Source organism: Isoptericola sp. NPDC057391, assembly GCF_042668085.1.
GTDB lineage: Bacteria > Actinomycetota > Actinomycetes > Actinomycetales > Cellulomonadaceae > Isoptericola.
The window spans coordinates 1-55832 of the sequence record NZ_JBHVBO010000001.1; the positions used below are offsets into that span (position 1 = coordinate 1).

The 55832-nt window shown below is 71.9% G+C and carries 56 protein-coding genes, 1 pseudogene and 1 riboswitch (1 of these 58 running past the window's edge); of the genes and pseudogenes, 27 read left to right on the forward strand and 30 right to left on the reverse strand.

Translation table 11 applies throughout. The annotated features are described in order from the left end of the window. Nucleotides 1-71: 71 nt before the first annotated feature. From ACFUVW_RS00005 to ACFUVW_RS00045, 9 genes are all read right to left on the reverse strand, one after another. Nucleotides 72-497 (reverse strand): arsenate reductase ArsC, encoded by a 426-nt coding sequence (locus ACFUVW_RS00005; RefSeq protein WP_430569293.1) that lies wholly within the window; start codon nt 495-497, stop codon nt 72-74. A gap of 17 nt (nt 498-514) precedes the next feature. Further along, nucleotides 515-1558, reverse strand: a complete 1044-nt coding sequence (locus ACFUVW_RS00010) for a metalloregulator ArsR/SmtB family transcription factor (RefSeq protein ID WP_430569294.1) — start codon at nt 1556-1558, stop codon at nt 515-517. After that, the gene (gene arsB / locus ACFUVW_RS00015; protein ID WP_430569295.1) at nt 1555-2688 is read right to left on the reverse strand and encodes an ACR3 family arsenite efflux transporter; all 1134 of its coding nucleotides are present in this window, start codon (nt 2686-2688) and stop codon (nt 1555-1557) included. The genes ACFUVW_RS00010 and arsB overlap by 4 nt, the downstream gene beginning before the upstream one ends. Further along, nucleotides 2685-3707: a thioredoxin-disulfide reductase gene (gene trxB, locus ACFUVW_RS00020; RefSeq protein ID WP_430569296.1), complete on the reverse strand. Its 1023-nt coding sequence runs from the start codon at nt 3705-3707 to the stop codon at nt 2685-2687. Before trxB ends, arsB begins: the two co-directional genes overlap by 4 nt. A gap of 44 nt (nt 3708-3751) precedes the next feature. Beyond that, the gene (locus ACFUVW_RS00025; protein WP_430569297.1) at nt 3752-5017 is read right to left on the reverse strand and encodes an MFS transporter; all 1266 of its coding nucleotides are present in this window, start codon (nt 5015-5017) and stop codon (nt 3752-3754) included. Further along, nucleotides 5014-6063: a flavin-containing monooxygenase gene (locus ACFUVW_RS00030; protein WP_430569298.1), complete on the reverse strand. Its 1050-nt coding sequence runs from the start codon at nt 6061-6063 to the stop codon at nt 5014-5016. The genes ACFUVW_RS00025 and ACFUVW_RS00030 overlap by 4 nt, the downstream gene beginning before the upstream one ends. A gap of 175 nt (nt 6064-6238) precedes the next feature. Next, a complete protein-coding gene (locus ACFUVW_RS00035; RefSeq protein WP_430569299.1) occupies nt 6239-6778 on the reverse strand; it encodes a GNAT family N-acetyltransferase in 540 nt (179 codons plus the stop codon). Next, complete coding sequence (locus ACFUVW_RS00040; protein ID WP_430569300.1) at nt 6775-7851, reverse strand: cation diffusion facilitator family transporter; 1077 nt, start codon at nt 7849-7851, stop codon at nt 6775-6777. The genes ACFUVW_RS00035 and ACFUVW_RS00040 overlap by 4 nt, the downstream gene beginning before the upstream one ends. Beyond that, nucleotides 7848-8222 (reverse strand): ArsR/SmtB family transcription factor, encoded by a 375-nt coding sequence (locus ACFUVW_RS00045; protein WP_430569301.1) that lies wholly within the window; start codon nt 8220-8222, stop codon nt 7848-7850. The genes ACFUVW_RS00040 and ACFUVW_RS00045 overlap by 4 nt, the downstream gene beginning before the upstream one ends. A 155-nt stretch (nt 8223-8377) precedes the next feature. On the opposite strand from ACFUVW_RS00045, the gene ACFUVW_RS00050 reads away from it, so the two are divergent. From ACFUVW_RS00050 to ACFUVW_RS00060, 3 genes are all read left to right on the forward strand, one after another. Continuing rightward, nucleotides 8378-9109, forward strand: a complete 732-nt coding sequence (locus tag ACFUVW_RS00050) for a class I SAM-dependent methyltransferase (RefSeq protein ID WP_430569302.1) — start codon at nt 8378-8380, stop codon at nt 9107-9109. Nucleotides 9110-9340: 231 nt separating this feature from the next. Next, the gene (locus ACFUVW_RS00055; protein ID WP_430569303.1) at nt 9341-9484 is read left to right on the forward strand and encodes an ion channel; all 144 of its coding nucleotides are present in this window, start codon (nt 9341-9343) and stop codon (nt 9482-9484) included. 32 nt (nt 9485-9516) lie between these two features. Beyond that, on the forward strand, nt 9517-9765 hold the full coding sequence (locus ACFUVW_RS00060) for a hypothetical protein (RefSeq protein ID WP_430569304.1): 249 nt from the start codon (nt 9517-9519) through the stop codon (nt 9763-9765). Nucleotides 9766-9978: 213 nt separating this feature from the next. On the opposite strand, the gene ACFUVW_RS00065 is transcribed toward ACFUVW_RS00060, so the two are convergent. The 3 genes from ACFUVW_RS00065 to ACFUVW_RS00075 form a co-directional block, all read right to left on the reverse strand. Then, a complete protein-coding gene (locus ACFUVW_RS00065; RefSeq protein WP_430569305.1) occupies nt 9979-10125 on the reverse strand; it encodes a hypothetical protein in 147 nt (48 codons plus the stop codon). Between the two features lie 28 nt (nt 10126-10153). Further along, entirely contained in the window at nt 10154-10753 is a 600-nt protein-coding gene (locus tag ACFUVW_RS00070; RefSeq protein ID WP_430569306.1) for a DUF305 domain-containing protein, read from the reverse strand. Nucleotides 10754-10848: 95 nt separating this feature from the next. Then, nucleotides 10849-11250 carry a four-helix bundle copper-binding protein gene (locus ACFUVW_RS00075; RefSeq protein WP_430569307.1) on the reverse strand — a complete coding sequence of 134 codons (402 nt, stop codon included), beginning with the start codon at nt 11248-11250 and terminating at the stop codon, nt 10849-10851. Nucleotides 11251-11527: 277 nt separating this feature from the next. On the opposite strand from ACFUVW_RS00075, the pseudogene ACFUVW_RS00080 reads away from it, so the two are divergent. From ACFUVW_RS00080 to ACFUVW_RS00105, 6 genes and pseudogenes are all read left to right on the forward strand, one after another. Beyond that, nucleotides 11528-12698: pseudogene (locus tag ACFUVW_RS00080) on the forward strand (IS701 family transposase). Between the two features lie 392 nt (nt 12699-13090). Then, nucleotides 13091-13531: a DUF6153 family protein gene (locus tag ACFUVW_RS00085; protein ID WP_430569308.1), complete on the forward strand. Its 441-nt coding sequence runs from the start codon at nt 13091-13093 to the stop codon at nt 13529-13531. A gap of 103 nt (nt 13532-13634) precedes the next feature. Beyond that, entirely contained in the window at nt 13635-14252 is a 618-nt protein-coding gene (locus ACFUVW_RS00090; RefSeq protein WP_430569309.1) for a DUF305 domain-containing protein, read from the forward strand. A gap of 89 nt (nt 14253-14341) precedes the next feature. After that, entirely contained in the window at nt 14342-15307 is a 966-nt protein-coding gene (locus tag ACFUVW_RS00095; RefSeq protein ID WP_430569310.1) for a F510_1955 family glycosylhydrolase, read from the forward strand. A 148-nt stretch (nt 15308-15455) separates the two neighbouring features. Then, a riboswitch (cyclic di-AMP (ydaO/yuaA leader) is annotated at nt 15456-15609 on the forward strand. After that, a complete protein-coding gene (locus tag ACFUVW_RS00100) occupies nt 15609-16448 on the forward strand; it encodes a C40 family peptidase (protein ID WP_430569311.1) in 840 nt (279 codons plus the stop codon). Its footprint overlaps the riboswitch before it by 1 nt. Before the next feature lie 111 nt (nt 16449-16559). Beyond that, a complete protein-coding gene (locus ACFUVW_RS00105; protein ID WP_430569312.1) occupies nt 16560-17477 on the forward strand; it encodes a M15 family metallopeptidase in 918 nt (305 codons plus the stop codon). 153 nt (nt 17478-17630) lie between these two features. Here the strand turns inward: ACFUVW_RS00105 and ACFUVW_RS00110 are convergent, their stop codons facing one another. The 5 genes from ACFUVW_RS00110 to ACFUVW_RS00130 form a co-directional block, all read right to left on the reverse strand. Further along, nucleotides 17631-19871: a heavy metal translocating P-type ATPase gene (locus ACFUVW_RS00110; protein WP_430569313.1), complete on the reverse strand. Its 2241-nt coding sequence runs from the start codon at nt 19869-19871 to the stop codon at nt 17631-17633. Nucleotides 19872-20303: 432 nt separating this feature from the next. Next, complete coding sequence (locus ACFUVW_RS00115) at nt 20304-21122, reverse strand: AAA family ATPase (RefSeq protein WP_105185971.1); 819 nt, start codon at nt 21120-21122, stop codon at nt 20304-20306. After that, entirely contained in the window at nt 21119-22513 is a 1395-nt protein-coding gene (locus ACFUVW_RS00120; RefSeq protein WP_105185970.1) for a Mu transposase C-terminal domain-containing protein, read from the reverse strand. Before ACFUVW_RS00120 ends, ACFUVW_RS00115 begins: the two co-directional genes overlap by 4 nt. Nucleotides 22514-22516: 3 nt before the next feature. Next, nucleotides 22517-23116 carry a recombinase family protein gene (locus ACFUVW_RS00125; protein WP_430569314.1) on the reverse strand — a complete coding sequence of 200 codons (600 nt, stop codon included), beginning with the start codon at nt 23114-23116 and terminating at the stop codon, nt 22517-22519. Nucleotides 23117-23846: 730 nt separating this feature from the next. Beyond that, nucleotides 23847-24236, reverse strand: a complete 390-nt coding sequence (locus ACFUVW_RS00130; protein WP_028708020.1) for a heavy metal-responsive transcriptional regulator — start codon at nt 24234-24236, stop codon at nt 23847-23849. Nucleotides 24237-24314: 78 nt separating this feature from the next. On the opposite strand from ACFUVW_RS00130, the gene merA reads away from it, so the two are divergent. Then, nucleotides 24315-25763, forward strand: a complete 1449-nt coding sequence (merA, locus tag ACFUVW_RS00135; protein ID WP_396049645.1) for a mercury(II) reductase — start codon at nt 24315-24317, stop codon at nt 25761-25763. A 66-nt stretch (nt 25764-25829) separates the two neighbouring features. Here merA and ACFUVW_RS00140 read toward each other — a convergent pair whose 3' ends face one another. Then, nucleotides 25830-26426 (reverse strand): cadmium resistance transporter, encoded by a 597-nt coding sequence (locus ACFUVW_RS00140; protein WP_030153505.1) that lies wholly within the window; start codon nt 26424-26426, stop codon nt 25830-25832. Beyond that, nucleotides 26423-26782: a Cd(II)/Pb(II)-sensing metalloregulatory transcriptional regulator CmtR gene (locus ACFUVW_RS00145; protein WP_028708027.1), complete on the reverse strand. Its 360-nt coding sequence runs from the start codon at nt 26780-26782 to the stop codon at nt 26423-26425. Before ACFUVW_RS00145 ends, ACFUVW_RS00140 begins: the two co-directional genes overlap by 4 nt. A gap of 488 nt (nt 26783-27270) precedes the next feature. Between ACFUVW_RS00145 and ACFUVW_RS00150 the strand changes: the two genes are divergently transcribed. The 4 genes from ACFUVW_RS00150 (at nt 27271) to ACFUVW_RS00165 (ending at nt 33071) form a co-directional block, all read left to right on the forward strand. Beyond that, nucleotides 27271-27729: a hypothetical protein gene (locus tag ACFUVW_RS00150; RefSeq protein WP_430569315.1), complete on the forward strand. Its 459-nt coding sequence runs from the start codon at nt 27271-27273 to the stop codon at nt 27727-27729. Between the two features lie 80 nt (nt 27730-27809). After that, complete coding sequence (mobF, locus tag ACFUVW_RS00155; RefSeq protein WP_430569316.1) at nt 27810-31352, forward strand: MobF family relaxase; 3543 nt, start codon at nt 27810-27812, stop codon at nt 31350-31352. Between the two features lie 194 nt (nt 31353-31546). Further along, complete coding sequence (locus ACFUVW_RS00160; RefSeq protein WP_430569317.1) at nt 31547-32092, forward strand: Pycsar system effector family protein; 546 nt, start codon at nt 31547-31549, stop codon at nt 32090-32092. A gap of 55 nt (nt 32093-32147) precedes the next feature. Next, a complete protein-coding gene (locus ACFUVW_RS00165; RefSeq protein ID WP_430569318.1) occupies nt 32148-33071 on the forward strand; it encodes a hypothetical protein in 924 nt (307 codons plus the stop codon). Between the two features lie 416 nt (nt 33072-33487). Here ACFUVW_RS00165 and ACFUVW_RS00170 read toward each other — a convergent pair whose 3' ends face one another. Beyond that, nucleotides 33488-33826, reverse strand: a complete 339-nt coding sequence (locus ACFUVW_RS00170) for a DUF6221 family protein (RefSeq protein WP_430569319.1) — start codon at nt 33824-33826, stop codon at nt 33488-33490. A 184-nt stretch (nt 33827-34010) separates the two neighbouring features. Between ACFUVW_RS00170 and ACFUVW_RS00175 the strand changes: the two genes are divergently transcribed. The 6 genes from ACFUVW_RS00175 (at nt 34011) to ACFUVW_RS00200 (ending at nt 37614) form a co-directional block, all read left to right on the forward strand. Further along, nucleotides 34011-34385 carry a hypothetical protein gene (locus tag ACFUVW_RS00175; RefSeq protein ID WP_430569320.1) on the forward strand — a complete coding sequence of 125 codons (375 nt, stop codon included), beginning with the start codon at nt 34011-34013 and terminating at the stop codon, nt 34383-34385. 32 nt (nt 34386-34417) lie between these two features. Then, a complete protein-coding gene (locus ACFUVW_RS00180; RefSeq protein ID WP_430569366.1) occupies nt 34418-34684 on the forward strand; it encodes a hypothetical protein in 267 nt (88 codons plus the stop codon). Between the two features lie 186 nt (nt 34685-34870). After that, the gene (locus tag ACFUVW_RS00185; protein ID WP_430569321.1) at nt 34871-35263 is read left to right on the forward strand and encodes a dihydrofolate reductase family protein; all 393 of its coding nucleotides are present in this window, start codon (nt 34871-34873) and stop codon (nt 35261-35263) included. Continuing rightward, nucleotides 35260-35460 (forward strand): hypothetical protein, encoded by a 201-nt coding sequence (locus ACFUVW_RS00190; RefSeq protein ID WP_430569322.1) that lies wholly within the window; start codon nt 35260-35262, stop codon nt 35458-35460. Before ACFUVW_RS00185 ends, ACFUVW_RS00190 begins: the two co-directional genes overlap by 4 nt. A 118-nt stretch (nt 35461-35578) precedes the next feature. After that, nucleotides 35579-35833, forward strand: coding sequence for an acyl carrier protein (locus tag ACFUVW_RS00195; RefSeq protein ID WP_430569323.1), 255 nt, complete (start codon nt 35579-35581; stop codon nt 35831-35833). Continuing rightward, nucleotides 35830-37614 (forward strand): thiamine pyrophosphate-requiring protein, encoded by a 1785-nt coding sequence (locus ACFUVW_RS00200; protein WP_430569324.1) that lies wholly within the window; start codon nt 35830-35832, stop codon nt 37612-37614. The genes ACFUVW_RS00195 and ACFUVW_RS00200 overlap by 4 nt, the downstream gene beginning before the upstream one ends. An 11-nt stretch (nt 37615-37625) precedes the next feature. Here ACFUVW_RS00200 and ACFUVW_RS00205 read toward each other — a convergent pair whose 3' ends face one another. From ACFUVW_RS00205 to ACFUVW_RS00225, 5 genes are all read right to left on the reverse strand, one after another. Next, a complete protein-coding gene (locus ACFUVW_RS00205) occupies nt 37626-38678 on the reverse strand; it encodes a glucose 1-dehydrogenase (RefSeq protein ID WP_430569325.1) in 1053 nt (350 codons plus the stop codon). Then, the gene (locus ACFUVW_RS00210) at nt 38675-40681 is read right to left on the reverse strand and encodes a glycoside hydrolase family 15 protein (RefSeq protein WP_430569363.1); all 2007 of its coding nucleotides are present in this window, start codon (nt 40679-40681) and stop codon (nt 38675-38677) included. Before ACFUVW_RS00210 ends, ACFUVW_RS00205 begins: the two co-directional genes overlap by 4 nt. Then, entirely contained in the window at nt 40678-41538 is an 861-nt protein-coding gene (locus ACFUVW_RS00215) for an arginase family protein (RefSeq protein ID WP_430569326.1), read from the reverse strand. The genes ACFUVW_RS00210 and ACFUVW_RS00215 overlap by 4 nt, the downstream gene beginning before the upstream one ends. Nucleotides 41539-41610: 72 nt before the next feature. Further along, nucleotides 41611-42249: an NAD(P)-dependent oxidoreductase gene (locus ACFUVW_RS00220; protein ID WP_430569327.1), complete on the reverse strand. Its 639-nt coding sequence runs from the start codon at nt 42247-42249 to the stop codon at nt 41611-41613. Continuing rightward, nucleotides 42246-43118, reverse strand: a complete 873-nt coding sequence (locus ACFUVW_RS00225) for an NmrA family NAD(P)-binding protein (protein ID WP_430569328.1) — start codon at nt 43116-43118, stop codon at nt 42246-42248. The genes ACFUVW_RS00220 and ACFUVW_RS00225 overlap by 4 nt, the downstream gene beginning before the upstream one ends. Between ACFUVW_RS00225 and ACFUVW_RS00230 the strand changes: the two genes are divergently transcribed. Continuing rightward, nucleotides 43110-43436 carry a MarR family winged helix-turn-helix transcriptional regulator gene (locus ACFUVW_RS00230; RefSeq protein ID WP_430569329.1) on the forward strand — a complete coding sequence of 109 codons (327 nt, stop codon included), beginning with the start codon at nt 43110-43112 and terminating at the stop codon, nt 43434-43436. The genes ACFUVW_RS00225 and ACFUVW_RS00230 overlap by 9 nt on opposite strands. Nucleotides 43437-43466: 30 nt before the next feature. Here ACFUVW_RS00230 and ACFUVW_RS00235 read toward each other — a convergent pair whose 3' ends face one another. Further along, on the reverse strand, nt 43467-44324 hold the full coding sequence (locus ACFUVW_RS00235) for an ABC transporter ATP-binding protein (protein ID WP_430569330.1): 858 nt from the start codon (nt 44322-44324) through the stop codon (nt 43467-43469). A gap of 111 nt (nt 44325-44435) precedes the next feature. Between ACFUVW_RS00235 and ACFUVW_RS00240 the strand changes: the two genes are divergently transcribed. Further along, nucleotides 44436-45191, forward strand: a complete 756-nt coding sequence (locus ACFUVW_RS00240; RefSeq protein WP_430569331.1) for a helix-turn-helix domain-containing protein — start codon at nt 44436-44438, stop codon at nt 45189-45191. 33 nt (nt 45192-45224) lie between these two features. Here ACFUVW_RS00240 and ACFUVW_RS00245 read toward each other — a convergent pair whose 3' ends face one another. Together ACFUVW_RS00245 and ACFUVW_RS00250 are read right to left on the reverse strand one after the other, a co-directional pair. Next, on the reverse strand, nt 45225-47033 hold the full coding sequence (locus ACFUVW_RS00245; protein WP_430569332.1) for a protein kinase: 1809 nt from the start codon (nt 47031-47033) through the stop codon (nt 45225-45227). Between the two features lie 134 nt (nt 47034-47167). Continuing rightward, entirely contained in the window at nt 47168-48589 is a 1422-nt protein-coding gene (locus ACFUVW_RS00250; protein ID WP_430569333.1) for a dihydrolipoyl dehydrogenase family protein, read from the reverse strand. Between the two features lie 155 nt (nt 48590-48744). On the opposite strand from ACFUVW_RS00250, the gene ACFUVW_RS00255 reads away from it, so the two are divergent. From ACFUVW_RS00255 to ACFUVW_RS00275, 5 genes are read left to right on the forward strand one after another with little or no spacing between them, the layout of a single operon-like run. Beyond that, the gene (locus ACFUVW_RS00255; RefSeq protein WP_430569334.1) at nt 48745-49401 is read left to right on the forward strand and encodes a phosphotransferase; all 657 of its coding nucleotides are present in this window, start codon (nt 48745-48747) and stop codon (nt 49399-49401) included. Nucleotides 49402-49430: 29 nt separating this feature from the next. After that, nucleotides 49431-51194 (forward strand): bifunctional 3'-5' exonuclease/DNA polymerase, encoded by a 1764-nt coding sequence (locus ACFUVW_RS00260; RefSeq protein ID WP_430569335.1) that lies wholly within the window; start codon nt 49431-49433, stop codon nt 51192-51194. A 25-nt stretch (nt 51195-51219) separates the two neighbouring features. Beyond that, nucleotides 51220-52209: a Nif3-like dinuclear metal center hexameric protein gene (locus ACFUVW_RS00265; protein ID WP_430569336.1), complete on the forward strand. Its 990-nt coding sequence runs from the start codon at nt 51220-51222 to the stop codon at nt 52207-52209. Nucleotides 52210-52230: 21 nt separating this feature from the next. Next, nucleotides 52231-52980, forward strand: coding sequence for a zinc ribbon domain-containing protein (locus tag ACFUVW_RS00270; protein ID WP_430569337.1), 750 nt, complete (start codon nt 52231-52233; stop codon nt 52978-52980). Next, nucleotides 52980-53675 (forward strand): histidine phosphatase family protein, encoded by a 696-nt coding sequence (locus ACFUVW_RS00275; protein WP_430569338.1) that lies wholly within the window; start codon nt 52980-52982, stop codon nt 53673-53675. The genes ACFUVW_RS00270 and ACFUVW_RS00275 overlap by 1 nt, the downstream gene beginning before the upstream one ends. Before the next feature lie 407 nt (nt 53676-54082). On the opposite strand, the gene ACFUVW_RS00280 is transcribed toward ACFUVW_RS00275, so the two are convergent. Together ACFUVW_RS00280 and ACFUVW_RS00285 are read right to left on the reverse strand one after the other, a co-directional pair. Beyond that, entirely contained in the window at nt 54083-54919 is an 837-nt protein-coding gene (locus ACFUVW_RS00280) for a YaaA family protein (RefSeq protein WP_430569339.1), read from the reverse strand. Nucleotides 54920-55018: 99 nt separating this feature from the next. Beyond that, nucleotides 55019-55832: the 3' portion of an FAD-dependent monooxygenase gene (locus ACFUVW_RS00285; protein ID WP_430569340.1), read on the reverse strand. It continues 380 nt past the right edge of the window; only the last 814 of its 1194 coding nucleotides appear in the window; the start codon falls outside the window, past its right edge; its stop codon occupies nt 55019-55021.

Here is a 55832-nt window from a genome sequence, read left to right on the forward strand (position 1 = left end):
GAACCGCCGTTGCGCGCCGGGCCGCAACCCCCAAGGGTTGCGGCCCGTCGCATGGTCGGGGGCTGGCCTGTTCAGGCCACCGGCTGAATGTCGAGCGAGGCGAGCAGGCCGCGGATGCGGCGCTCGATCTCGTCGCGGATGGGGCGCACGGCCTCGATGCCCTGGCCGGCGGGGTCGTCGAGCTCCCAGTCCTCGTACCGCTTGCCGGGGAAGATCGGGCACGCGTCGCCGCAGCCCATGGTGATGACGACGTCGGACGCCTGCACGGCCTCGGTGGTGAGCACCTTGGGCTGCTCGGCGGTGATGTCGATCCCGGCCTCGGCCATGGCCTCGACGGCGACGGGGTTGATCCGGTCGGCGGGCATCGAGCCGGCCGAGCGGACCTCGACGGCGCCGCCGGACAGGGCGCGCAGGAAGCCCGCGGCCATCTGGGAGCGGCCGGCGTTGTGCACGCAGACGAACAGCGCGGACGGCTTGTTGGTGGTGGTGTCGGTCATGGTGGCTCCGTCGGGTCTCAGGTGGTGGGCAGGTCGAGGTCGGGGACCAGGTCGGCGAGCAGGGCGCGCACGCGGGTGTCGAGCTCGTCGCGGATGGCCGCGACGCCGGCGGGTGACGCGAGGGCGGGGTCGCCCACGAGCCAGTCCTCGTACCGCTTGCCGGGCAGGATCGGGCACACGTCGCCGCAGCCCATGGTGATCACGACGTCCGCGGCGCGGACCGCGTCGTCGGTCAGCGGCTTCGGGAACGCCTGCGGGTCATCCACGCCGAGGGCGGCGAGTTCGGGCCGCACCGCAGGGTGGACGTCGGCAGCCGGGGTCGAGCCGGCGGAGCGCACGACGACACGATCGCCGGCGTAGTGATGCACGAGCGCGGCGGCGAGCTGGGAGCGGCCGGCGTTGGCGACGCACACGAACAGCACCTGCGGCGGGCCCGCGTGCGTGCTGTTGCTGGCGTCGCGGGTCAGGTCGGCGATGCGCTGGCGGGCGAACCGTTCGGTCAGGGTCAGCAGGTGTGCGGAGACCTTGGCCGAGCGGGCGAGCGCGGTGTACGACTCGCGCACGGTCCGCAGCACGACGTCGGCGCCCAGGTCGGGGTGCGCGGCAGCGAGCTCGCGGGCGAGCCGGTCCAGGGCGGCGTCGGCGTCCTCGAGCCCGGTCAGGTGCGGGTGCGGGCCCAGCGCGTCCAGCGCGACGGGCGCGAAGGACTCCAGCAGGGTACTGATCGCGGCCTTGTACCCCGGGGTGATGCGGTACCAGACCCAGGTGCCGCGCCGCTCGGAGGCCAGCACCCCAACCTCGCGCAGCACCTTGAGGTGGTGCGACACCGTCGGCTGGGACACGTCGGTCAGCTCGGCCAGGTCGCACACGCACGCCTCCCCGCCCGGTGCGGTCGCGAGGAAGGACAGCATCCGCAGCCGCAGCGGCTCGGCCAACGCCTTGAGCGTAGCCGCGACCACGCCCGCGGCTTCAGTGCCGATCGCGTGCGCCTCGATGCTGGGCCCGCAGTCCGGGTCCTGCACGGTCAGCGGCAGCGCGGCACGGGTCGTCTCGGTCGTCATGACCTCACCTCGTCAAGGTCTCGCGGAACACCGTCCACCTCGCCGGTGGCGTCGGGTGCGACGGTGGTGGCGTAGGGGTCGACGTCGAACCAGCGGCGCGCAACCCACAGCGACACGTAGACCAGGCCCACCAGGACGGGGACCTCAATGAGCGGCCCGACGACCCCGGCCAGCGCCTGCCCAGAGGTGGCGCCGAAGGTGCCGATCGCGACCGCGATCGCGAGCTCGAAGTTGTTGCCCGCCGCGGTGAACGCCAGCGTGGTCGAGCGGGCGTACCCCAGCCGCAGCGCCCGCCCGAGGACCATGCCCAGGCCCCACATGACGGCGAAGTAGACCAGCAGCGGCAGCGCGATCCGCGCGACGTCGAGCAGGTGGGACGTGACCTGCTCACCCTGCAGGGCGAACAGCAGCACGATCGTGAACAGCAGCCCGTACAACGCCCACGGACCGATGCGCGGCACGAACCTCGACTCGTACCAGTCGCGGCCCTTGCCCCGCTCACCGATCCGGCGCGAGGCGAACCCGGCCACGAGCGGGATTCCCAGGAAGACCAGCACGTTCAGCGCGATCTGCCCGACCGAGACCTCCAGGCCCTGGGTGTCCAGGCCGAGCCAGCCCGGCAGCACCGTCAGGTAGAAGTAGCCCAGCAGGGAGAACGCGACGACCTGGAACACGGAGTTGATCGCGACCAGGACGGCGGCGGCCTCCCGGTCCCCGCACGCGAGGTCGTTCCAGATCACGACCATGGCGATGCAGCGCGCGAGGCCGACGATGATCAGACCGGTGCGGTACTCGGGCAGGTCGGGCAGGAACGTCCAGGCCAGGGCGAACATCAGCGCCGGGCCGACGATCCAGTTCAGCAGCAGCGAGCTGGCCAGCAGCTTCTTGTCCCCGGTGACGGCGGCGACCCGGTCGTAGCGCACCTTCGCCAGCACCGGGTACATCATCACCAGCAGGCCCAGCGCGATCGGCACCGAGATCCCGCCGACCTCCATCGAGGCCAGCACGTCCGACAGCGCCGGCACGAACCGGCCCAGCAGCAGTCCGGCGACCATCGCCAGCCCGATCCAGGCCGGCAGCCACCGGTCCAGCGTGGACAGCCGACGCGTCGTCACCGCCTCCGCGCTCACCGTGCCTCCTCCAGTGCCGCGGGGAGCCCGTCGGGGTTGGGCACGGCCGGGGTGCCGGCAAGGGACTGCTCGCCCTCGGCGTCGGCCACCTCGGTGAGGTAGGACTGCGCGTCGAGCGCCGCGGCGCAGCCGGACCCGGCGGCGGTGATCGCCTGGCGGTACGTGTGGTCCACCGCGTCGCCGCAGGCGAAGACACCGGGCAGGTTGGTGCGGGTGGAGCGGCCCTCGACGAGGATGTAGCCCTCGTCGTCCAGGTCAATCTGACCCTTGACCAGGTCGGTGCGCGGGTCGTGCCCGATGGCGACGAAGAGGCCGGTCGTGTCGAGCTCGCGCTCCTCACCGGTGACGGTGTCGCGCAGCGTCAGGCCGGCGACCTTGTCCTCGCCCGAGATGCCGACGACCTCGCTGTTCCACGCGAACTCGATCTTCGGGTCGGCCTGGGCACGGTCCGCCATGATCTTCGACGCGCGGAGCGAGTCGCGCCGGTGCACGATCGTCACCTTCGACGCGAAGCGCGTGAGGAAGGTCGCCTCCTCCATCGCGGAGTCCCCGCCGCCGACGACGGCGATGTGCTGGTCGCGGAAGAAGAACCCGTCGCAGGTGGCACACCACGACACGCCACGGCCGGAGAGCTGCTTCTCCTCGGGCAGGCCCAGCTCGCGGTACGCGGAGCCCGTGGCGAGGATGACCGCACGAGCCTTGAACGTCTCGCCGCCACCGGTCACGACCGTCTTGACGTCACCCGTGAGCTCGACCTGCTCGGCGTCGTCCCACAGCACGCGGGCACCGAACTTCTCGGCCTGCTCGCGCATCGCCTCCATAAGGTCAGGGCCCTGGATGCCGGTCGGGAAGCCGGGGAAGTTCTCCACCTCGGTGGTGTTCATCAGGGCGCCGCCCGCGGTGACGGAGCCCGCGATGACGACGGGTGCCAGACCAGCCCGCGCGGCGTACACGGCCGCGGTGTAGCCCGCCGGGCCCGAACCCACGATCACGACGTCATGAACCTGCTGTATCGACATGCCTCTATATTGAACGCTGTCGATGCAGATGTCTACTCCCGCCGCTAGGTCGAAGGTGGGACCGACTGCCGCACCGTGTCCAGCCTCGTCCCGCCGGCCGGCGGCCCGACCAGGGGCTTCACGCGGGTCGCGAGAGCGGCGAGCGCTGCGAGACTGGCGACAACAGCCAGGATCACGTAGGTCGCCGGGTAGGAGCTGGTGGCTTCCTCGAGCGCGGCAGCGGCCCACGGCGCGAGGGCCATCGCCAGAGTCGTGGGTGCGTTGAGGATGCCGAACAAGGTGCCGAACCCCGTGGTTCCCCACCGGTCACTGATCGCGGTGGACTGCAAGAGTGTGTAGGCGCCGCGACCGAGGCCAAGGACGATCGCGACCACGATGAGCGCGACGGGTGGCCCGCCAAGAAGCCCGACGGCCGCGATCGCGAGGCCGACGGCGGCCAGGATGATGCTCGCGCGGGGTGCAGGCGCGGTGCGAGTCGCGATCGGGCCGTAGGCCAGGCGCCCGAGCAGCTGCCCCGCGCCGGACAGGCCGAGCGCCCATGCCGCGGCCGTGGGGTTCAGGCCGCGCCAGGTCAGCATGGGAACCAGGTGGATCGTGGCGGCGTACATCGCGAACGCGCCCAGCGAGGTGGCGACGGTCAGGCAGACGAACGCTCGTGACCGGGCGACAGGCCGCCACTGGTCGCCAGTCGACGCCACGCCAGTCGACGCCGCGGTCGGTGCGTGCGACGGCCACGGGGCGCGCAGCCCGATGGCATGGGCTGGGACCGTGACGGCGGCCAGCACGGCGGCCAGGACGAGGTAGGTCTGCCGCCAGCCCATGTGCTCGATCAGGGCCGAGGTCACCGGCGCGAAGATCGTGCTGGCCAACCCGCCGACCAAGGTCAGCACGAGGAGCGCTCGGGCCCGCCCGTCGCCGTACCAATGGGTGATCGCGGTGAACGCGGGCGCGTAGAGCACCATCGACTGCGCCACCCCGGCCAAAACCCAGGCGACGACGAACCATCCCAGTGCAGGTGCGAGCGCGACGCCGACCACGGCGAGGGTCCCGAGCGCTGATCCGACGGTCATCACCGCACGGGGCCCGACCTTGTCGATGCGCCGGCCCACGAGCAGGCCGGATGCCGCGGCGGCCACCAGTGCCGCGGAGAACGCGGCCATGCTGCTGGTCTGAGTCCACCCGGTATCGGCGGTGATGGACGGCAGGGCCACCGGAAACGTGTAGTAGAGGACGCCCCAACCCACCACCTGCGTCAGGCACAGAGTGCCCAGCGGACCGCGAGGAGCCTGCCCGTCGACGGTCGGTGTCACGACCGGACCAGGGCCGGGGCATGCGTCGCGACCGCGGCCGCGACGTAGGCGGCATCGCGGTGCACCCCGCGCAGCGTGTTCGACGCGAACGAGCGCTGCATCTCAAGGCCTACGTACCCGAGGCCGCGATGCGTGAGTGAGATCCCGCCGCGATGGAGCGGCGCGCCGTGTTCGTCGAGAGCACCCAGACCACGCAGATAGCTCACAGAGGGTCGATACCCCGTCGCCAGAACGAGCGCATCCACGTGCTCGCGACTCCCGTCACTCCACACCACGTCGTCACCATCGAGTGCGGTGAACATCGGTCGCCGGCGCACCGTGCCAGTCTCGAGCGCGACACGGTAGGAGCCGGTGTCCAGCACGAGGGGCGCACGCACCAGACGCTGGAGCACCGTCGGCGGGAGGCGATCGAAACCCAGCGTGCGGAACCAGAAGTGCACGTCTCGTCCTAGCGGTCGCTGGCTGAGGAACGCGACCGGGCTGCGCGTGGCGAGCGTCAGGTCACTGACCGCCGCCAACTCGTGGGCGATCTGCACCCCGGAGTTCCCGCCACCCACGACGATCACCCGCCGCCCCGCAAGCGAGCTGGGATTGCGATAGTCGGCGGCATGGAGCACCTCGCCGGTAAAACCCTCCAGGCCGGGCAGCTTCGGGTACACCGGATTGGCGAGCGACCCCGTAGCCGCGATCACACCATCGGCCTCAAGCTGGTCGCCCGCATCCGTGTGGACGGCGTAACCGGCCCCGGCTGCCGTCACAGCCTCGACGCGAGTGCGGGTGCGGATCTCGACGCCGAGATGGGCGGCGTACCCCAGCAGGTGGTCGACCACCTCGTCCCGGTGGGGATAGCGGTCAGGATCTCCACCGAAGACGAACCCAGGGAAGCCGCTGTACCTGGCCGGGGAGAACAGACGCAGGCTGTCGTAGTACGACGGCCACGAACCGGCCGGCCGATCCCCAGATTCCAACACGAGCGGCTCCAGGCCTCGCCTCTGAACAGCCCATGCCGCCGCGAGGCCAGACTGCCCGCCGCCGATGATGATCACCCGATGCGTTGAAGACGTAGCCACCCGGACAATCTATCGACATTTGTAAATGTATCAATGGGATGCTCTACCTCGGGGCCACCGGCGGGGCCGTCAGCACCCTCGCCCCGCGATCGAAACCGACCGATTCTGAGGCGCGCCAATATCGGGTTCTGGACGTTTCGAAACCTCGTGGTCAGAGCGGCGCGAGGAGCATGAGGATCTCGTCGCGGTTGTCGTCTCCTGTGAGGCGGAGGGCGTCGGGCCATCGCCCGATCTCCTTCCAGCCCAGGCGGGCGTAGAAAGTTTCGAGCCCGACGCCGCCGCGGGCGGCGAGGTGGAGTTGTTCGAGGTGCATTTCGTCGCGGGCGATGCGGCGAGCCTCGTTCATGAGGGCAGTTCCGAGACCTCCTTGCAGGGTGGGGCGGGCCTGGAGGTGGTGGATGGTGCCCCAGTGAGCGATGAGCGGCCCTGGGTCGCGCCGGAGGTTGAGCCAGCCGGCGAGCTGGCCGCCGTGCTCGGCGACTAGGAGACGACTGGTCTGCGGGTCGAGCTTCTGGGTGATGGCGTCGAGAAACGGCATGACGTCGACGGCCTCTACCGGCGGGAAGGGGAAGCCGGCCGCGCCGCCGGCGTTGGTCACCTCGACCCAACACGCGGTCAGGGCGTGCCGCAGGTCGGCGGTGACGCCGCTGGGGTCGGTGAGCTGGGTGAGAGAAGGGTGCGTGCTGGTCACGGGTGCTCCTGGGCGGTGGCGGTCGCCGAGTGCGCGGTCACGGTGAGATCGACGGTCCCGACCGCGGGTAGTGCGTGGCGGAGGGCATGCTCGGCGGCCGCGGCTTGCTGGTCCGCGGTCGCGACCGTGGTGCCGGGTGCAAGGTGCAGGCGGGCTTGCACGACGAGGCTGTGTCCGGACCAGCGTAGCCGGACGGCGGAGGCCTGCTCAATGCCCTCGACGTGTTCGAGTGCGTGGCGGGTACGTCGGGTCAGGTCGGGGTCGACACCGTCGAGGAGTCGTCGGCCGACGTCGCGGGCGGTGCCCCACAGCAGCACGAGGATCGTGGCGGTGATGAGCAGGCCGACGATCGGGTCGGCCAGCGGGAAGCCAGCCCAGACACCGGCGACGCCGAGGACGACGGCGAGCGAGGTGAACCCGTCGGTGCGGGCGTGCACGCCGTCTGCGACCAGGGCGGCCGACCCGATGCGGCGTCCGACGCGGATGCGGTAGACAGCGACGGCCTCGTTGCCGGCGAACCCGACGACGCCCGCGGCCAGGACCCAGCCCAGGTTGTCCAGCGGCTGGGGTTCGGCCAGACGGCGGATCGACTCGACACCGGCGACGATTGCGGACAGGGCGATCATCGCGACGATGAACAGGCCCGCGAGATCCTCGGCCCGCCCGTAGCCGTGGGTGTAGCGGTCATTCGCGACCCGGCGCCCGAGCAGGAACGCGATCCACAGCGGGACCGCGGTCAGCGCGTCGGAGAAGTTGTGGATCGTGTCGGCCAGGAGGGCGACCGAGCCGCTGATCGCGACGATCGCGAGCTGGGCGGCGGCGGTCAGGCCGAGGACAACGAGGCTGATCTTGACCGCCCGGATGCCCTGACCGCTGGCCTCCAGCGCGTCGTCGATCGAGTCGGCCGCGTCGTGCGAGTGCGGCACGAACACCTCGTGCAACCACCCCTTGAACCCCGACGGGTGACCGTGGCCGTGCTCGTGATCGTGGTCGTGCTCATGCGGGCGCCCGTGGTCGTGCTCGTGGGAGTGCGGGTGCTCGTGGAGCTCGGCCGACGGCCTGTTGGTGGTCACGACAGGGTCCCGTGCTCGTCGGGGTGGCTCGTGTGGTGGGCGGGCTGCTCGTCCACGGCGTGCTGTGCCTGGAACACCGCCTGCGTCACAAGCTTGCGAGCGTGCTCGTCCACGAGCGAATAGAAGACACGGTTGCCGTCCTGACGGGCCCGCACGATCCGGCCCCAGCGCAGCTTCGCCAGATGCTGAGAGACCGCGGTCGGGGACTTGTCCACGACGTCGGCCAGGTGGTTGACCGACATCTCCTCGTCGCGCAGCGCCAGGATGATCCGCACCCGCGTTGGGTCGGCCAGCAGAGAGAACACCTCGACGGCCAGGTCGACGTACTGCGACTCGACTCCGAACGTGCACGCCTTCGTATCTTCGCGCATACGCAGATACTAACGGTGCCGGAGTGTCGTGAGTCCTTGACGTCTGGCCGCACCAACAGGCCGACGGCTCCGGCCTGAAGTCGCCGGAGCGCTTCGTTGTGCTTCGACTCAGGTTCACCCGTGACCACAGCTGGCCCGCCCTGGGAAACTCAAGCATGGTGCAGACGTCGGAGTCCCGTGAAGCCGCCTACTGGGACCAGTGGAGCGCGGACAACCGAGAGCGCCGTCAGGGCGAGGTCTCACACCGGCAGGCCTACTTCGTCAGGAAGTGGCTCGATCGGATCGGCCGTCGCGACCTGCGGATCCTTGAGGTCGGGTGCGGCGCAGGATGGTTCGTCGACCAACTCGTCGAGTACGGGACCGTCACCGGCGTCGACCTCACCCCGACGATCCTCGAGCGTGCGCGCAAGCGTGTCCCGCAGGCAACGTTCCTCACCGGTGACGTCCTCGTCGTCGACCTCCCCCTGGGATCCTTCGATGTCATCGTGGGGCTCGAGGTCCTGTCCCACGTTGAGGACCACCAGGCGTTTATCGCGCGCCTGTACGAGCTCCTTGCCGACGGCGGACACCTGATGCTCGCCACCCAGAACCGGCCCGTGCTGCAGAACCACTGCAACATCGCCCCACCGCACCCGGACCAGCGTCGCCGCTGGTTCTCCCGCGACGAACTGATCGACCTCACCGGCGAGTACTTCTCCACGATCCGCCTGCACTCCGCGACCCCGCTCGCCCACAAGGGCTACCGCCGCATCCCCACCGCTTGGCCGATACGCTGGGTCCTGGAGAAGTACCTCGGGCCGGCGTGGGCCCGCGCCTGGGCCTGGCCCCAGGAGTGGGCCGGCTGGGGCTTCACGCTCATGTACCACGGGCGGAAGAAGCCGAGCTAGTTCTTACAGCAATAGATCGTGACCATGACGTGGGAGTGATGCTGTGCCTCGCGGCCACCGCCGACGGTTCGGTGTTCCACAGAAGGACTGACCCGTGTCGCGGTGGCCGTGCTGGGTCGAGCCTGATACGGGAGCTCCTGCGTCCCGTCACGGTCACGATCTACGGCCGTACTACTGGCCCTGCTGCGTAGCGGCGTATGCAGCAAGGACACGGGCCGTGCCGGCGCCGGTGTGGAGGAACTGCTGGTCGGCTTTGGCGACATCGTCCCCACCACCCCGTGGCTGCGCCTGGCCACCACCCCTCTGCAGGCACTGATCGGATTCGCCCTGCTGACGGCCGCCGTGTCCTGGACCCGCAGACCTACCCGGCCCTGACCCGGCGCCGCACGCTCTCCCTGCGCCTGGAGATGATCCACCGCTCCGGCGGACCCGACGCCCTCGACGCGGTGGACGCACCCACCGCGGCCAGGATCCCGGAGGACCTCGCGGCCGGCGGGGTCCAGGTCCGCACCGACCTCACCCAGTACGCCGAGACCTACTACTTCCGAGAAGCCGCCCCCGAGGCCGCCCTCGCCGTGACATTGAGCCACGCAGAGGCACTCGCGCGCGCCTCCGATCCGAGCGCAACAGCCACCGCCTGGCCGCAACCATCATGACGCGCAGCCTGGACGACCTCGCCAGCGTCCTAAGCGTGGCCATGGTTACCAGCGACAGGTGCATGGCGTCGAGGAACCTGGTGCGCTCGCCGACGACCAGGCCGGGACTGTAGCTGAACCCTTCGGCCAGGTGAGGCCAGTAGACGAGCGCGCCACCAGTCAGGACGAGCACGCCCCAGGTTCCGATCGCGGCGACCACGGCGAGCGGGCCGCTCAGCTGGCGGGCGCGCCGGCCCAGACGCCCGCCATGACCGTGTGGCTGATCGCACCCTGGCCGCTGGGGTGGAACAGGCCGTGAAACACGTCCCACAGGGCGGCCGCGATCAGCACGGCGCCGGCGAAGGCGATCACCGAGCTCACGGGCCTGATGCAGGTCGGCCGTGTCGGCCTAGTCGCCGGGGCACTGGCGTTCGGCGGGCTCGTCGAAGTCCGGGACCGCTCGCTCCTGCGCCTGCTGCGACGTCGTGACGACGCCGTTGGCCTCGATGTCCTGGATGAGCCAGTCCATCTCGCGGATCTCGCGCCGCTGGGCCTCGCTGATCTCGACGGCGAGCTCGCACACACGCACGTCCTGGATGCCGGCGCGCTCGGACCGGGTGATGGCCAGGGAGTGGTGGGGGATCATCGCGCGCATGAACGCCGTGTCGTCGACGGTGGCCTGAGTGCGGTCCAGGACCGTACCACCGGTCAGCAGCAGGACGCTCGCGGCGACCACGGCGATGTTCGCCTTGGTGTTCTTGTACATGTTCAGCATCCAGGCGAGCATGACCAGCCCCATGGTGCCGCCCATGGTGATGGCCATGAACACGCGGCTCTGGCTGAAGCGCACGTGGTCCCACTGCCAGGAGCCGATGAACATCACCCAGTACATGGCCACCATGGCCGTCAGCAGCATCGCCGCGAAGCGCAGGTACATCGTCTTGGAGTGCGACGCACCCCCGTCGTGGCCGTGCTCGTGCTTCTCGTCGTGCTCGGCGTGGTTCTCCATAGCCACCGTTTCGGCCCTCTCGGCTTGACTGCGCGTTCGATGGATCGGTCCGGGAGCGTGAACCGAGTGCTCCCGGGCCGTGCTGCTCGGTCTTCTCAGGCGATCGTGGCGAGCAGCTCCTGGCACGCGGCCTCGCACTGGCGGCAGCACTCGGCGCACACGGCGCAGTGCTCGTGCATGCCGGCGTGCTGCTGGCACTCGTCGCCGCACGCGCGGCAGGCGGCGATGCACGCCTCGAGCTGGGCGCGGGTGATGTTGGCGTCGTAGCCGGTGTGGCGGGACAGCACCCGCGCGGTGGTCGCACAGATGTCCGCGCAGTCGAGGTTGGTGCGGACGCACTTGCGCAGGTCGGCCACCATCTCCTCGCTCAGGCACGCGTCGGCGCACGCGGTGCACGCCTGCGAGCACTCGACCAGCGTGTCGATGACCCGCGCCAGCAACTGCCGGTCGAGATTGATCGTGGCCGGATACGTCTCGAGCATTTCGGCAGTCTTCATGAGTCCTCCAGCATCGACGGGTCGCGCGCCCGTTCCGGCCGCGGGCGTGCCCACTCGACGCTAGAAGCGAAGACCGGTGCTCGCACGACGTCTGGGCCGTCGTCTAGTACAACGACCCGTACATCGTGGCCTGGCCTGCGGTGATGCCGTGAGGCAGGCTGGACCAAACCGGCCATTGCGTCAGGGTTCGGTACTTGTGTGGAACTTCGGACCGTCGGCGGTGGCCGCCGGACACAGCGCGGACGCTGGCCGGTGGGAAGCGGAGTTCGCGGCCGGCCTGGGACGGATCTCGGGCCGGTTCGCGCGCCGTGAGCCGCTGGCTCGTGCAATGGATCTGGTCGCGGGGCTAGTGGCGCCGTTGGAGCGCAAGAACTGCTGGACAATCGCCGAGCACGCTGGGCATGCCTCGCGGCACGGGTTGCAGCACTTGCTGTCCCGCGCGGTCTGGGATGCCGACGGGGCACGGGACGACGTGCGCGCCTACGTGCTGGACCACTTCGCCGATCCGGGCGCGGTGCTCGTGCTGGACGAGACCGGCGACCTGACGAAAGGCACCGGCGACCGTGGGGGTGCAACGCCAGTACACCGGCACCGCCGGGCGGATCGAGAATGCCCAGGTCGCGGTCTACCTCACCTACGCCGCCTCGGGCGGGCACGCGTTCATCGACCGCGCCGTGGCCGCCGGGACTCCGGCGGCGTGGGTCGCAGCCGACGAGGTCTACGGCGGTGATGCGAAGCTGCGCGCCCGCGTCCGCGGCCACGGGCTCGGGTATGTCATGCAGATCGCTGCCAGCCGGCAGGTCCGGACCCGCACCGGGAAGATCGCCGTGCGCGACCTCGCCGCCACGATGCCGCCTACGGCATGGCAGGCCTACAGCGCGGGCGACGGAGCCAAGGGGCACCGGTACTACTCCTGGCCGAGCTCGGCGAGAAGGACGGCGCGGTCGCGGGCGGTGAGCAGATGCTGCTCGTTCGCCGCAACGACGCCACCGGAGAGTTGGCCTACTACCTGTGCCACGCACCCAGACCGGTCCCGATGCGGACGCTGGTGCACGTGGCCGGGCAGCGGTGGCGCATCGAGGAGAACTTCCAGGCCGCCAAGGGCCACGTTGGCCTGCAGCACCAGGTCCGCCGCTGGGACTCCTGGCATCGATGGACCACCCTGGCCATGCTCCCACGCGTTCCTCACCGTCCTAGCGAACATCGCGCGCACGGACGAGAACCCCGAGCGTGGGGTGATTGCGATCACCGTCGCCGAAGCCCGCCGACTCTTCCATGCCCTCACCGGCACCATCACTCGAAGCGTCGAGCAGATCCTCGCCTGGTCCTTGTGGCGGCGACAACACCAAGCCCGAGCACGCACCGCCCACTCGCCCACTACCACCGACGACGCATCGCCGAGGGCCAAGGTAACGATCTACTGCTGTAGTACTAGGGCAGCTGACTGAACCCGATGAATGCCCGCTGTTCGTGATGTCGACGCTCTCGCGCGAAGATGCGCCAGGCGCCAGCGTAGGTCGTGGCTCGCTACGTCGAAGGGGCGTGTCGCCACCAACGAACGGCACCGAGAGAGGGTGCGATCACGAGGTTCTGTCGGTTCTCGACAACCCCTTGAGACGCTCCAAACTGACCGAATCTGAGGCGCACCAGAATCGGGTTCTGGAGGTTTCGTAACCTCGTTCGAGCCTCCTGGCTCGACGAGCGAGAGAGGCGCGAGGAGGAGGATCCTTGTCACGGTCGTCGCCCTCGGGGAGTCGCAGGGCGTCGGGCCTCACCCGGAGCCTGGTCGACGGTCAGCAAATCGCTGAACATGGCGGGGGTTCGCTAGCCTTGTGCGGTCATGCACGCGCTTCGCACGCTTCACACCCTGCTGGCGGATCCTCGTCGGCGTCTTGGTGCTGCGCTCATGATCGTCGTGCTGATCCTCGGCATCGTGACCATGCACGCGATGAGTGGCTCGTCGACCGCTCACGCGGGGCAGTCTTCGATGGAGGGCCTCGCGCAGGTCGCCGACACGAGCCCTGCGGGGGGTCCGGTCGCCGGCGCCATCGACCACGCGAGCGACGGGCCACAGTCGTGTGACCACGGATGTGGTGAACACGACCTGATGACAGCGATGTGCCTGATGGTGCTCGCGGTGTTGCTGATCCTGACAGTGCCGGTTCGCCGGGTCGTCTTCGTGGTCGGGCGGGTGCGTGCGGGCCCTCGGGGCGCTGTGCGGACACCTCCACTGCTTGTCAGAGCTCCGTCGCTGCACGTCCTAAGCATTTCTCGGACGTAGACCCCTGATCCCGATCCGTCGAGGCTCGACGGATCGCGAGCTGTCATGCCCGAGACCCGGTTGGGGTCCGGCAGTGGATCTACCCAAGAAAGGCCCACCTGAGATGAAGCGCATCTTTGTGCCCGCTCTCCTTGTCGCCGGCGTCGCCGTGCTCGGGGCGTGCTCGAACACGCAGGAGCCCGCGCACGACATGTCGACGATGTCGAGCCCGACGGCGGAGCAGTCGCCCGCCGAGTCTGCGCAGTTCAACGATGCGGACGTCGAGTTCGCGCAGATGATGATCCCACACCACCAGCAGGCGGTCGAGATGTCCGATCTGATCGCGGGCAAGTCCGGGATCGACCCGCGGATCCTGGATCTCGCCGCGCAGATCAAGGAAGCCCAGGCGCCGGAGATCGAACAGCTCACCGCGTGGCTCGAGCAGTGGGGCGCGCCGGTACCCGAAAGCGGCTCGATGGGGTCCATGGACTCGATGGACCACGGCTCCATGGGCGGGATGATGAGCGCCGAGGACATGCAGGCCCTGGAGGATGCCCGCGGCTCCGAGGCCGGTCGGCTGTTCCTGTCGCAGATGATCTCCCATCACCAGGGAGCCGTCGCGATGGCACAGACCGAGATCGACGAAGGTGAGAACCCGGACGCGATCGCCATGGCCAAGGACATCGTCGAAACCCAGCAGGCAGAGATCTCGACGATGAACGACCTCCTCGCGCAGAAGTGACCGCCCGGTGGCGCGCCGACCGGACTGTGTCGGTGCGCCACCGGTCCGCCCTCCGGCTTCTCGTTCCTCATCTAGCGCTAGGACGTGCGTTGATTTCTCCTGCCCTGAGGCGTGCCCGCATCCCCGCGGCCGTCGCGTTGCTGCTCACCTTGACCGCCTGCACCACTGACCCGGCAGACCCGTCCCCGGCATCGCCCGGCGCGTCTACGGCGACTGGGTCCGGCTCCTCGTTTGACCGGGCCGAGTTCTCCCACCTGCATGCCCTCGTCTACGACGAGCAGGCCCGTGCCCTGTACGCGGCCACCCACACCGGGGTCTGGGCGCTGCCAGGTCCCACGGCCCCCGCCGGGGCCGGCGAGATCACGCCGCAGCGCGTCGGCTCGGGCACCCAAGACACCATGGGCATGACTCTCGCCCCAGACGGCACGCTCCTCGCTTCCGGGCACCCGGGGCCTGGCGAGGCCCCCGACCTGGCCACACCGAATCTCGGGCTGATCCGCTCCACCGACGGCGCCGAGACCTGGGAATCGTTGTCCCTGGCCGGAGAGGTCGACTTCCACTCCCTTACCACGACCGAGACCGCCGGCGCCCTTCGGATCGCCGGCCTGGACTCGGGCACGTCTACCGTGCTGCTCAGCGATGACGCCGGCGGCACCTGGGACCGTGGCGCCACGGTCGCGGCCCATGACCTGGCGTTCATCTCCGGTGCCCCCGATCAGATCCTCGCCACCACTCCTGATGGCCTGCAGATCAGCGAGGACGCCGGGCAGACCTTCTCGATGCTGGACGGCGCACCGCTGTTGGTCTTCGTCGAGACCATGGATAACGGGGGCGTCGTCGGCATCGACACCGGTGGGGCGGTGTGGACCGCGTCGCGCGACGCGACCGGGTGGGAGTCTCACGGCAAGGTCTCAGGCGGTGCGCTGGAGGCCATGACCGCGGCGCCCGGACCTGATCCCGACGCGGCACCGATTCTGGTGGTCTCCACGGACGAAGGTGTCATGAGCAGCGCTGATCTCGGCGCCACCTGGGCATCTGTAGTGGAGATCTCATGACGCGGCGGATCTCCTGCCCGTCGAGACTCTCCGACGGTTGCCCCCAGCATCGTTACCAATCCGTGACATTCGGCTCGGGTCGCGGTATGTTCACCCCACCTCGCAGCCATGCGGGCCGCCGGAGCGGACGCCGAGCCCTGTCACCGCTTCGGACCACACGCACACGTCATGACAGGGACGGGGGACCCACTCAAGGGCGCTGTGGCGCCCTCGGGGTGAAGCCGTACGGGATGTTCCCGTCGGCCGGGTCAGTCTCCGACCCGAACCCGACAGCTAACCTCGCAGGCGTCAGGAGATGACCATGGCTTCACCTACCCCTCGCGGGCGCCATCGCGCCGCGCGCAGCCCGATCACCCCGCTGACCCCGCTGAGCCGGGCAGCCGCCGCGAGCGTGAGCACCGTCGCCCGCCGCAGCGCCTTGGCCCTGGCCGGTTCCGGGGTGCTCGTGTCGAGTCTGGGAGCCCCGGCAGGGGCACAGCCGGCGACGGACCACAGCAAGACGATGAACGCCGACGGGCTGGAGGCGATCACCGCCCAGGCCAGGCAGGCGCTGACCGCAGCCCCCGTCGTGGCGGTCCCGGCCGACGCCATCATCACGGTGGAGAGGGCCAGGAACGGCACCATCACCCCGGCGCCCGAACCCGCGCCTGAGCCTGAGCCTGAGTCCGAGCAGACCGAGGTGCCGACTCCGGCCAGTTTGTCCGAGCAGACCGGGGAGTCCGGCGAGACCGACGAACCTGCTGAGTCTGCCGAGCCGGACGATGATGCGGCCGGGGCGGAACCTGCCCCGCAGGTCCCGGACGCGGCCAACGTGTCGGCGGTCGTGGAGATCGCGATGCAGTACCTCGGGGTGCCCTACCAATGGGGCGGCTCCACGCCTGCGGGCTTCGACTGTTCCGGGTTCACCTCCTACGTCTATGCCGAGGCCGGGATCACCATCCCGCGCACGTCTTCCGGCCAGCGCGACGCCGGCACCGTCATCCCACGCGACGAGGCCCAGCCGGGAGATCTGATCTGGAGCCCCGGGCACATCGCCATCTACGCCGGTGGTGACATGCAGGTCGAGGCCCCGGTGCCCGGCAAGACCGTCCGGTACCGGTCGATCTGGCAGGACAACCCCACGTTCTTGCGGATGAGTTGACGAGCACCCGGCCCCCGCGCGCATTCTGCCGCGCGGGGGCTGAGGACGTGGCAGAGCGGTCTCTGACCGCGCGCCATGGCTGCACGTCTCCCCACCACCGCAAGGAATTCGATGAAGCACGCACACACCCACATGTCCCCGTCCCAACCGGCCAGGGCTCGCTCGGGCCGCGCGAAGGGGCGCCACTCCAAGGGCCGGCACGCCAGCCCTCCGGTCGCCGCCAATCGCACCACCCGCCGTATGGGCCGCCGCCTGCCCATCGGGCCCGGCATCGGCCTCGCCCTCGCGGTGACCGCCACGACGTCGTTCACCGTCGCGACCGCCGACAGCGACACCAGCCGCCGGGCCTCGGCAACAGAGCGCACGACGACCGAGCGGTCCTCAACGGCCGCAGCGGCTCATCTCGACGAGGCCTCGGTGGCCCCGCGGGTCGTGGTCGATCGTTCGGCGAAGATCTCCCGCAACGACAACCGCCCGGAGCGCATCAAGATCACTCCTGCACCCGAACCCGAGCCGGAGCCCCGCCGCGGGCAGAGCACCAGAGCGAACTCAGCGCCCGAGCCGGAGTCTGAGGAGGAGCCGGAGTCGGCCCTCGCGGGTTGTGACGGCGATGCCTCCGGGGCAGGGTCCAACGGGCAGGTTCCGTCCAGCGAGCTGTGCGACCTGTGGGACGGACAGACGCACGTGCGCGCCGACGCGGCCGTCACGTTGGCCGAGCTCAACGCCGCCTACACCGCCCGCTTCGGTGAAGCGATGTGCATCACCGACGGGTACCGCTCCTACGACCAGCAGGTCGCCGTGAAGGCCGAGAAGGGCTACCTCGCGGCAACCCCCGGAACTTCCAACCACGGATGGGGGCTGGCGGTCGACCTGTGCCCCGAGACGTACGCCGGAGAACGCTACTCCTGGCTCGCCGAGAACGCCCCGGCCTTCGGGTGGGACAACCCGCCGTGGGCCCGGCCCGGAGGCTCGAAGTACGAGCCGTGGCACTGGGAGCTGACCGAAGAAGTGGCCGAGGTCGAGTACTGACCCACGTGCGCACGATCGAAGCCCACCCCGCCTTGGCAGTGCGCGATCGACCCGACAAGGGCTGTGTCGCGAGGTCCCGCGACACAGCCCTTCGGGCAGCGGGCGGATCGCGGCGCTCACCTGCGTCGCGCTTGGCGTCCGCGCCCGCATGGCTCAGCGCGCGACCACCCGTTGCGACCCCGCCGACGCCGGTGTTGACTGCGGCGCGCCCCGGCGTGCGGCGGCGGCGGAGGCTGCGGGACTGAGGTCGAGGCGCCGTAGCAGCTGGGCATTCGCCGCCACCACTATCGTCGAGAGCGACATCAGGATCGCGCCCACCTCCATGGGCAGGACGAACCCGATGGGAGCCAGCACGCCGGCGGCCAGTGGCACGGCAGCGATGTTGTACCCGGCGGCCCACCACAGGTTCTGCTTCATCTTGCGATAGCCGGCCCGCGACAGCTCGATGACCGACAGTACGGAGCGTGGGTCGTCCGACGCCAGGATGACACCGGCCGAGGCGATGGCGACGTCGGTGCCGGCGCCGATGGCGATTCCGACGTCGGCCTGGGCGAGCGCGGGTGCGTCGTTCACGCCGTCGCCGACCATGGCAACGGTGCGGCCCTGTTGTTGCAGCTCGAGGACCTTCTCGCTCTTGTTCTCGGGGCGCACGCCCGCGAACACCTGGTCGATGCCCAGCTCCGCGGCGACGCTACGGGCCACTGGTTCGGCGTCACCGGTGATCATGACCGCGTGGATGCCGAGCAAGTGCAGAGCGTCCACGGCTTCGCGCGATTCCTGACGCACCTCGTCGGCCAGGGCCAGCGCGCCGGCGACCTGCCCGTCGACCAGGACGTGCAGCACGATGGAGCCCTCCCGCGACCACTCACCGGCCTGCTGAAGCGGGTCATTGTTGTGCTCGGCGAGCAGGTTCGGGCCGCCGACCGCGACGTTGCGGCCCTCGATGGTGGCAGACACGCCCACAGCCGTGGAGGCGCTGAAGTCAGACGCCTGCGGCACACGAAGCCCGCGCCGCTGGGCGGCGTCCACGATGGCTCGAGCGAGCGGATGCTGACTATCTGCCTCGGCCGCGGCCGCGCGGGCGATGAGGTCGTCCTCGGTCCCCTCGACGGCGACGGCGTCGTGGACCACCGGCTCGCCCTTGGTCAGGGTGCCCGTCTTGTCGAACAGCACGGCGTCTACGGTGCGCATGCGTTCCAGCGCGCCGCGGTCCTTGACCAGCACGCCACCGCGCGCCGCGCGCTCGGTCGAGATCGACACGACCAGAGGGATCGCCAGCCCCAGCGCGTGCGGGCACGCGATCACCAGCACCGTGATCGCTCGGACCACGGCCAGGTCGGGGCTGCCGACCAGGCTCCAGACGACGACCGTGATGACGGCGGCGAGCAGGGCGAACCAGAACAGCCAGCCGGCGGCCTTGTCCGCCAGCAGCTGGGCTCGGGTGGTCGAGGACTGGGCCTCGGCGACCAGGCGCTGGATCCCTGCGAGGGCGGTGTCCTCGCCCACCGCCGTCACCCGCACGCGCACGGCGTTATCGGTGGCGACCGTGCCCGCTACGACCGGGTCCCCGACCTCCCGCACCACGGGCCGTGACTCGCCGGTGATCATCGACTCGTCGACACTCGCGCTGCCCTCGACGATCTGCCCGTCGGCCGGAACCCGCCCGCCGGGGCGGACGATCACCACGTCGTCGAGCTCCAGCTGGGCCGGCGCGACGGTGATCACCTGGTCGCCGTCGACCTTCTCCGCCTCGTCGGGCAGGAGCGCGGCCAGGGAGTCGAGCGCCGAGGAGGTCTGCGCGAGGGACCGCATCTCCAGCCAGTGGCCCAGCAGCATGATCACGACCAGCAGCGCCAGCTCCCACCAGAAGTCCAGCTCGTGGGAGAGGATCCCTAGCGTCGCCCCCCATGAGGCCAGGAACGCGACCGTGATCGCCATCCCGATCAGGAGCATCATCCCGGGCTTGCGCCCGCGCACCTCGGAGACCGCGCCGGTCAGGAACGGCCATCCGCCCCACAGGTAGATCGCCGTGCCCAGGACGGGAGACACCGCCGCCAGGCCGGGAATGTTCGGGAGCCGGTATCCGAGCAGGCCCGCGAACATGCCGCTGAGCAGCACCGTCGGTACTGCAAGGATGAGCATGATCCAGAACAGTCGCCGGAACATCGCCACGTGGTCCATACCGTGACCGGCGTGCCCCGCGTGGCCGCTCGACCCGCCGTGGCCGCCCTCGTGGTCTGCGTGCTCCCGGTGGTCCGCCGGCTGAGGGTGATCGGGGTGGCCCTCATCGGACGGTCGAGGTACCCCTACGTGTTCATTGCGATTCGGCGGATCCGACCGACCTTCACCATGGTGGGCAGGCTCGTGCGCGTGGTCTGGGCGGGGGGCGGTCATCGCGTTCCCTTCCTCGATCTACCGCATACCCTTCCCGGGTATTTGCGGGTCCGCAAGGGCTGGCGCGCCCGGGGACTGGCGGGATCAGCTGTGCGGTCGCGATCACCACCAGAGCCACTAGGGCTCCGCGCTGGGTCACCGACTGGTTCTTGGCCACGCCTACCCTCCCGTTCGCAGCACACGGGCCGCGTCGTCGTCCCAGACCGCCGCCAGCCCGTCGGGTCCGACCAGGGCAGCACGCGGGCAGCACGGCGAGCGGCTAGACCCCATAGGGGTATCGAGTGGAGCAGCGCCGACCACCTCGTCTGCGTCTCCCTACAAGCGCTGCTGGCCGCTCAAAACTGACCGTTTCTGACACGGCCGCACCGCGTGCTCGAGGTGTGGTCTGCACCGTTAGCTGGCGGGGTTCTGTGGGTGGTATGTGGCGGTCAGTTAGCTGACGCCGATGACCAGGGTGCTGGCGGCGGCTTCGATGACGTCGTCGGTGATGGTGTCGAGCTCGTTGATCTTCAGGATGCGCTCGACCTGGGGGAAGAGGCGTTCCAGGAGCCGGAAGTTCCCGCGAGTGATGCGGGCGATGGCGGCGATGGCTTGGGCGTCGGTGAAGTCCGCGGGGTCGAGCGTCTTGCCGAGGGTGACCCAGTGCCGTTGCAGGACGAAGAGCAGTTCGTCATTGCCGAGCGGTCGGTATTGGTGGGCGAATCCGACGCGGCTGTAGAACTGTGGGTAGTGGCTGAACTGTTTCTCCAGGCCGGGCATGCCGATGAGGATGAGGGCGATGTTGTCGCGGTCGTAGCGGTCGCGCAGGAGTTCCAGAGCCGTGGCGCGGAGTCGTTCGGACTCATCGACGATGATCAGTTGCACGTAGTTCTCGAAGTGTCGCTTGCGTGACGTCACTATCGGGCCCTGCCCGACGGGGTGCAGGTGCTGCTCGATGCAGATGTTGGTGCGGGTGACGACCTCGTGGAGCTCCTCCTGCAAGGTCCGTGGGGTGGTCAGGACGCTGGGGGTGTAGAGCACGGTTCGGCTCTTGGCCAGCGCGGCGTAGACATTCGCGTCATCCTCGGTGCGAGGGCCCCAATCGGTCAGCAGGTCGTTGGTTTGGTCCCAGCGGGCGTAGCGGCGCGCGGACAGGGTCTTGCCCACGCCGGCGGGCCCGAAGCACAGGCCGATGGTGTGGCCGCGGCGTACGGCGTTGGCGAACTCGGTGAAGCGGCGGTGTTCCTTGGTCACGATGAAGCGCTGGTTCACCTCAGGTCCTCCTTGTAGACCTTCAACTTCCGTCGCGGCGCCGGCGGCGCCTTGGCCGGTGGGGTCGGGGAGGTGTGGGTGGCCACGACGGCGATGCGTTCGTTGATTCCTTCGCGGAGGGCGCGGCGGCGGGCGTTGCGGGCGGCTTGAATCTCTTTGAGGCTGACCTTCTGGCCGTGGTGGTCCTGGTTGACGGCCTTGCAGATGAACTCCTCGTGGTCGAAGACGCGGATCTCGGTGATGTCCCTGGGGTCGTAGCGGATGAGGACCGATCGGCCGACGTAGCCGGCCAGGGTCGGGGAGATGTAGCGCAGGCCCTGGAAGCGGATGCCGTCGCGGCGCACGATCCTGGTCTTGGCCACGGTCAGCAGCAGCCCGTCGAGGTCCTCGAGGCTCTCGGGCATGCGCGGCAGCCAACCGTCCCCGATCCACGCAGCGCGTGGTGAGGTGCCGATCTCGCTGTGGGGCCGGTCGTTGTAAGTGGTGACGAACGATTCCAGGGCGGTGTCGAGCTCTGCCAGTGACAGCTTCGGCGTGGGCCAGGGGTGCCCCCTGGTGATGTGTCCGGCGAGATCTGCCAGGAGCTCGGTGTTGACGGTGCCGAAGAACCTCTCGACCTTCCCGCGGCCCTGCGGGCGAGCGACGGTGGAGTGGACCAGCCGGATGTGCAGATCTACGGCGGTGGCGGTGAGCTGGTGGCTGATGAAGTCGCTGCCGTGGTCGACGTAGAGCACGTCGGGGATGCCGCACATCGGCCAGGCGAGGTCGGTCTTGTGCCAGATCGCCTGCCGCAGCGCCAAGGCCGTGTTCATCGCTGAGGGTGCGCCGAGGAAGACGGTGTAGCCGCAGATCGCCCGGGAGTGGTCATCGATGATCGCGGTCAGCCACGGCCGGGCAGGTTTTCCGTCGGTGCCCACCACGAGGATGTCGAGCATGGTGTGGTCGGCCTGCCACATCGCGTTGGGGTGCTCGGCACGCCGGCGCAGCGCCAGCTCGTACTTGTCGCGATATGACGCCGGCCCTTCCAGGGCGAGGGTGACCATGCCCGGGTCGAGGTCGGCGACGATCGCGCGCACCACGCCATAGGAGGGCACCGGCCACCCCTGCTCCTCGCAGATGGCACTGACCTTGCGGTGGATCGTGATGATCGCCGGGCGCGGCTTGCTCAACGCCAGCCCTTCGACCAACGACACGAGCTCGGCGGGCAGGCGATGGCTACCGGCATCAGCGCGCCTCCGCGTTCCGAGACCCGTATACCCCTCGGTGCGGAAGCGGGCGTGCCAGCGCTCCAGCGTGCGCAGCCCGACACCGGTGTCCCGGGCCAGCGCGGCGAGCGGGATCTGGTCCTCGACATGAAGCCTGAGGATTTGCCAGCGCTCGGCCGCGTCCATGACCTACACGGCGCTTCTCGACTGCCTTGGTTGCACCATTGGGGCGCTGTTGCGGTTCAGAGCACGGTAGATGGTGGCGCGGCTGACGCCCAGCACCGCACCGATCTGCGCCACCGTCATCTCGTTCTGCTCATACATCCGCCTCGCCGCCTTGACCTGATCCGGCGACAGGGCGGGCGGTCGCCCGCCTTTGCGGCCACAGGCCCGGGCGGCGGCCAGTCCTGCGTGGGTGCGCTCACGGATCAGGTCGCGCTCGAACTCGGCCAACGCGGCGAAGACATGGAACACCAGCCGCCCACCCGAGGAGGTGGTGTCGATCGTCTCCTGCAGGGAGCGGAACCCCACGCCGCGCTCGGACAGGATCTGCAGCTGGTCGATGAGGTGCCGGATTGAGCGACCCAGCCGGTCCAGCCGCCACACCACCAGCGTGTCCCCCGGGCGCAGCTGGTCCATCAGCTTCTCCAGCTCGGGCCGGTGGTCCAGGGAGCCCGAGATCGTGTCGACGAAGACCCGGTAGCACCCGGCGGCGGTGAGCGCATCGATCTGCAGTGCGGCGTGTTGATCGGTCGTCGACACACGCGCATAGCCCAGCAGATGCCCCATGGCGTTGACTGTAGCGATACTCATCCAGCACGGGAAGTATCGAGCCATAGAATCCGGCACTGAGTTTCGTTACAAACGCTATGGATCGAGAACCGCGAAGTGTCAAGCATCCTGAGGAGTACGGCAGCCCTCGTCGTCGTTGTAGCGGAATCGTTCGTTTACGGGACGACAGGCCGTCCCATATGACGCACCGTCACCGGACAACCCTTCTCGGGCGGTCTTGCGAACATTCGGGCGTGGGTTTCCGCCGATGACCTGCACCGCCTCCGCAACGGGTTCCTCCTACGGGACGGACAACTGGACCGACCGCAACCGCTGCGAGGGCGGACCACTGAGCGTTAGGGGGTCCCGTCCGGCTCCGATGCCCTCTCCAGGCTTCGGACCGCTGCCAGGCGGTGGAGCTCAGACCGTCGGATGAGGAGTGCGGCAACGGGCGCCCGCGATCGCGCTGGCGGCGTGATGATTGGTCGTCATTCGCGCCCTTGTTCCTTCGCGCACCATCCGACGATGTTCGCCGCGGCCGGCGGCGTGCCCGCGTTGCGGGCGGAGTCGTTCAGTCGCGAGCGATGCGAAGGGCGACCCAGAGCGCGCACCTTCGGCAGATGTAGGCCGGTTCGCTCCCGAGTGCGTGGAGCGACCTTCGTGGCCGCTGGCGGCCGCAGCACGAGCATCGTTGCTGGGTGTCATCGGCCATGTCGCGATGGTGCCACGGGCCGGTGACCTTCGCGGGTCACAGGTAGCGGCAGACGTCCTCGGGGGAGCATGTGGCCGGGTCGCCGGTGGTGGCGTGCTCGCGCAGGATGGCGATCGTGGTGCGTAGCTGCGCGAGCTCGGCGAGCTGCCGGTCGATGACCGCGAGGCGGGTGTCGAGCAGGTCGGTGACGTGCTGGCAGGGGGCCTGGCCCCGGTCTCGGATGGCCAGCACCTGGCCGATCTGGGCCAGGGTCAGCCCGGCGGCTTGGCCCCGGCGGATGAAGTGCAGCCGGTCGAGCACCTCGGGGCCGTAGTCCCGGTACCCCGCCGGGCTGCGGTCGGGGTCGGGGAGGAGTCCGACGTCCTCGTAGTACCGCAGGGTCTTAGCTGTCGTGCCCGACGCCTGAGCCACCTCACCGATCCGCATGCCACTCATTCTGCCTTGACCTTCCAGTGCACTGGAAGGTCGATCCTGGTCCTGAGGCGCGGCAACAAGGGAGGACTTATGACGGCAACGGACAAGAGCAGGTCGTATGACCTGGCAGTGATCGGGTCCGGTGGGGCGGCGTTCGCGGCCGCGATCCGCGCCACCACCCTGGGCAAGCGGGTGGTGATGATCGAGCGCGGCACCATCGGCGGTACCTGCGTGAACACCGGGTGTGTGCCCTCCAAAGCCCTGCTCGCGGCCGCCGAGGCCCGCCACGTCACACTCGACGCCGCCCGGTTCCCCGGTCTGCCACTCCCCGACGCCCCACCGGTCGACATGCCCGCCATGGTCGCCGGCAAGGACAAGCTCGTCGGATCGCTGCGCAGCGAGAAGTACGCGGCCCTGGCCGCCGAGTACGGGTGGGCCCTCCACCCCGGCGAGGCCACCTTCGTCGGCACACCGACTGAGCCGGCACTCCGCGTGACCGGCCCGGACGGCACGGCGGAAACCGTCCGGGCCGCGCACCACCTCATCGCTACCGGCTCCACGCCCTGGGCGCCGCCGGTCCCCGGCCTGCAGGAGGCCGGTTATCTGACCTCGACGACCGCGATGGAGCTGGACCACGTCCCGGAGTCGCTGCTGGTCATCGGCGGCGGCTACGTCGCCATGGAGCAGGCCCAGCTCTTCTCCCGCCTCGGTGCCCAGGTCACCATGCTCGTCCGCTCACGGCTGGCCTCCCACGAGGAACCCGAGGCCGCCACCGCCCTGGAAGAAATCCTCGCCGACGAAGGCATCGAGATCATCCGCGGCGCGGTGCCCACCGCGGTGCGCCGCGACCCGGCCACCGGCGAGGTCACGGTCACCGCCACCACCGCCGACGGCTCACACGAGCTCCGCGCGGCCGAGCTCCTCGTTGCCACCGGCCGCCGCCCGGTCACCGGCACGCTCGGCCTCGACACCATCGGCGTGCGCGCCGGCAAGCGCGGCGAGGTCATCATCGACAGCCACCTGCGCACCACGAACCCGCGGATCTGGGCCGCGGGTGACGTCACCGCCCACCCGCAGTTCGTGTACGTCGCCGCGGCCCACGGCGCCCTGGTCGCCGACAACGCCCTCACCGGAGCCGGCCGGGAGGTCGACTACCGCCACCTGCCCCGGGTCGTGTTCACCAGCCCCGCCCTGGCCTCCGTCGGAATGACCGACCAGCAGGCCCGCACTGCCGGGATCCGCTGCGACAGCCGCGTCCTGCCCCTGGCGCACGTCCCGCGCGCCATCGTCAACCGTGACACCCGCGGGCTCATCAAGATCGTCACCGACGCCGACACCGGCCGCATCATCGGCATCACCGCCCTCGCCCAGGACGCCGGTGACCTCGCCGCCGCCGGCGTCTACATCCTCGAGGCCGGCATGACCACCGACCAGGTCGCCAACCTCTGGAGCCCCTACCTGACCATGGCCGAAGGCCTCAAACTCACCGCCCAAACCTTCACCACCGACATCACCAAACTCTCCTGCTGCGCAGCATGAACCCGCACAGGGATCCCTATACCGGAGCGTCGAGCCTGGCGACCTCTCTCGTTCGCTTTGGCTCCGTCAGAGACCGAACGCTCCTCCGCTGACGAGGATGACGATGCCGAGGCCGATCAGGACGATGGGGAACAGGATGTGTTCCCAGCGCTCGAGGACTTCAGCGATCGGCGGCCGGGTGGCAACGAACTTGGCGACTACGACCAGGACCGCGACGAGCGCGAGGAAGACGAGGCAGTAGGCGACCACTGCGATGGGTTCCACGCTGAGGAAGACGGGGACATAGACGCCGATGTTGTCTCCGCCGTTGGCGAAGGTGACTCCTGCGACGGTCCACGCGCTGACCTTCGTGCCCGTGACCTTGGCGTCATCGTCGTCATCGTCTCCGCGCCAGGCTTGCCATGCAGCCCAGAGACCGAGGGCCAGGGGGATGAGCCCGAAGTACGGGATAGCTGCTGAGGGCAGGAATGCTCCGGCTCCGATAGTCACCAGCACAGCGGCACCGAGGATGCAGGCGAACCCCACGTACTGGCCGACCAAGATGCGGGTGGTCGTCCCGCGTTGGCCCGCGCCGCGGGCGAAGAACAAGGAGAGCACGATGATGTCGTCGATGTTGGTCGCGATGAACAGGCCGATTGCCTGCAGGACCGCAGCCAGGATCACGCGCCCGCCTCTGCTGCGTCGCATCCGTGCACCGAGCAGGCAGGATCGATGCACGGGGCGTTCTCGTCAACCGCGAGGGTGACGTCAACCAGGGCGGTCAGCGCCTGCGTCAGGTGGGGATCGGCGATCTCGTAGCGCGTCTTGCGGCCCTCGGGTTCGGCAGCAACGATGCCGCAGTCGCGCAGGCACGCCAGATGATTGGACACGTTGGAGCGTGTGAGGTCCAGATCGCGGGCCAGCTCTGCCGGGTAGGCCGGCCGGTCGAGCAGCGTCAGGATGATCCGGGACCTGGTCGGGTCGGCCAGCGCGCGGCCCAACCGGTTCATCACGTCCAGGCGAGAAGCAATGGTCAGCATGCGCTGAACTATACAGCGAGGACTGAAGTGGTTTTACGCAGCCCGGAGTCGCTAAGCGTGCGAACGAGGCTGTGTCAGTTGGGGATCGACCCACGGGACGATTCGCCCGATCATCAGGGAACTCACGAAGCGGCGACAGAACCCCGCCACATAACGGCCAAGGCCACACTCGAGGCGCCGTCGACACGCCGCTCAGAAACCTGGTTCAAAACCCCTGCTGGTTCAGAACGGTGGATGAGCGTTCTTGCTTCGGTCCCGAACGCGGACTGCCAGCGTGCCCCGAATCTGCGCTGACACCCAGGTGTGCGGTCGTCACCGGCCACGTCCGCCGATCGCGCGAAGCCCCTGCCGTGCTGGAGGGCGGCCGGCAGGTGTCCGCGGCTTGTCGACTCGCGGGTACTGGCGAGGGCGTTCACACCTCTGGCACCCGAGGCTGACAGAGTCCGCTGAAGCCCACGAGCTGGCGCGGTTGCGGCATCATTCCGTCCATGACGAGCGCCGGTGGCGAACTGCCCAACGATCGCGTGACGACCGAGCTTCGCCGTCTGGCGTCCACGCTGCGCAGCGACTTGGCCACCAGCGCTGAGGTGTCTCGGCCCACCGTCGACGGTGACGTCGAAGGCTTCTCCGTGCGACCTGCGAGGGACGGCGCGCTGGAGGTCTTCCTCATGCACGACACGGACGGCATCATCGTCGGGCTTGAGGGATGCCCGGGGTGGCAGCTGCCGCGGACGCCGTCGAGCGTGGACGTGGTCCGAGCGATCGTCGATGCGGTGGTGGCAGGCAAGGTCGAGGTCGGAACTGGGCGGAAGGTGCGCTCGTACCGGGTCGTGCTGCCTGATGGGACAGTCATGGAGGACGGCGCGAAGGGCGTGCTTGCTTCGCTTCTCGAGATGCCGTGGAAGCCCCGCATGCATTGGGCCAGCGCGAAGGCGTACACCGACTGACGCCGGCGGCCGACCGCCCCCGATCGGCGCTGTGATCCCGGTGCTGATCGTCCGTGGAGTCCGCCGCACACCTGTCAGGTGTGACGGTCTCACTGCGGGTGATCTCGGCTGGGCAGGGCTACGCGTACCTGCTGCGGTCAGTCGTGACCGGCGACGGGAACGCTCCGCAGGCGTCGGCGTTCACGCGGTACTTCACGGAGGCGGGTACACCGCCCGGCGTGTGGATGGGGCGCGGGGTCGAGCACCTCGGCGGCGGCGCACTGGCGCCGGGGATGACGGTGACGCCGGCGCAGCTGCAGGCGCTGCTGGGTCATGGCGCAGATCCGGTCTCCGGTGAGCCGCTGGGCCGACCGTTCCGCCAGTACCCGACGGCAAGAGATCGGACCGCGCGCCGGGTTCAGGGCGTCGATCGGTCGCTGCCGGCGGCCCAGTTCGACGCCGAGGTGGCGCGGATCCAGGCACGGGAGGCAGCGCGTGGTTCGCAGACCGCGACGGCGGGGTTCGATCTGACGTTCTCGGCGCCGAAGTCGGTGTCGGTGCTGTGGGGGTTGGCGGACGCGACGACGCAGGAGCTGATCGTGGCGGCGCATCACGACGCCGTCGGGCAGGTGCTGGACTTCCTGGAGCGGGAGGTCGCGGCCACACGGACGGGTCATGGGGGTGTGGCGCAGGTCCCGGTGGTGGGGGTGGCGGCGACGGCGTACGACCACTGGGGCTCGCGGGCGCACGATCCGCAGCTGCACACGCACTTGGTGATCTCGAACAAGGTCAGGGCCGCGCACGACGGGCAGTGGCGCACGCTGGACTCGCGCGCTCTGCACCATGCCGTCGTCGCGTTGTCGGAGCATTACAACGCCGTGCTGGCCGACCGGCTCACGAACGCGTTCGGGGTCGGGTGGGAGCGGCGTGACCGGGGCCCTGACCGGTCGACGCAGTGGGAGATCGCCGGTGTCCCTGACGAGCTGCTGGCGGAGTTCTCCTCCCGGTCTCGGGACATCGATGTCGCCACTGGTCGACTCATCGCCGACTACGCGGCAGCGCATGGCCGGCGGCCCTCGCCGCGGGCGATCGTGAAGCTGCGCGCCCAGGCGACCCTCGCCACGCGGCCGGAGAAGTCCATCCACTCCTTGGCGGACCTGACTGCCGGCTGGCGACGTCGGGCAGAACGCCTGATGCGGTGTGATCCGATCGAGTGGGCGCGCGACCGGACCGTCGGAGGAACCGCCCGGTCCCTCACTGCCGATGCCGTGCCTGTCGACGTCGTCGAGCAGGTCGCGGCCGAGGTGGTGGCGAAGGTCTCGCAGAAGCGGTCGACGTGGCAGCACTGGAACCTGTGGGCGGAAGCCTCGCGCCGCACGATGCATCTGCGATTCGCCACGGCGGAGGATCGCGAGCAGGTCGTCGCCATGATCACCGACGCCGCCACTCGCCGATCCGTCCAGCTCACGCCCGCCGAGCTCGCCAGCACTCCGGCGGCGATGTGCCGACCCGATGGGACGAGCACCCTGCGCCCGCGGCACTGCGAGAAGTTCACGAGCCATGAGCTGCTCGAGAGGGAGGACAGGCTCCTGCACCTGGCCGATGCCACGGGCGGGCCGGTCGTCGCCCGGACGACGGCGTCGTGCGTCGTCTCCGGCCGCACGCCCGACGGCGTCCGGCTCGACGCCGAGCAGGCTCGCGCCGTCGCGCAGCTGCTCACCTCAGGAAGGCGCCTGGACCTGCTCGTCGGCCCGGCGGGCACGGGCAAGACGACGGCGATGCGCGCGCTGGCCGCCGGCTGGATCGCCACGCACGGTCAGGGGAGCGTGGTGGGGATGGCACCATCGGCAGCAGCCGCGCAGGTGCTCGCCCACGACCTGCGGATCCCGTGCGACAACACCGCGAAGTGGATCTACGACCACCGCCGCGGTCGCACAGACTTTGCACCGGGTCAGCTGGTGATCCTCGACGAAGCGACACTCGCGTCTACCCGAGCCCTGGACACGATCACGGCCCGTGCCGCGCGGGTCGGCGCCAAGGTCGTGCTCGTCGGCGATCCGGCCCAGCTGCAGTCCGTCGATGCCGGCGGCGCCTTCGCCATGCTGGTCGCGGCACGTGGCGAGGACGCGCCGCGGCTGACCGAGGTGCACCGGTTCGTCCAGGACTGGGAGAAGGCCGCCTCGCTGGGGTTGCGCGACGGTGACCCCACAGTCATCGACGAGTACGAGGCGCACGGCCGACTCCGCGAAGGCAGCACCGACGAGATGGTCGACGCCGCCTACGCCGCCTGGCGACACGACGTCGATGCCGGACGGCCGAGCATCCTGGTCACGGAGACCTCTGAGACTGTCCGGCAGCTCAACGACCGCGCCCGCGCCGAACGCATCGGCCTCGGGCTGACCTCCGCCGGACGCGACGTCGCGCTGAATGACGACACCCGCGTGTCAGCAGGCGACGTGGTCATCACGCGCCGTAACGACCGCCGCCTACGCACCGGCCCAACGGGCTGGGTCCGCAACGGCGACCGCTGGACGGTGACCCACGTGCGTCTGGACGGCGGCCTCGACGTCCGTCCCGAGGGCCGACGGCGGGGGAGCGTGTTCCTGCCCGCGGGCTACGTGGCAGAGCATGTCGACCTCGGCTACGCGGTCACGGCCCACCGCGCCCAGGGAATGACCGTCGACACCGCGCACGTCGTCGTCTCGTCGTCCACCACCCGCGAGGACCTCTACGTGTCCATGACCCGAGGCCGCCACGCGAACACCGCCTACGTGGCGCTCGACAGGCCCGACCCGCTGCACGCCGCCCCGCCGGAGCCGGACGTGACCGCACCCAGCGTCCTGTTCGGCGTCCTGAACCACAGCGGCGCCGAGATCTCAGCACACCAGGCGACCGAGAGCGAGCAGAACCGGTGGGCCGGCATCGCCCAGCTCGCCGCCGAGTACGAGACCATCGCCACCGCCGCGCAACGAGACCGCTGGACCCGGCTCGTGCGTCGTGTGCTCCGCGAAGCCGGCGAGATTGCGCAGGATGAGGTCGACCAGACGGTCCGGTCTGAGGCGTGCGGCGTCCTGATGGCCGAACTGCGTCGCGCCGAGGCATATGGCCATGACGTCGACAGCCTTCTGCCCCTCCTGGCCGGTCAGCGAAGTCTGCTCGACGCCGACGACCTCGCGGCCGTCCTCACCTCGCGCCTGGCCCGCGCCACCGTCCGGCCGGCCAGAGAGGCGAGGCCCGACCTCATCGCGGGCCTCATCCCAGCAGCCCGCGGGCCGCTTCCCGTAGACGTCGCCTCGTCGCTCGATGAACGCCGCAGACTTATCGAAACCCAGACACACATGCTCGCCGCGACGGCCCTTCATGACCGCGAACCGTGGGTGCGCCACGTCGGAACTCCTCCTCGCGGGCCACAGGAGCGCGCGCGCTGGCTTGCCGAGGCCAGGATCATCGCCTTCTATCGCGACCGCTACTTCATCGGCGGGCCGCAAACATTGGGCCCTCCACCTAAGTCCCTGGTGCAAGAACGCGAACGGCGCCTCGCGGCAAGTGCCGTCGAACGCCTCGCTCGGTCGCTCGGAAAGGAGTCCGGCACGGCTTCCCGTGGCTCACGTCGCACCTCCGACGCTGGGCTTCGGCGCGGCTGACCCGTGCCAGAGGGCGGTTGCCGCATGGGCAAGGCATGTGATGGGGGCTAGCCTCAGCGTGTGATCGCCCAGCAGCCGCACCCGCGGACCCGTGCGGGGGGCCCAGTCGCACAGCGCACGCCTCGTCCTGCTCAGGGAGGTGGCGAGTTCTGATGCGGGGACCACGACGTCGGAACAGAGCATCATCGCGTGCGATGTCCCCGCAGTCGCCCAATGTTGACCCTACGTCCAGCGAAGCGGCCGCGGTCGAGACGGCTTGGAGGATCCACGACAAGACGGCGGGTGCCACTGGGGCGGTCGATTCGAAGGCCGCCTTCCTCTTCACGGTCCAGTCGGCCGCACTCGTCGTGGTCGTTACGCTGAGCGACCAGGGTCGCGTTCTCTCGCGCACCGGGACCCCTTGGGAGAACATGCTTCTCCTTGCCGGCATGCTCCTGCTGCTCATCGGGGCGTTGCTCTCGGCCACGATCGTTGTGCCGAGGCTACGCTTCCGCGCGGTGCGCCGACGCGCCGACGAGTGGAAGACCAACACCGTCTACTTCGGCCACCTGCGGCACTGGGACCCTCCGGAGCTTGAGGCGGCCCTGCGCGACAAGCCGGTTCTACCGATGCTCGCAGAGCAGCTTGTCCATATGAGCAAGATCGCGTGGCGCAAGCATGTCGCCGCGATCGTCTCCCTGTGGGTAACGCTCGCGGGACTTGCAAGTGTCGCCTGGTGCACTGCGCTCGTCTTGTACTAAGCCGATGGCCGGTCGTGTCGGACGCCGCCTGTACCTTCGCTGCCAAGGAGGACACATGGAACTGGACACCCTGCTCGACATCCTGGAGTCATCGGTCCGGGAGACACTCAAGACGAAGCCCGATGTCGATCAGAAGGCTGACCCGTCCCTCGAAGATATCCCCGGGCAAGGCTCGGGTCGCTGGCTGAAGATCCCCGAGCTCGTAGCGGTCGTGTTTGATCTCAAGAGCTCGACCCAGCTCGGCACAGGCCGCCACGACACCTCGACAGCACGGGTCTACAAGACGGCCGTTGAGTCGGCCGTGCAGATCCTCAACGAGTTCGACGCTCAGTTCATCGACATTCAAGGCGACGGCGGCTTTGGACTGTTTTGGGGTGAACTGTCATACGAGCGGGCTCTTTGCGCGGGGGTCACCATCCGCACGTTCAGCGACGAACTCGTGCGGCAGTACGAGGCCAAGTTCACGACAGGCGAGTTCCCAGATACGGGCTTCAAGGTCGGGATCGCGTGCGGGCGTGTGCTCGTGAAGCACCTCGGCACGCCGCGCAACGACGACGAGCAGGAACCAGTTTGGGCGGGTCGTCCCGTGAACTTCGCCGCAAAGGCGGCCCAGGCGGCGGACCGCAACGAGGTCATCATCACCGGGTCGGTCTGGGACCACTTCGAGAAGAACGACTATGTCGCGTTCTCCTGCGGATGTGGCGGAGCGCCGTCGGATGGTCTCTGGGAGGACTTCACAATCGCGAAGGTCGACGGGTCTGAGGGATTCGGGCGTCGTCTCGAAGCGGGTTGGTGCGACAAGTGTGGACCTTCGTACTGCGAAGCGATCCGAACCGGCGCGAAGAAGCGTGACGACATCCCAGATTCGGTGCGTAAAGCGCTCGCGATGACCGCCATGCGGGAGGCAGTCGCGAAGAAAGCCCAGGCGGACCGGGCGCATCGGCGAAACCTCAACGCGCTGCGGTCCAAGCTTCACTAGATCCGTCCGTCGTACCGTCCAGCCATCAACGTGGCACCGTAGATCCATGCGTCCTTGCTCACCGTCGTACCCCCGCTGGACCCCCGCGGGCGACCTTGGTGGAGCGAAGTTGCAGGTCAACGCGCATTCCGAGGCTTACACCGTGGATGTCGGGGGTTCGAGTCCCTCCGGGCCCACCACCAGGGATTTTGCGCCCCTGACCTGCATCTTCGTCGCCTGGTAGCGTGGTCCGGGACGGACCTGATCCGGACCGATTGCGACCGCCGTCTCTACGGACGTCCACCACAGGGACCTGCTGATGCGGCAGCACGCCCCGCTCGGGGGCTGCCTCGCGGAACCCAGAAGGATGCGCAGTTCGTCTCAAAGCGGTTCGGCGAGTACATGCTCCGCCGTCCAAGAGGCCGGGGCCGGGTGCGTCAGAGCCGCCAGGTCTCGGAGTAGTCGGCGTGGTCGGCATACGGGAGGGCAAGAGCACGGAGCATGCGCTCGCCCACGAACTCGATGCCGCTCGCCTCCCGCGCATCGATCGCCCGGTCGAGGTCCTTGTCCATGTCGAGGCCCGTCGCCTCGTAGGCGAGCCGGATGAGCAGACGCTTCGCCTTGACCTCGGCCAACAGCCGGGCCGGTGTGAACGCCTGATCAGGTTCGTTCGGTGCAGGCGCGTCATGGGATCCCTGAGGACGCCCAACTCCCGAGGCGGTCGCCCTCGCCTCGTCCTCGTTCAGGCGGGCGTTCAGGAACTCGGTCAAGGTCACGTGGGCAGCATACGGTCGGGTGCTCCCGACAGCCGGTCGTCGAACGGCCGATGCCGCGACGGCGCAGCTCGGACGATGAGGGCGATTCGCCCGGAGGCGGGCGAAACGCGCGTACAGTCGAAGGTACCCGGGACGACCGTCCCCCAGCTGAGGTACTTGGGTCCGGAGACGTGAGGAGGCCGTCATGGCCACCACCCCGACGCCCACCCCTCCGTTGGCCTCCGCGACCGACGGCAACCTCGGCAGGAGGGCGACCGGGCGGGCCCGGTCACCCCGGGGCACCCGCACGAGCACCGGCGGCATCCCGGGGAGACCCCTCCGCAGCCGCGCCGGCGCCGTCTGGGTCGGAATCTGCATCGCGGCGATCGTCCTGGTCGCGTTGACCGTCTTCATGCTCCAGAACACCCAGCTAGTGCTGGTCTCGTTCCTGGGCATGCAGGGCACCGTCCCGCTGGCCGTCGCCCTCGTCGTCGCCGGCGTGGGCGTCGGGATCATCGCGCTCGTCGTGGGCACGATCCGCATCGCTCAGCTTCGACGTCGCGTGCAGCGAGGCGGCTAGAGCGTGCGAACCCTGCTCGAAGGGACATGCCCATGAACCGCGAGATCGTGACGCCCCACCACGACAGGCTCCACGACCTCCTGAGCGAGCTCGTGGCAGCCCAGTGGGCGGTGGAGGATGCCGTCGCGGTCGTCGACGGCGGTCTTCCGATCGATCTCGCGGATTATGTGACGGCGAGGGCACGGCTCGACCTTGCAGTCACCAGCTGGAACCGTCGGGTCGTCGCCGGGGCGGTCCGAGATGCCCCACGCGCGCCCCTGCCGGAGGTGCGAGGCGGCCGACGGGCTGGTCCTGCATGATCGCGGCCATCGCATCGGCATGGCCCTCGAGGATCCCTGCGACCATCGGGGTCTCGATCACACCGGGGCAGATGGCGTTGATGCGGATGGTCCAACCAGGACCTGGTCGACCACGGTTGGCGGACCGACGAGTTCGGAACCCGCAGGGCGTCGGGACCGGTACACCGACCGCCGAGGAGGCTCCGCATGAGCAAGGTCCGCACCCACATGACGATGTCGCTGGACGGGTTCGTCGCCGACCCGGGAGACGGGATCGGCGAGCTCTTCGAGTGGTACGAGGCGGGCGACGTCGACCTGCCGAACCCGAACGACCACGTCACCTTCCGGGTCGACGAGTCGAGCTCCGAAGTGCTGCGAGACCTGACCGCGAACTGCGGTGCGCTCGTCGCGGGACGGCGCCTGTTCGACATCGCGGACGGCTGGGGCGACCACCACCCGTCCGGCGCGCCCGTCGTCGTCGTGACGCACCACCCGCCCCAGGACGCGGCCACCCGGTGGCCGCGCACCAGCTTCGTCCCCGGGGTCGAGGCGCCGCGATCACCCAGGCGGGCCGGATCGCCGGTGACCGCGACGTCGTGATCGCCAGCACGTCGATCACGCAGCAGGCGCTCGACCTCGGGCTCGTGGACGAGGTGTGCGTCAGCCTCGTGCCCGTGCTGTTCGGCGAGGGGATCCCGTACTTCGGAGCGCTGGCACGGGGCCACCTCCTGCTGGAGGACCCGGTCGTCGTCCAGGGGCGTCGCGCGCTGCACCTGCGCTACCCCGTCCGGCGCTGAAGCACGCGCGGCCGCCCCACGCGCTCGGCGAGCGGGCCGGTTTGCGAGCAAGAGCGGTCCTGGGAGGGTGGACGAAGGTCCAGCAGCGGGCCGTCCCTCTCGGAATCGGAGGACGACCATGGCTACCGGAGAGACCGGATTCGACGACGTCACGTACGACCTGGTGTCGGTGCAGTACCACTCGCTCAAGGCAGGCCACGACTACGGGCAGTACGTGCGCGACGCACGCAACGCCGGCCAGGAGGAGATCGCGGCGTTCTTCGAGCAGGTGATGGCCGAGGACTCGGAGCGCGCCCACAAGTGCCACGACTTCCTCGGCCAGCTCGCACAGCACGGCACCTCCGCGACGTCGCCGGGCGGCGGGCAGGGGTGAGCTCCGGCGCCGGGACCGTCGCCGACGCGCTCGTCGGACGGCTCGTCGACTGGGGCGTCGAGCGGGTCTTCGGGTACGCCGGAGACGGCGTCGACCCCCTGCTCGGCGCCCTGCGTCGGCGGCGCGCGGACGTCGAGCTCGTGACGGCGCGGCACGAGGAGATGGCCGCCTTCATGGCGTCCGGGCACGCGAAGTACGGCGGCGGGGTCGGGGTCTGCCTGGCCACCCAGGGACCGGGCGCGGTGCACCTCCTCAACGGCCTGTACGACGCGAAGCTCGACCGCCGGCCCGTCGTCGCGATCGTCGGTCAGGTCGTGACGACGGCGCTCGGTTCGGGCTACCAGCAGGAGGTGGACCTGCACACGCTGTTCAAGGACGTGTGCGCGCCGTACCTGCAGACCGTGATGACCGCGGAACAGCTGCCGCACGTCCTCGACGACGCGTTCCGCACGGCGCTGGCGACGTCGAGCCCCGTGGGGATCATCGTCCCGCACGACGTGCAGAAGGCGGACGCCCCCGAGCCGGAACCGCACGCGCACGGACTGGTGCGCAGCTCGACCGCGTTCGCGACCCCGAGGACCGTTCCTCCCGAGGACGGGCTGCGACAGGCCGCGGACCTCCTCGCGGCGGGGGAGCGGGTCGCGGTCCTCGTCGGGCAGGGCGCGGCGGGGGCCGAGGAGGAGGTGCGCCGGGTCGTCGAGCGGCTCGGCGCCGGGCTCACGACGTCGCTGCTGGGCAAGCCGCTCCTGGACGAGTCGCTGCCCTATCACTGCGGCGTCATGGGGCACCTGGGGACCACGGCGTCGGCCGACCTCATGGCGGGGTGCGACGCCCTCCTGATCGTCGGCAGCAACGACCCCTGGACCGAGTACTACCCGCACCCGGGCCAGGCCCGGGCCGTCCAGGTCGACATCACAGGGCGCAACATCGGGACCAAGTACCCCGTGGACGTCGCCCTCGTGGGCGACGCGCGCCAGACGCTGGAGGCCCTGCTCCCGCTCCTGCCCGAGAGGACGGGCTGGCGCACCCAGGTCGAGAAGTCCGTCGCCGGGTGGCGGGAGGTGGTGCGCGAGCGGGCGGCGCAGGAGACCCGCCGGCTCAACCCGCAGCGCGTGGTCCACGAGCTGTCCGCGCTCCTGCCCGCCGACGCGCAGGTGGCGGTCGACGTCGGGTCGGTCACCTACTGGTACGCGCGGTTCCTCCACCTGCCGCCGGGCGTGCCCGCCCACCTGTCCAGCACCCTCGCCTCGATGGGGTCGGCCATGCCGTACGGGATCGCGGCCAAGCTGCTGCACCCCGGCCGGCCGGTGGTCGCCCTCGCGGGCGACGGCGCGATGCAGATGAACGGGCTGTCCGAGCTCGTCACGGTCGCCGACCGGTGGCGCGACTGGCCCGATCCCCGCTTCGTGGTGCTCGTGCTCGACAACGGCGACCTGGCCGAGGTGTCGTGGGAGCAGCGGGAGATGGAGGGCGACCCGCGCTTCGAGGACTCCCAGCGCGTGCCACCGTTCCCCTATGCGGAGTACGGGGAGCTGCTGGGGCTCCGCGGCGTCCGCGTGGACCGGGCGCAGGACGTCGAGCCGGCATGGCGCGCCGCCCTCGACGCCGACCGACCCGTGGTGATCCACGCGGTGGTCGACCCGGACACCCCGCTGCTCCCGCCGCGCCAGCCGCAGGAGAAGGTGGACACGATGCTGCGCGGCCTGGCGCAGGAGCCCGACGGTGCCGCGAGTGCCGTGGAGCTGCTCGAGGAGCAGCTCGGGCACGAGAGCGGGGGCTGAGGTCGGGTCCGTCAGGTGGCGAGGTCGATGACCACCTTGACGTCGTCGTCGTGGGGGGTGAAGGCGTCGGCGGCGTCCTCGAGCCGGACGCGGCGGCTGATCAGTCCCCGCAGCCAGGGGAGGTCGGCCGCCGCGAGCGCCTCGGCGGCGTCGCGGTAGTGCTGCAGGTTGGCGTTGACCGACCCGACGACCGCGTCGTTCTCGAGCACGAGCTCACGGTTGACGGCGCCGAGGTCGAGGCGAAGGCGCCGGCCGGGGGAGGTGACGCTCGTGAGGCAGGTGATGCCGTACGTGCCCGTGGCGGCGATGGCGTCCAGGACCAGGGAGCCGGCCCCGGTGGCCTCGATCACGACGTCGGGCTCGACGTGCTCGGCCAGCGTCGTCAAGGACTCGGTGTGGTACGTCGCGCCGAGGTCGGTCACGAGGTCGGGCTTGGGCCCGTCCGTGACACGGTCCAGGACGTGGACGTCCAGGCCTCGCTGCACGCCGAGCATGGCGGCGAGGAGGCCGATCGGGCCGGCGCCGGTCACGAGGGCGGTGCGGGGCTCGAACCACGACCGTCGTCCGACGGCGTAGACCTGTTCCCAGGCCTTGGCGACGACGGTGGTGGGCTCCAGCAGCACGCCGACGTCCTGCAGAGCCGGGTCGAGACGCACGGCGTAGTCGGGCTCGACCGTCCAGCGCCGGCTCGCGTACCCGTCGAGGCCCTTGATGCCGCGCTCGGTGTAGCGGCCGTTGCGGCACATGTCGAACTGCCCGCGGGCGCAGGCGCCGCACGGGACCGGGTCCGGACGGCGGACCACGCCCACGACGAGGTCGCCGGCGTCGAACCCGCTGCCGTCGGGTGCCTGGCGGACCCGGCCGAGGGACTCGTGCCCGATGACCAGGCGGTCGGCGCCCTCGGGCGCTTCTCCGTACTCGCCGCCGGCGATCTCACGGTCGGTGCCGCACACGCCGACCGCCAGGCCGTCGACGAGCAGCAGGCCGTCGGACACCGGCGGGTCGGCCACCTCGGTGACGGCGAGCGAGCCCGCCTGGCCGGGGATCACGGTCAAGGCTCTCATCGGTCCTCCTCGTCGTCCTGGGTGCCGGCCACGTCGGGGGCGCCGCGGCCCCGCAGCGCCCGGCTCGCGTCACGGGCCCCGTCACGTGCTGCCCGCTGCCCGTCGTCCGCGGGCCGGGTGCGGCCCAGGTGGCGTGCGGTGTTGACCAGCCCCACGTGACTGAACGCCTGGGGGACGTTGCCCACCTGCCGGCCGGCGTGCACGTCGTACTCCTCGCTGAGCAGCCCCAGGTCGTTGCGCAGCGACAGCAGCCGCTCGAACAGGGCGGTCGCCTCGCCGGTCCGTCCGATGCCGTGGAGCGCGTCGGCGAGCCAGAAGCTGCACGCGAGGAACGCGCCCTCCCTACCCGGCAGGCCGTCGATCCCGCGGGCGTCCGTCGGGGCACCGGCGCCGTCCTGGCCCGGTGCATCGGGGTGGGTCTGGTAGCGCAGCAGCAGACCGTCCTCGCTCAGCTCGCGCTGCACGGCCTCGACGGTGCCGACCGCCCGGGGGTCGTCCCACGGCAGGAAGCCGACGCGGGGGATGAGCAGCAGCGCCGCGTCGAGGCCGGCGGAGCCGTAGGACTGCGTGAAGGTGCCGCGGTCGGCGTCGAACCCGTGGCGGCACACGTCGGTGTGGATCTGGTCGGCCAGTCCGCGCCACCGGACGGCGGGCCCGTCGAGCCCGTAGGCGTCGACGGCTTTCGCCGCCCGGTCCACGCCCGCCCAGGCCATGACGCGCGAGTGGACGAAGGCGCGCCGCGGCCCGCGCACCTCCCACAGTCCGTTGTCGAGGTCCTGCCAGTGGCCCTCGAGGAAGTCCAGCAGCTCGCGCTGCAGCGCCCACGCGTCGTCGGTGGGGGCCAGCCCGGCCTCCCTGCCCACGTGCAGCCCGTCGAGCACCTCGCCCCACACGTCGAGCTGGAACTGCTGCGCGGCCGCGTTGCCCACCCGCACCGGACCGGAACCCTCGTACCCCGACAGCCAGTCGATCGTCAGCTCGGGGATGCGACGGCGCCCGTCGATGCCGTACATGATCTGCAGGTCGGCGGGGTCACCCGCGACCGCGCGCAGCAACCACTCGCGCCACGACCGGGCCTCGTCCACATACCCGGTGCCGAGCAGCGCCTGCAGGGTGAACGCCGCGTCCCGCAACCAGCAGAACCGGTAGTCCCAGTTGCGCGACCCGCCCAGCGACTCGGGCAGCGACGTCGTGGCCGCCGCCGCGATGCCGCCGCTGGGCGCGAACGTGAGGGCCTTCAGCGTGATCAGGGAGCGGTGCACCGCGTCGTCCCACGGGCCGTCGTAGCGCGACCGCGACACCCAGTCGGACCAGAAGCGCTCGGTGCTGCGCTGCGCGCGGTCAGGGTTGACCGTGCGGGGCTCCGGCGCGAACGAGGGGTGGTAGGTCAGGACGAACGGGACGCGCTCGCCGGCGGACACCTCGAACCGGGCGTGGATCGTGCGGTCGTCGTGCGTCACCGGCACGGGCGTGTCCAGGGTGACGGCGTCCGGTCCCGCGACGGCCGACACGTCCGACCCGTCGATCACGATCCACGGGGCGACCGACCCGTAGTCGAACCGCAGACGAAGCTCCAGCTCGACGGGCACCCGCCCCTGCACGCCCTCGACGATCCGGACGACGTCCGCGACCTCGTCGCGCGGCGGCATCAGGTCGATCAGCCGGACCGTGCCCTCCGGGGGGCGCCACTCGCTCTCCAGCACCAGCGTGTCGCCGCGGTAGTGGCGCGAGGTGCAGGGCCCGCCCGATGCCGGCCCGATCCGCCAGCGCCCGTGCTCCGGACCGCCCAGCAGGGCCGCGAAGCACGCCGGAGAGTCCAGGCGCGGCAGGCACAACCAGTCCAACGACCCGTCCCGGCCCACCAGCCCCGCGGTGTGCAGGTCACCGATCAGGCCGTAGTCCTCGATCCGCTGCGTCACCCGACGAGTCTTCGTCCACCTCGCCCTGCACGCAGGTGCAGACCGCGCCGCGCCGGGCCGAGCCCGCGGCGACGCCCCGCTCAGCCGGGCGGGGCGAGGGCGGCCAGCGAGTCGAGGAGACGCAGCGCCGACGCCGCCGCGCGGCCGTCGGCGTCGTGCGCGGGGTCGTAGGAGGTCAGGGACACGCTGTGGACGGGGACCGCGGCGCCGATCGCCTCGACGGACGCCGTCAGGGCCGCCAGCGACGGGCCGCCGTCGACGGCGAACCCGTTGGCGACGCCGTCGCCGGGGTCGATCACGTCCAGGTCGACGTGCACGTGGACGCTGTGCACCCGTGCTGCGAGGGCGTCCAGCGCACGGACGAAGGGCGAGTCGCCGGACGGGCCCAGCCCCGCGGGACCGACCACGGGGATCCCGGCCGCCTCGATGACGCGACGCTCCTGCGGGTCGACGGAACGGACCCCCGCCAGCAGCACCTGGTCGCCCGGCACCGGTCCGAACCCCGGCACGGCGCCCGCCAGGCCCTGCCAGCACAGGCCCGTCAGGACGGCCACCGCCATGCCGTCGAGGAAGCCGCTCACGGTGGACTCGGGCGTGTTCGCGTCACCGTGCGCGTCGAACCACACGACGCCGGTCCGGCTCTCCCGTCCGAGGCCCGCGGTGACGCCTAGGACGCAGCCGCAGTCGCCTCCCAGGACGAGGGGGAACGCCCCGGCGTCCACGGCCTGCGCCGTCGCCCTGGCCAGCGACGTCTGGACGGCGAAGTAGGCGCCGGTCTCGTGCCCGACCGGTCGAGGGGCGTCGACCTCCACCACCTCGACCTCCCGGCCGGCGGACCGCAACCGGTCCGGCGCGCCCGCGGCGAGGAGCCGCTCGGGGCCGGCACCCATGCCGTCCCGGTGCCGGCCCAGGTGGTAGGGGGCGCAGACCACACGGATCATGCGATCCACGGTAGGTTCCCGCGTCCCCAGACACCTTCTGGACCCCTCCGTACCTCCGACTCCGCGGCGCGGCTATCGCCGTGCGGTGGCGACGAACGGGGCCGTCCGGGGGTAGAGCCCGTCCTCGGTCACGGTGATCAGGAACGCGCCGAGGTCGGCGCGGGTGATCTGGGTCGAGCGCGTCGATCGGTGCGCGTCGTGCTCGAGCCGGCCGGTCGGTGCGCCGTCGACCAGGCGCGGCGGCCGCACGAGGGTCCAGTCCAGGCCGGAGGCCGCCCAGACGGCGTACTCGGCCGGCTTGTCCTTGACGACGTCGCCGCCGAGGGTGCGGATCAGCCAGGAGATGGCCTTGTCCTTGCCCGCCTTGCGGTCCCCGGGCACGTCGATCCCGGCGCCGCTGATGCCGACGAACCGCCCTGGTCCACCGGCCCGCATGACGTCCACCAGGGCCCGGGCGGTGCGGGTGTGCAGGTCGGCCTCCCTGCCGGTGGGGCCGAGCGCGGAGACGACGACGTCGGCGCCGGCGGCCAGGTCCGACAGGGCGTCCGGGGCGGTGGCCTCGCCCACGACGACGCGGACCCGGTCGCGGGCGGCGTCCGGGAGCCTGGCCGGGTCGCGCACCAGGACGGTGACGTCGTGGCCACGGTCCAGCGCGGTGGTCAGGGCGTGGGCGCCGGTGCGCCCGGTGGCGCCGATCAGGGCGAGCTTCACGGTGTGTCCTCGGTGTGTGCGTCGGTGCCGGTGTTCTGGGCCTCGGGTTCCAGGGCGTCCGACTCGGGCGGGGCGGGGTTCCAGACGGCGCGCTCGCGGTGGGCGAACTCGGCGAAGTCGACGGGCTCGCGGCCGAGCACGGTGCGGACGTCGTCGGTGAGGCCCGCGGCGAGGCCCAGACGTGCCGTGGTGTAGATCGCGGTCGTGACCGCGACCATGCCCCACGGCATCCGCAGGGTCCCCCGGGCGTGGCGCAGGTAGCGCAGGACGCCGGGGCGTGCGTAGCGGACGGGGCGGCCGAGCTCGGCGGTGAGGATGTCGGCGACCTGGCCGTAGGTCAGCGCCCGTGGCCCCGTGACCGTCCACGCCCGGTTCCTGTGGCGCCCCGGGTCGAGCAGGGCGGCCGCGGCGACCGCGCCGACGTCCTCCGCGTCGACGAACGCCGTCGCCCCCTTGCCCGCGGGGACCAGGATCTCGTCCCGGTCGCGCACGTCGGTCACGTGGGTGGTGGACAGGTTCTGGTGGAAGAACGACGCGCGCACGAACGTCCACGTCAGTCCGGACCCGCGCAGCCAGGCCTCGACGGACGCGTGGGGGACCACCTTGTTCTTCTCCGCGCCCTGCAGGGACAGGAACACCACGTGCTCGACCCCGGCGGCGCGCGCGGCGGCCATCGCCGGCAGCAGGTCGCGCTTGACGTCGCCGATCGCCGGCGGCCGCACCAGGAACATCGACCGCACGCCGTCGAACGCCCCGCCCCAGGTCGCGGGGCCGGTGAAGTCGAACGCGACCTCGTCCGGCGCGCCGTCGGCCGGGGAGCGCGCGCCCAGCCTCACCTCGGCGCCGGCCGCGCGCAGCTCGTGCGCCACCTCCTCGTCCTCGACGGCCTCCCCGCGCAGGGGGAGAGCGTCCGGGACGTCGCCACGCGCCTCGACGTGGCCCACTCGACCGCGAGCCGGTTCGTCAGCCGGGCCGAGCGCGCCGGCGTCGTCACGCGCACGACGGCACCGCACGACACCCGGCAGACCCTGGTCGTGCCGTCCCCGTCCGGTCGCGAGCTCGCGCGTCGGGCGGAGGCCTTCCGCCTGGACCGCCTCGCCGCCATCGTCGACGCGTGGGACGAGGAGGACGTCCGCGTCCTCGCGGAGGGCCTGCGCCGGTTCGCCGCGGCCAGCGCGCCAGGGTAGGCGGGGCTGCAGGTCAGGCCACCTTCGTGTTCAGCTGGACGACCCACCGCGTCCTGCGGGGCTCGGCGGGCGGGTCGGTGCGAACGCCTCGCGTCGCCCGGTGCGGCCACCCCAGCGGCCGTCGTCGTGCCGTACCTCGATGGGGTGCTCGAAGGCTGCGGTGACGTGCTCGCTGGTCAGCACCTCGTCGACCGGACCGGCGGCCACGGCGCGGCCGTGGGAGAGCAGCAGGGCGTGCGACGTGCTGGTGGGCAGCTCCTCGAGGTGGTGCGTGACCAGGACGGACGTGAGCCCGGGATGGGTGGCGGACAGCAGGTCGACGGTGTCGAGGAGTTGCTCGCGGGCGGCGACGTCGAGCCCCGTGGACGGTTCGTCGAGCAGCAGGAGGCGGGGGTCGGCCACGAGCGCCCGGGCGACGAGGGCCCGCCCGCGCTCGCCCTGCGAGAGCGTGGGCCACAGGTCGTGCGCCCGGTGACCGAGCCCGAACAGGTCGATCAGCTCGCGCGCGTGGTCGCGCTGGGCCGGGGACGGGGACCAGCGCATGGCCGTCTCGACGCTCCCGGTGAGGCCGGTCAGCACGACCTGCGTGACCGACAGCGGGGAGCGCAGCGGGTGCCGCGGGTTGACGTGCCCGATGTGGCGGCGCAGCGCCTGGAGCTCGACGCGTCCGAGCCGGTGGCCGAGGACGTGCACCGCGCCGCGGGTCGGGTGCACGACGGCGCCGGCCAGGCTGAGGATCGTGCTCTTGCCGGCCCCGTTGGGCCCCAGCAGCGCCCAGTGCTCGCCGCGTCGCACCGTGAAGGAGAGACCCGGCAGGATCACGGTCTCGCCGCGTCGCAGGACGACGTCGTCGAGGTCGAGCGCGATGGAGGAACCGACGTCGAGCATGGATGACCTGGTCGAAGCTGACCCGCGGCGCGCGGTCGGGGACACGGAGGAAGCCATGTCCCCAGCGTGCGCGGGGGAGCGGGCGGCGCGCTTTCACTAAACTGCCATGTGATGTCGAACATCCGCCACATGCCGGTCGCGCCGACCGAGGTCCGGCATCTCGCCACGGGCGACGACGTGGACCTGCACCAGCACGAGGACCACCAGCTCATCTACGCCAGCACCGGTGTCCTCGAGGTGACGGTCGAGCAGGGCACGTGGTTCACCCCGTCCACGCGGGCCGCGTGGATCCCCGGCGGCACGCCGCACGTCTGGCAGGTCCACGGCGCGACGACCGTCCGCTTCGTCGGCGTCCCCCTCAGCCTCTACCCGGGCTCGCTCTACCCGAGCACCGAGCACGATCCCGCCCTGCTGCTCGTCTCCCCGCTGTTCCGCGAGCTCGTGGTCGCCTGCTCGGAGAACGGCGCGGCGACCACGCCCGCGGCCCGCCGGATGCTCGACGTCCTCGTCGACCAGCTCCGGCCGGCCCCGCAGCCGGCGACCATGGTTCCTGCCCTGCACGACCCCCGGCTGCGGGAGGTCCAGGCGATCGTCGAGGCCGAGCTCGCCGGCTCACCCACCCTGGGCGAGCTCGGCCGCCGGGTCGGGGCGAGCGAGCGCACCCTCTCGCGCCTGTTCCGCGACACCGTCGGCATGAGCTTCACGACCTGGCGCAACCAGGTCCGCCTGCACCGCGCGAACCACCTGCTGGCCGAGGGCCGGACCGTCACCCAGGTCGCGGCGGCGTGCGGCTTCGCCACCCCCAGCGCGTTCGTCGCGGTGTTCCGGGCGGCCTTCGGGCGCACGCCAGGGTCGATGTTCCGCTGACGGGAGGTGGCGCTCCGGGTGCGGCCCCGCAGGTCAGGGGGCGGGCGTCGCGGTGGACCCGCCGGCGTTGTCGACCGGACCGCCGGTGGGGCCGGGCTCCGTCGGAGGCGTGGTCTCCTCGTCCGTGGGGTCCGGCGCCGGCTCCGACGGTTCGTCGGTGGGTGTCGGCGTGGACGTGGGCTCGTCGGTCGGGGTCGGCGTCGAGGTGGGCTCGTCCGTCGGGGTGGGCGTCGGCGTCGAGGTCGGGGTAGGGGTCGTGGTCGGCGTCGGCGTCTCGCGGGGCGTGGGCGTGCTGGTCGGGGTGGGCGTCGACGTCCGCTCGGGGCGGGACGTCGGCTCCTGCGGGGCCTGCGTCGTGGGGGCAGTGGTGGTGGGCGTCCGCGACGGGGTGGACGACGGCGACGGGCTGTGGGTGACCGGGGCGACCGGGCCGCCGCCGTCGGTGTCGCCGAAGAACCAGAACGCGCCCGCGCCGAGGGCGGCCACCAGGATGGCGGCCAGGACGATCAGGAGGATCCGGCGCTTGCGGGACGGCTCGGGCTCCCCGGCGGCGGGCGCCCCGGAGGTGGGCGTGTCCGCGGGCGGCTCGGGGGGCGGCCCGCCCAGCACCTCGGTGGGCGCCTCCGCGGCGAGGGGCTCCGTCGGCGCGTCGGCGTCCGGCTGGGGCGTCACGGGCTCGGTCGCGTCGACGGCGCCGAGCATCCGGGTGCGCTGGAGCTCCGCCTCGGCGCCCGCCGCCGCGGCGGCCGCGAGGCCGGCGGCGCCGATCGCCGCGGTCCGGTGCGGGTCCTGGGCCGCGATCTGGCCCATGGTCATGGTCTGGTCGCCGTCGGGTGCCGGGGGCTCCGCACCGACGGGCGTCGCGGACGTCGGCGGCGCCCCGCCGAGCAGCGTGGTGACCGTCTCGCCCATCGCGCCGGCGGTCGGGAACCGCCGGGCGGGGTTCTTCGCCATTGCCCGGGCCACGAACCGGTCGACGGCGGCGGGGACGGCGGCCCGGCGGGCCGACGGCGCGGGCACGGGGGCCCCGACGTGCGCCAGCAGGACGTCGCCCGGCCGGGAGCGCTCGTACGGGGGGTGCCCGGTGAGGGCGAAGTAGGCGAGCGCCCCGACCGAGTACAGGTCGCTGCGGCCGTCGAGCGGCCGGCCCTGCGCCTGCTCGGGGGACATGTACGACGCCGACCCGGCGACGCGGTCGCCGTCGCCCTCGCCTCCGCCGGGCGCGGTGAGTCCGAGGTCGAGTAGCCCCACCGTCACGGTGCCGTCGTCGTGCCGGTCGACCACGACGTTGCGGGGGCCGACGTCACGGTGCACCAGCCCTGCGTCGTGCACGGCCGCGAGCCCGTCCAGCAGCCCGGACACCACGGTGAGCGCCTCCGGCCAGGGGAGGCCCGTGCCAGCCGCGAGCTCCGACAGGGGGGTGCCGGGCAGTCGTCGCATGAGGAGCCAGGGGACGTTCGCGCCCGCGACCTCGTCCTCCCCGGTGTCGAGGACCTTCGAGACGCCCGGGTGGTCCATCAGGTCCGACGCCGCGATCTCGCGGGCGAGGCTGGCGCGCGCCACCTCGTCGTCGACGAGGTGCGGATGGAGGACCTTGACGAGGAGCGCCGGTTCGTCGCCGGGCTCGGCAGCGGGTGTGTCGCCGGGTGCGTCGACGGGCAGGTCAGCGGGCTCGCCGTCGTCGCCGGCGTCGTCGTCGACCGGCGCCTGCGCCGCGTGCAGGCGCGAGGCCTCGTAGACGGTGTACGTGCCGCCGGTGCCGAGGATGTCGCCCAGGACGTACTTCCCGCCGAGCACGACGTGCCCGGCGGCCGGCTCCTCGGCGGGGTCCTTCGGCGTCATGCCGGGCACCGCGGCGAGAGCGGGGCGTCGAGGCGGATGCCTGCGCGGGAGGGCGTCGGGGCGGCGAACTCGGTCATTTCAGTCATGGGCCATCACAGGATAAGTGGTGGCCACGCGTGCTGCAGTGTGCCCGGTCACGACTCCTGGAGGTCCGCCAGAGCGCTCTCGATCGCACGGTGGAACGTGGGGTAGGCGTAGATCAGGTGGCGCAGCTCGCCGACCGGCACGCGCGCCTGGACGGCGAGGGTGAGGACGGCGAGGATCTCGCCGCCCGCCGGCCCGGCCGCCGTCGCGCCGACGAGCACGCCGGCGTCGGCGTCCTCGACCAGCTTGATCAGGCCCTCGTTGCCGGGGCCGTGGACGAACCCGCGCGACGACGCCGCCAGGTCGGTGGTCCCGGTGCGGACCGTCAGCCCGGCGTCGCGCGCGGCGGACTCCGTGAGCCCGACACCGCCGATCTCCGGGTCGGTGAACGTGACGTGCGGGACGGCGCGGTAGTCCGCGCGCTCCTCGTCCCCGCCGCCCGTGCCGCCCGTACCGCCGCCCGACGCGAGGATGTCCGCGGCGGCGATGCGCGCCTGGTACATCGAGACGTGCGTGAACGCCCCCTTGCCCGTGACGTCCCCGACGACCCAGACGCCGTCCGCCGCGCGCAGCCGGTCGTCGACCGGGATCGTGCGGGCGGTGTCGTCGATGCCGACCGTCGCGACCCCGAGGGCCCGCAGGTCGGTGCGGCGGCCCGCGGCGACCAGCAGCCGCTCGGAGACCAGCTGCGTGCCGTCGTCGAGGGTCAGGGTGAACCCGCCGCCGTCGTGCGAGACCGACGAGACCTTCGCGTCCGTGCGCACCCCGATGCCCTCGGCGGCGAAGCGGCCGGCGAGGAGCTCGCTCGCCTCGGGCTCGTCGGGAGCCAGGAGCCGGGGGCCCGCCTCGACCACCTCGACGGCGGTGCCGAACCGGGCGAAGACCTGCGCCAGCTCGCAGCCGATCGCGCCGCCGCCCAGCACGGTGAGCGACGTGGGCGCCTCCGTGGCGCGCACCGCGTCGCGGTTGGTCCAGTACGGGGTGTCGGCCAGGCCCCCGATGGGCGGCACCGCCGGCTCGGTGCCCGGGTTGAGCAGGACGCCGCGCGTCGCGCGGAAGCGGAGCTCGCCGTCGGCGGTCGCCACGACGACCTCGCCCGGGCCGGCCAGCCGTCCCCGGCCGCGCACGAGGCGGGCGCCCGCCTTCTCCAGGCGTTCGACGGCGGCCGTGTCGTCCCAGTCGGTCGTGGCCTCGTCGCGCACGCGGGCGGCGACGGGGGACCAGTCCGGCGTGACGTCGACGCTGCCGGCCAGCGTGCGCGCGCGGCGGGCCTCCGCGAGCGCGTCCGCGGCGCGCACCATCATCTTGGTCGGGATGCAGCCGAAGTACGGGCACTCGCCGCCCACCAGCCGCGCCTCGACAGCGACGACGTCGAGGCCTGCGCGGGCCAGGCGGCCGGTCGCGTCCTCCCCGCCCGGGCCGGTGCCGATCACCACGACGTCGACGGTCTCGACGGGCTGCTCGGTCGTCATGCGGTCCTCCTCGGACGGGATGTGCTCGGGGCCTGCTCGGGGGCTGTTCGGGGTGTGGCCGGGTGCGCCGACCCCGGCCAGCGCACCACATCGGCGCGCTCGTCGCGCGGTGAGACGACGTGCCCGTGGTCGCACCGTTCTGCCACGCTGGGGCGGTGGAGCTGATCGCCGCGGGCCGCGACGCCGACGTCTTCGCCCTGGACGACCGCCGGGTGCTGCGCCGCTACCGCGACGGGCGCCCCGCGCACCAGGACGCCGGCCTGCTCGGCGCCGTCGTCGACGCCGGCTACCCGGCTCCCGCCGTGCTCGGGGTCGACGGGCCCGGCATGGTGCTCGAGAGGCTGAGCGGCCCCACATTGGCCGACGAGCTGCTCGCGGGCCGCTGCGACGCGGGCGAGGCGGGAGCCATCCTCGCGTCGCTGCACGCCCGCCTGCACGCCCTGCCCTGGCCGGACGGGCCCCTGCTGCACCTCGACCTGCACCCGTCCAACGTCGTCCTCGCGGGCCGCGGGCCCGTCGTGATCGACTGGACGGACGCCCGGACCGGGCCCGCGGGGCTGGACGTCGCGACCACGGCGCTGATCCTCGCGCAGACGGTGCTCTCGCCCGCGGACGCCACGGTGCAGGGCGCCGCCGACGTGGTCGCGGGGGTGGCGAGCGCGGTGCTCCGGGCCTTCGTGGCGGCGACCGGGCCCGGCTACCGCGACCACCTGGACGAGGCGGTCGCGCGCCGTCGGGCGGTCCCGATGATGACGGACGACGAGCTGGAGCGGATGGACGACGCCCGGGCGCTCGCGGCCCGCGCCTCCTGACCGTCGGTGGGAGACGGCAGGATGGCGGCGTGCACGTCGTCCTGACCCGAGAACCCCGAGGCACGGTCCGCGTGCACGACGTCGCGACGCGCGGCACGTCCGACACCACGGTGCCCGCCGCGGACCTGCCCGCGCTCGTGGCGGACGCCGAGGGCGGCGCGCGCGGAGGCGGGGTCGTGCCGCGCTGGACGTGGGACGACACGAACCGGTGGTACCCCGGCCTGCTGCGGGCGGGCGTGCGCGTGGAGCGGTCGCACGACCTGCGGCTCGTGCACCGCATCCTGCGGCACTCCACGGCCACCGAGGGCTCGGAGCTCGCGGCGTCGCCGTCCGGCGCGTGGGACACGATGGCCCCGACGCCGGCGGGCACGGCGCCGCCGGTCGGCGCCCGCCGCGCGCCGCAGGGCGAGGCGCTCTTCGACCTCGCGGCGCCCGCGCCGTCGGCCCCGGCCCCGCAGGGCGCCGGGGTGGTCGACCCGGTGGCGGAGCTGCGGCGGCAGGAGGACGCGGTGCGCGGCTCGAAAGCGCCGGGGCGGCTGCGGCTGCTGGCGGCGGGGGAGTCGGCGGGCGCGCTCGTCGCGGCCGAGATGCACCACGCGGGGCTGCCGTGGCGTGCGGACGTCCACGACGCGATCCTCACCGAGGCGCTGGGGCCACGGCCGCCCGAGGGGCAGCGGCCGGCCCTCCTCGAGGCGCTCGTCGGCCGCATCCGCGCCGCCCTCGACGCCCCGCCGTCCCTCAACCCCGACTCGCACCCGGACCTGCTCAAGGCGATGCAGTACGCCGGCGTCGGCGCGCGCAGCCTGCGCAAGTGGGAGCTGGAAAAGCTGGACCACCCCGTCGTCGCGCCGCTGCTGGAGTACAAGAACCTCTACCGCCTGCTCACCGCCAACGGCTGGCACTGGCTCGACGAGTGGGTGACCGACGGGCGGTTCCGCACCGAGTACGTGGTGGGCGGCGTCGTGACCGGGCGCTGGGCGTCCACCGGCGGCGGGGCGCTGCAGCTGCCCAAGGGGGTGCGGCGCGCGGTGGTCGCCGACCCGGGGTGGTGCCTGGTCGTGGCGGACGTCGCCCAGCTCGAGCCGCGCGTCCTGGCGGGGATGGCCGGCGACGAGGCGATGGCGACCGCGGGCCGCGCCGGAGACCTGTACGCCGGCATCGTCGCGTCAGGCGTGGTGCCGACCCGCGAGCTGGCCAAGGTGGGCATGCTCGGCGCGATGTACGGCGGCACCACGGGGGCGAGCGCGCAGGTGCTGCCGCGGCTGGGCCGGGAGTACCCGCGGGCGATCGCGCTCGTGGAGGAGGCGGCGCGCACGGGGGAGCGCGGGGGCGTCGTGACGACCTGGCTGGGCCGGTCCTCCCCGGCCCCGGGCTCCGCGTGGGACGAGGCGCAGGCGGGCGCGTTCGCCGACGACGCCGGCGCGGACGCGGCCGCGCGTGCCCGGTCGGCGACGCGGTCGTGGGGGCGGTTCACCCGCAACTTCGTGGTGCAGGGCACCGCGGCGGAGTGGGCGCTGTGCTGGCTGGCATCGATCCGCCGCCGCCTCTGGGCGCTGGGGGTCGCCGAGGGCGTGCGGCCCGGCCTGGCGCCCGCGCCGTTCGCCGACCGCCCCCACCTCGCGTTCTTCCTGCACGACGAGGTCGTGGTGCACGCCCCCCGCGAGCTCGCCGCCGCGGTCGCCGCCGAGGTGCGCGCCGCCGCCGAGGAGGCGGGGCGCCTGCTGTTCGGTGACTTCCCCGTCGACTTCCCGCTCACGGTCGCGGCGGTCGACTCGTACGCCGACGCCAAGTGACCGCCCCCAGCCTTAGGGTCGGGCCATGACCACCGGGACCGGAGACAGCACAGCACCGAGCACGCCCGCGAACCCCCCGACGCTGCGCGACGTCGTCGCCGCCCTCGAGGACCTCTACCCGCCGTCGACCGCGGAGGGCTGGGACGCGGTCGGCCTGGTGGTCGGCGACCCCGCGGCGCCCGTGCGCAGGATCCTCTTCGCCGTCGACCCGGTGGCCGCCGTGGTCGACGAGGCGATCGACTGGGGCGCGGACCTGCTGGTCACGCACCACCCGCTGTTCCTGCGGCCCGTGCACTCGGTCGCGGCCACGACGTTCAAGGGCGACGTGGTGCACCGGCTGCTGCGCGCGGGCTGCGGGCTGTACGTGGCGCACACCAACGCCGACGCCGCCCCGCGCGGCGTCGCGGACGCGCTCGCGGACCTCGTCGGCATCACCGACCGCCGCCCGCTCGTCGTCGGGGACGACGGCGCCGGGGACGGTGCCGGTCCGGTGCGCGGCATCGGCCGGGTCGGCCGGCTCGCGGAACCCACGACGCTGGGGGCGTTCGCCGAGCGCGTCGCGGCCGTGCTGCCGGCGACGGCGCAGGGCGTGCGCGTGGCCGGCGACCTGGAGGCCCCGGTCGCCACCGCCGCCGTGGTGGGCGGCTCCGGGGACTCGCTGTTCGACGCTGTCCGCGCCGCCGCCGTTGACGTGTACGTCACCGCCGACCTGCGCCACCACCCCGCCTCGGAGCTGCGGGAGCGGGCCGACTTCGAGGCCGGCGCCGCCGGCGGGGCGGCGACGCCCTTCCTCGTGGACGTGGCCCACTTCGCGAGCGAGTGGCCGTGGCTCGAGTACGCCGCCGAGGACGTCGTCGCGCGCCTCGGGGAGACGGCCGGAGGGCTGGGCGACGGGGGGACCGGGGACGGTTCCGGAGAAGGTACGGTGACCACGAGGGTGAGCACGATCGGCACCGACCCGTGGACCGCGCGGGTGGCGAGCACCGTGCGCGAGACCGACCGCCCCACCAGCTGAATCACTGCGAGAGGACCGCCCGTGGCCACTGCACCCCCCGAGGACCAGCGCCGACTGCTCGAGGTCCAGGCCCTCGACACGAGGCTGCAGCAGCTCGTCCACCAGCGCCGCAACCACCCGGCGCTGGCGACCATCGCGGAGCTCGACGGCCGCATCGGCGACCTGCACACCTCGCTCGTCGACTCGCGCACCGCCGTGGCCGACCTCGAGCGGGAGCTCGCCAAGGCGGAGTCCGACGTCGCCCAGGTGCGCACCCGCGCCGAGCGCGACCAGCAGAAGCTCGACTCCGGCGCCCTGTCGGCGAAGGACTCCCAGGCCCTGGTGAGCGAGCTCGAGTCCCTCGCGCGCCGCCAGTCGGTCCTGGAGGACGCCGAGATCGAGGTCATGGAGCGCCTCGAGGCGCACCAGGGCTCGCTGGCCGAGGTGGAGTCGGCGCACGCCGAGCTCGAGGCCGCCAAGGCGAAGGCCACCTCCGAGCGGGACGAGGCCTGGGCCGAGATCAACGCGACCGGGTCGAAGGTCAAGGCGGAGCGCGAGGCGGCCGCGGCCGGCCTCGACGCCGGCCTGGTCGCCCTGTACGACAAGCTGCGCGCGCAGCTCGGCGGCGTCGGCGCCGCGGCGCTGCGCGGCGGCCGCTGCGAGGGGTGCCGCCTCGACCTCAACCCCGGCGACCTCGCCGCCGCCAAGGCGGCCGCGCCGGAGCAGGTCGTGCGCTGCGAGGAGTGCGGCCGCATCCTCGTGCGCCTGCCGGACGACGGCGCCACGGCCTGATGGCCCGACCGTCCGGAGCGAGCCCCGCGGCGGGCGCGGACCTGCGCACCGTCGTGCTCGTCCGGCACGGCGTGACGGAACTGACCGAGGCGCGCGCCTACTCGGGCGGCGGCGTCCCCGGGCCGGCGCTGACGTCGCGGGGGCGCACCCAGGCCGCGCGCGCCGCGGACGCCGTCTTCCGCATCGGCAAGGACCTGTGGCCGGACCTGCCGCGAGTCGGCGCCCTCGTCGCCTCGCCCCTGGTGCGCACGCTCGAGACCGCGGCTGCCGTCGGGCGCCGCACCGGGCAGCACGTGCGACCGGACGACCGGTTCGCCGAGTGCGTGTTCGGCGACTGGGAGGGCCTCACCCCCGACGCGATCGCCGGCGGTTGGCCCGAGGAGTTCGCCGCCTGGGCCACGACGGGTACCGACCGTCCGCCCGGCGGCGAGTCGTACGCCGACGTGGGCGAGCGGGCGTGGGCCGGGCTGCGCGACGTCGTCACCGCGACGGAGCCGGGCGCCGCGACCGTCGTCGTCGCGCACACCGTGACGATCCGCGCCCTGGCGGGGCGGTCGCTCGGCGCGCCGGTGTCGTCGTGGCGCCTGCTGCGGGTGCCGCCCTGCTCGCTGACCGTGCTGCGCTACGGGCTCGGGGAAGAAGGCGAGCCCGCGCTCGCGGAGGTCACCGCGGCGGGCTTCCCGACCGACGGCTGAGCCTGCCCGGCGACGTCAGCGCTTCGAGGGCTTCGGTGGCTTCGGTGGCTTCGGCGGTAGTGCGAGCGCGAGGTCCACGCCGCGGTCGACCCACGCGCAGCGCGTCGTCGTCCGAGGTGACGGCGGGACCCACCACGACCGTGCCGCGCATGGTGCGCTCGCCCATCCTCATCTCGTGCGCGCCGTCGGCGAGTGCCTGCGCGTGACCGCCCGTGCCGACGTGCACCATGAGCTCGTCGTCGCCCACACCGACGGCCATGTGGGTGTTCACCATGAATGCGACGCCCCGAACATCTGCCGCTCGACGAACGGCGCGCGCTCGCCGACGGCGTCGCGGACGCGGGCGGCGAGGTCCTGGTCGTAGGCCATGCGGACCAGTGTGCGCCGGGTAGGGGGCGTCCCGCCCGTCAGGCGATGACGACCTCGAGGGTGCTGGGGCCGCGGCGGGTGGCGGCGTCGTGCAGGGTGGCCTCGACCATCCGGTACGACAGGCCCGTGCCGACCTCCGTGCCGATGACCTGCCCGTCGAGCTCGCGGGCGGCGTCGAGCAGCTCCGCGGCGCTGGTGGGCGCGGGGCCGGAGCGGCGCAGCAGGTGGCCGGTGAGCACGCCGCGCGTGTGCTTGGCGTTGTGCGAGACGACGGCGCGCTTCCCGTCCGTCTCGCGCACGACGCGGACGGTGACCCAGTCCGCGGCCGCGTCGCCGGTGGTGGCCGGCTTCCAGGCGGCGAGGTACGCGGCCGACCGGCAGTCGACGACGACGTCGCCCGCGGCGCGGGCGTCGAGGGCGGCGGCCAGGTGCGGCCGCCACGCGGTGGCGAGCTTGCCGACTCCGGGCAGGTCGACGCCCATCGAGAGGCGGTACGCGGGGATGCGGTCGGCGGGGGAGACGGCGCCCCACAGGCCCGAGAAGACGCGGACGTCGTCGGCGGCACGCCGGGCGGCGTCCGCGGGCAGCTCGGCGAGGCCGGCCGCCGCGTAGAGGACGCCGGTGTAGACGTGGGCGGCGGGCGCCGTCGGTGCGTCCTTGAGCTCGGTGTTGCGTGCGACCTCCGCACCGAGCGACGCGCCCACCCCGAGGATCTCGGTCGCGTCCGGCCGCACGCTCACCGCAGCGAGGGCGTCGAGCACGGCCAGCCGCTGCGCGGTGAGCTGCTGCGCCCCCGTGAGGCCTTCGAGGTCGACGGGAGCGGCGCCGGCTGGCGCGGGCGTCTTGCCCTCGGAGGGCGGCAGGCAGATCAGCACCCGGACACCCTAGTCGCGGGCGTCGCCCCGCCGCGGTGAGGTCGGTCACCGGCGCCGGGTGCGGGCAGGGTCGGGGCGGAGGGTCAGCGGGGCGGCGGGTCAGCGGGGTGCGCTGACGGGCTCGTCCCAGTCGACGCGGTAGTCCGTGACCCAGTCGTGCGTGCGACGGGTGGCGGCCCGGCCCACGAGGGGCAGGATGACGCGGTCGCGCAGGGTCCGGGTGACCACGCCGGGGATCTTGAGGTTCGACGTGCGCTTCGCCTGCGCGACGAGCCGCTCTACCCGGCGGCGGCGCAGCGCCTCGAAGGCGGCGAGCGCGGCGGCGGGGTCGCCGAGGTCGCGGACGCAGCGCGCCAGGACGAGGCCGTCCTCGACCGCCAGGGACGCGCCCTGGCCGGAGGTGGGGGAGATCGCGTGCGCGGCGTCGCCCACGAGACCGATCGGGCCGCGGTGCCAGACCGGGACCTGCGGGAGGTCGCGGGTGCTCCAGGGGCCGTCGATCGTGGGGGTCGCGTCGATCAGGGCGAGCGCGGGCGAGTCGTCGTCGGCGAAGAGGCACCGCAGCTCGGCGCGCCACGCCTCCGGTGTCCACGCCGCCAGGTCGGCGTCGGACGGCTCCGCGGGCTGCGGCACGTTGGCGAACCACCACACGTCGCCGGGCCCTCTGCGGACGAAGGCGAAGAACGCCTGCCGCCCGAACACCATGGTGAAGACGCCGTCCTCGCCGGGGACGTCGACGCCCGTGGCGTAGCCGCCGCTGTTGAGCAGCCCCGTGTAGCGCGGGGGAGGGGCGTCCGGGTCGAGGAGGCGGCGCGTGCGGGAGCGGAGCCCGTCGGCCCCCACCAGGAGGTCGGCCGTGGCGGTGGTGCCGTCGGCGAACGCCGCGGTGACGCGGCCGTCGGCCCCGACCGCG

Excerpts from the sequence above, each read along its gene's own strand:
- ACFUVW_RS00005 (WP_430569293.1), bottom strand. The coding sequence starts at position 497 with ATGACCGACACCACCACCAACAAGCCGTCCGCGCTGTTCGTCTGCGTG.
- ACFUVW_RS00010 (WP_430569294.1), bottom strand. The coding sequence starts at position 1,558 with ATGACGACCGAGACGACCCGTGCCGCGCTGCCGCTGACCGTGCAGGAC.
- trxB (WP_430569296.1), bottom strand. The coding sequence starts at position 3,707 with ATGTCGATACAGCAGGTTCATGACGTCGTGATCGTGGGTTCGGGCCCG.
- ACFUVW_RS00045 (WP_430569301.1), bottom strand. The coding sequence starts at position 8,222 with ATGCGCGAAGATACGAAGGCGTGCACGTTCGGAGTCGAGTCGCAGTAC.
- ACFUVW_RS00050 (WP_430569302.1), top strand. The coding sequence starts at position 8,378 with ATGGTGCAGACGTCGGAGTCCCGTGAAGCCGCCTACTGGGACCAGTGG.
- ACFUVW_RS00060 (WP_430569304.1), top strand. The coding sequence starts at position 9,517 with ATGATCCACCGCTCCGGCGGACCCGACGCCCTCGACGCGGTGGACGCA.
- ACFUVW_RS00070 (WP_430569306.1), bottom strand. The coding sequence starts at position 10,753 with ATGGAGAACCACGCCGAGCACGACGAGAAGCACGAGCACGGCCACGAC.
- ACFUVW_RS00075 (WP_430569307.1), bottom strand. The coding sequence starts at position 11,250 with ATGAAGACTGCCGAAATGCTCGAGACGTATCCGGCCACGATCAATCTC.
- ACFUVW_RS00085 (WP_430569308.1), top strand. The coding sequence starts at position 13,091 with ATGCACGCGCTTCGCACGCTTCACACCCTGCTGGCGGATCCTCGTCGG.
- ACFUVW_RS00090 (WP_430569309.1), top strand. The coding sequence starts at position 13,635 with ATGAAGCGCATCTTTGTGCCCGCTCTCCTTGTCGCCGGCGTCGCCGTG.
- ACFUVW_RS00100 (WP_430569311.1), top strand. The coding sequence starts at position 15,609 with ATGGCTTCACCTACCCCTCGCGGGCGCCATCGCGCCGCGCGCAGCCCG.
- ACFUVW_RS00105 (WP_430569312.1), top strand. The coding sequence starts at position 16,560 with ATGAAGCACGCACACACCCACATGTCCCCGTCCCAACCGGCCAGGGCT.
- ACFUVW_RS00110 (WP_430569313.1), bottom strand. The coding sequence starts at position 19,871 with ATGACCGCCCCCCGCCCAGACCACGCGCACGAGCCTGCCCACCATGGT.
- ACFUVW_RS00120 (WP_105185970.1), bottom strand. The coding sequence starts at position 22,513 with ATGGACGCGGCCGAGCGCTGGCAAATCCTCAGGCTTCATGTCGAGGAC.
- ACFUVW_RS00125 (WP_430569314.1), bottom strand. The coding sequence starts at position 23,116 with ATGGGGCATCTGCTGGGCTATGCGCGTGTGTCGACGACCGATCAACAC.
- ACFUVW_RS00130 (WP_028708020.1), bottom strand. The coding sequence starts at position 24,236 with ATGCGGATCGGTGAGGTGGCTCAGGCGTCGGGCACGACAGCTAAGACC.
- merA (WP_396049645.1), top strand. The coding sequence starts at position 24,315 with ATGACGGCAACGGACAAGAGCAGGTCGTATGACCTGGCAGTGATCGGG.
- ACFUVW_RS00145 (WP_028708027.1), bottom strand. The coding sequence starts at position 26,782 with ATGCTGACCATTGCTTCTCGCCTGGACGTGATGAACCGGTTGGGCCGC.
- ACFUVW_RS00150 (WP_430569315.1), top strand. The coding sequence starts at position 27,271 with ATGACGAGCGCCGGTGGCGAACTGCCCAACGATCGCGTGACGACCGAG.
- ACFUVW_RS00160 (WP_430569317.1), top strand. The coding sequence starts at position 31,547 with ATGTCCCCGCAGTCGCCCAATGTTGACCCTACGTCCAGCGAAGCGGCC.
- ACFUVW_RS00165 (WP_430569318.1), top strand. The coding sequence starts at position 32,148 with ATGGAACTGGACACCCTGCTCGACATCCTGGAGTCATCGGTCCGGGAG.
- ACFUVW_RS00175 (WP_430569320.1), top strand. The coding sequence starts at position 34,011 with ATGGCCACCACCCCGACGCCCACCCCTCCGTTGGCCTCCGCGACCGAC.
- ACFUVW_RS00180 (WP_430569366.1), top strand. The coding sequence starts at position 34,418 with ATGAACCGCGAGATCGTGACGCCCCACCACGACAGGCTCCACGACCTC.
- ACFUVW_RS00185 (WP_430569321.1), top strand. The coding sequence starts at position 34,871 with ATGAGCAAGGTCCGCACCCACATGACGATGTCGCTGGACGGGTTCGTC.
- ACFUVW_RS00195 (WP_430569323.1), top strand. The coding sequence starts at position 35,579 with ATGGCTACCGGAGAGACCGGATTCGACGACGTCACGTACGACCTGGTG.
- ACFUVW_RS00205 (WP_430569325.1), bottom strand. The coding sequence starts at position 38,678 with ATGAGAGCCTTGACCGTGATCCCCGGCCAGGCGGGCTCGCTCGCCGTC.
- ACFUVW_RS00215 (WP_430569326.1), bottom strand. The coding sequence starts at position 41,538 with ATGATCCGTGTGGTCTGCGCCCCCTACCACCTGGGCCGGCACCGGGAC.
- ACFUVW_RS00235 (WP_430569330.1), bottom strand. The coding sequence starts at position 44,324 with ATGCTCGACGTCGGTTCCTCCATCGCGCTCGACCTCGACGACGTCGTC.
- ACFUVW_RS00240 (WP_430569331.1), top strand. The coding sequence starts at position 44,436 with ATGTCGAACATCCGCCACATGCCGGTCGCGCCGACCGAGGTCCGGCAT.
- ACFUVW_RS00245 (WP_430569332.1), bottom strand. The coding sequence starts at position 47,033 with ATGACGCCGAAGGACCCCGCCGAGGAGCCGGCCGCCGGGCACGTCGTG.
- ACFUVW_RS00250 (WP_430569333.1), bottom strand. The coding sequence starts at position 48,589 with ATGACGACCGAGCAGCCCGTCGAGACCGTCGACGTCGTGGTGATCGGC.
- ACFUVW_RS00265 (WP_430569336.1), top strand. The coding sequence starts at position 51,220 with ATGACCACCGGGACCGGAGACAGCACAGCACCGAGCACGCCCGCGAAC.
- ACFUVW_RS00275 (WP_430569338.1), top strand. The coding sequence starts at position 52,980 with ATGGCCCGACCGTCCGGAGCGAGCCCCGCGGCGGGCGCGGACCTGCGC.